The organism is Nonomuraea sp. NPDC049421, assembly GCF_040677005.1.
Lineage (GTDB): Bacteria > Actinomycetota > Actinomycetes > Streptosporangiales > Streptosporangiaceae > Nonomuraea > Nonomuraea salmonea.
Genome location: NZ_JBFAQA010000026.1, coordinates 111,322 through 165,892, shown reverse-complemented (window position 1 = coordinate 165,892; position 54,571 = coordinate 111,322). Strand labels below are relative to the sequence as shown.

The 54,571-nt window shown below is 70.9% G+C and carries 59 protein-coding genes (1 of these 59 cut by a window edge); 31 read left to right on the top strand and 28 right to left on the bottom strand.

Translation table 11 applies throughout. The features are described 5' to 3' along the window. Positions 1-1,118 carry the 5' portion of a nitrilase-related carbon-nitrogen hydrolase gene (locus tag AB0K18_RS36060; RefSeq protein ID WP_364385295.1) on the bottom strand. It extends 406 nt beyond the left edge of the window, so 1,118 of the gene's 1,524 nt are visible here — the first part of the coding sequence; the start codon lies at positions 1,116-1,118; its stop codon lies off the left edge, out of view. Between the two features lie 119 nt (positions 1,119-1,237). Between AB0K18_RS36060 and AB0K18_RS36055 the strand changes: the two genes are divergently transcribed. Then, positions 1,238-2,887 carry a sensor histidine kinase gene (locus AB0K18_RS36055; RefSeq protein ID WP_364923693.1) on the top strand — a complete coding sequence of 550 codons (1,650 nt, stop codon included), beginning with the start codon at positions 1,238-1,240 and terminating at the stop codon, positions 2,885-2,887. Then, positions 2,878-3,522: a response regulator transcription factor gene (locus AB0K18_RS36050; RefSeq protein ID WP_364923690.1), complete on the top strand. Its 645-nt coding sequence runs from the start codon at positions 2,878-2,880 to the stop codon at positions 3,520-3,522. The genes AB0K18_RS36055 and AB0K18_RS36050 overlap by 10 nt, the downstream gene beginning before the upstream one ends. A 201-nt stretch (positions 3,523-3,723) precedes the next feature. Here the strand turns inward: AB0K18_RS36050 and AB0K18_RS36045 are convergent, their stop codons facing one another. The 6 genes from AB0K18_RS36045 to AB0K18_RS36020 form a co-directional block, all read right to left on the bottom strand. Continuing rightward, positions 3,724-4,272 carry a DUF6114 domain-containing protein gene (locus tag AB0K18_RS36045; protein ID WP_364923687.1) on the bottom strand — a complete coding sequence of 183 codons (549 nt, stop codon included), beginning with the start codon at positions 4,270-4,272 and terminating at the stop codon, positions 3,724-3,726. A 64-nt stretch (positions 4,273-4,336) separates the two neighbouring features. Further along, the gene (locus AB0K18_RS36040; RefSeq protein WP_364923684.1) at positions 4,337-5,011 is read right to left on the bottom strand and encodes a DUF6230 family protein; all 675 of its coding nucleotides are present in this window, start codon (positions 5,009-5,011) and stop codon (positions 4,337-4,339) included. Positions 5,012-5,110: 99 nt separating this feature from the next. Beyond that, a complete protein-coding gene (locus AB0K18_RS36035) occupies positions 5,111-5,320 on the bottom strand; it encodes a hypothetical protein (protein WP_364385280.1) in 210 nt (69 codons plus the stop codon). Positions 5,321-5,422: 102 nt separating this feature from the next. Then, positions 5,423-6,181 carry an ABC transporter permease gene (locus AB0K18_RS36030; protein ID WP_364923680.1) on the bottom strand — a complete coding sequence of 253 codons (759 nt, stop codon included), beginning with the start codon at positions 6,179-6,181 and terminating at the stop codon, positions 5,423-5,425. Next, positions 6,178-7,104 carry an ATP-binding cassette domain-containing protein gene (locus AB0K18_RS36025; RefSeq protein WP_364923678.1) on the bottom strand — a complete coding sequence of 309 codons (927 nt, stop codon included), beginning with the start codon at positions 7,102-7,104 and terminating at the stop codon, positions 6,178-6,180. The genes AB0K18_RS36030 and AB0K18_RS36025 overlap by 4 nt, the downstream gene beginning before the upstream one ends. A 5-nt stretch (positions 7,105-7,109) precedes the next feature. Beyond that, positions 7,110-8,318 carry a cytochrome P450 gene (locus AB0K18_RS36020; RefSeq protein ID WP_364923675.1) on the bottom strand — a complete coding sequence of 403 codons (1,209 nt, stop codon included), beginning with the start codon at positions 8,316-8,318 and terminating at the stop codon, positions 7,110-7,112. Between the two features lie 146 nt (positions 8,319-8,464). Between AB0K18_RS36020 and AB0K18_RS36015 the strand changes: the two genes are divergently transcribed. After that, entirely contained in the window at positions 8,465-9,142 is a 678-nt protein-coding gene (locus AB0K18_RS36015) for a helix-turn-helix domain-containing protein (protein ID WP_364385268.1), read from the top strand. An 82-nt stretch (positions 9,143-9,224) separates the two neighbouring features. Here AB0K18_RS36015 and AB0K18_RS36010 read toward each other — a convergent pair whose 3' ends face one another. After that, the gene (locus tag AB0K18_RS36010; RefSeq protein WP_364923725.1) at positions 9,225-10,289 is read right to left on the bottom strand and encodes an epoxide hydrolase family protein; all 1,065 of its coding nucleotides are present in this window, start codon (positions 10,287-10,289) and stop codon (positions 9,225-9,227) included. Beyond that, positions 10,289-10,987, bottom strand: coding sequence for an alpha/beta fold hydrolase (locus AB0K18_RS36005; protein WP_364923671.1), 699 nt, complete (start codon positions 10,985-10,987; stop codon positions 10,289-10,291). The genes AB0K18_RS36010 and AB0K18_RS36005 overlap by 1 nt, the downstream gene beginning before the upstream one ends. Before the next feature lie 86 nt (positions 10,988-11,073). Between AB0K18_RS36005 and AB0K18_RS36000 the strand changes: the two genes are divergently transcribed. Further along, a complete protein-coding gene (locus AB0K18_RS36000; protein ID WP_364923668.1) occupies positions 11,074-12,021 on the top strand; it encodes a YafY family protein in 948 nt (315 codons plus the stop codon). 254 nt (positions 12,022-12,275) lie between these two features. On the opposite strand, the gene AB0K18_RS35995 is transcribed toward AB0K18_RS36000, so the two are convergent. Next, a complete protein-coding gene (locus tag AB0K18_RS35995) occupies positions 12,276-12,866 on the bottom strand; it encodes a TetR/AcrR family transcriptional regulator (RefSeq protein ID WP_364385256.1) in 591 nt (196 codons plus the stop codon). Positions 12,867-13,004: 138 nt separating this feature from the next. Here AB0K18_RS35995 and AB0K18_RS35990 point away from each other — a divergent pair, with 138 nt between their 5' ends. Next, on the top strand, positions 13,005-13,547 hold the full coding sequence (locus AB0K18_RS35990; protein WP_364923664.1) for a dihydrofolate reductase family protein: 543 nt from the start codon (positions 13,005-13,007) through the stop codon (positions 13,545-13,547). Positions 13,548-13,651: 104 nt separating this feature from the next. On the opposite strand, the gene AB0K18_RS35985 is transcribed toward AB0K18_RS35990, so the two are convergent. Continuing rightward, complete coding sequence (locus AB0K18_RS35985; protein WP_364923661.1) at positions 13,652-14,800, bottom strand: PrsW family intramembrane metalloprotease; 1,149 nt, start codon at positions 14,798-14,800, stop codon at positions 13,652-13,654. A 112-nt stretch (positions 14,801-14,912) separates the two neighbouring features. Here AB0K18_RS35985 and AB0K18_RS35980 point away from each other — a divergent pair, with 112 nt between their 5' ends. Next, positions 14,913-15,632, top strand: a complete 720-nt coding sequence (locus AB0K18_RS35980; protein WP_364385247.1) for a MerR family transcriptional regulator — start codon at positions 14,913-14,915, stop codon at positions 15,630-15,632. Between the two features lie 124 nt (positions 15,633-15,756). On the opposite strand, the gene AB0K18_RS35975 is transcribed toward AB0K18_RS35980, so the two are convergent. The 3 genes from AB0K18_RS35975 to AB0K18_RS35965 form a co-directional block, all read right to left on the bottom strand. After that, on the bottom strand, positions 15,757-16,269 hold the full coding sequence (locus tag AB0K18_RS35975) for a hypothetical protein (protein ID WP_364385244.1): 513 nt from the start codon (positions 16,267-16,269) through the stop codon (positions 15,757-15,759). Between the two features lie 303 nt (positions 16,270-16,572). Next, entirely contained in the window at positions 16,573-17,091 is a 519-nt protein-coding gene (locus tag AB0K18_RS35970; protein WP_364923656.1) for an SRPBCC domain-containing protein, read from the bottom strand. Then, on the bottom strand, positions 17,088-17,624 hold the full coding sequence (locus AB0K18_RS35965; RefSeq protein WP_364923653.1) for a metalloregulator ArsR/SmtB family transcription factor: 537 nt from the start codon (positions 17,622-17,624) through the stop codon (positions 17,088-17,090). The genes AB0K18_RS35970 and AB0K18_RS35965 overlap by 4 nt, the downstream gene beginning before the upstream one ends. Before the next feature lie 163 nt (positions 17,625-17,787). Here AB0K18_RS35965 and AB0K18_RS35960 point away from each other — a divergent pair, with 163 nt between their 5' ends. Continuing rightward, positions 17,788-17,964 (top strand): hypothetical protein, encoded by a 177-nt coding sequence (locus AB0K18_RS35960; RefSeq protein ID WP_364923650.1) that lies wholly within the window; start codon positions 17,788-17,790, stop codon positions 17,962-17,964. Between the two features lie 165 nt (positions 17,965-18,129). Here AB0K18_RS35960 and AB0K18_RS35955 read toward each other — a convergent pair whose 3' ends face one another. Both AB0K18_RS35955 and AB0K18_RS35950 read right to left on the bottom strand, forming a co-directional pair. Then, complete coding sequence (locus AB0K18_RS35955; protein WP_364923647.1) at positions 18,130-19,914, bottom strand: discoidin domain-containing protein; 1,785 nt, start codon at positions 19,912-19,914, stop codon at positions 18,130-18,132. Between the two features lie 50 nt (positions 19,915-19,964). Continuing rightward, positions 19,965-21,131, bottom strand: coding sequence for an ROK family protein (locus tag AB0K18_RS35950; RefSeq protein ID WP_364923645.1), 1,167 nt, complete (start codon positions 21,129-21,131; stop codon positions 19,965-19,967). A 158-nt stretch (positions 21,132-21,289) separates the two neighbouring features. Here AB0K18_RS35950 and AB0K18_RS35945 point away from each other — a divergent pair, with 158 nt between their 5' ends. From AB0K18_RS35945 to AB0K18_RS35920, 6 genes are all read left to right on the top strand, one after another. Continuing rightward, positions 21,290-22,534, top strand: a complete 1,245-nt coding sequence (locus AB0K18_RS35945) for a Gfo/Idh/MocA family oxidoreductase (protein WP_364923643.1) — start codon at positions 21,290-21,292, stop codon at positions 22,532-22,534. Next, positions 22,531-24,135 carry a beta-N-acetylhexosaminidase gene (locus tag AB0K18_RS35940; RefSeq protein WP_364923640.1) on the top strand — a complete coding sequence of 535 codons (1,605 nt, stop codon included), beginning with the start codon at positions 22,531-22,533 and terminating at the stop codon, positions 24,133-24,135. Before AB0K18_RS35945 ends, AB0K18_RS35940 begins: the two co-directional genes overlap by 4 nt. A gap of 26 nt (positions 24,136-24,161) precedes the next feature. Then, on the top strand, positions 24,162-25,406 hold the full coding sequence (locus AB0K18_RS35935; protein ID WP_364923637.1) for a sugar ABC transporter substrate-binding protein: 1,245 nt from the start codon (positions 24,162-24,164) through the stop codon (positions 25,404-25,406). A 4-nt stretch (positions 25,407-25,410) separates the two neighbouring features. Beyond that, entirely contained in the window at positions 25,411-26,289 is an 879-nt protein-coding gene (locus AB0K18_RS35930) for a sugar ABC transporter permease (RefSeq protein ID WP_364382218.1), read from the top strand. After that, a complete protein-coding gene (locus tag AB0K18_RS35925) occupies positions 26,282-27,097 on the top strand; it encodes a carbohydrate ABC transporter permease (RefSeq protein WP_364382221.1) in 816 nt (271 codons plus the stop codon). The genes AB0K18_RS35930 and AB0K18_RS35925 overlap by 8 nt, the downstream gene beginning before the upstream one ends. Positions 27,098-27,652: 555 nt before the next feature. Next, on the top strand, positions 27,653-28,759 hold the full coding sequence (locus tag AB0K18_RS35920) for an aldo/keto reductase (protein ID WP_364923632.1): 1,107 nt from the start codon (positions 27,653-27,655) through the stop codon (positions 28,757-28,759). A 34-nt stretch (positions 28,760-28,793) separates the two neighbouring features. On the opposite strand, the gene AB0K18_RS35915 is transcribed toward AB0K18_RS35920, so the two are convergent. Then, positions 28,794-29,393 carry a TetR/AcrR family transcriptional regulator gene (locus AB0K18_RS35915; RefSeq protein ID WP_364923629.1) on the bottom strand — a complete coding sequence of 200 codons (600 nt, stop codon included), beginning with the start codon at positions 29,391-29,393 and terminating at the stop codon, positions 28,794-28,796. 224 nt (positions 29,394-29,617) lie between these two features. Continuing rightward, positions 29,618-30,517: a LysR family transcriptional regulator gene (locus tag AB0K18_RS35910; protein ID WP_364923627.1), complete on the bottom strand. Its 900-nt coding sequence runs from the start codon at positions 30,515-30,517 to the stop codon at positions 29,618-29,620. A 119-nt stretch (positions 30,518-30,636) separates the two neighbouring features. Between AB0K18_RS35910 and AB0K18_RS35905 the strand changes: the two genes are divergently transcribed. The 4 genes from AB0K18_RS35905 (at position 30,637) to AB0K18_RS35890 (ending at position 34,601) form a co-directional block, all read left to right on the top strand. Continuing rightward, entirely contained in the window at positions 30,637-30,972 is a 336-nt protein-coding gene (locus tag AB0K18_RS35905) for a hypothetical protein (protein ID WP_364923624.1), read from the top strand. A gap of 116 nt (positions 30,973-31,088) precedes the next feature. Further along, the gene (locus tag AB0K18_RS35900) at positions 31,089-32,306 is read left to right on the top strand and encodes a serine hydrolase domain-containing protein (protein WP_364923621.1); all 1,218 of its coding nucleotides are present in this window, start codon (positions 31,089-31,091) and stop codon (positions 32,304-32,306) included. A 292-nt stretch (positions 32,307-32,598) separates the two neighbouring features. Beyond that, positions 32,599-34,203: an FAD-dependent monooxygenase gene (locus AB0K18_RS35895; RefSeq protein WP_364923618.1), complete on the top strand. Its 1,605-nt coding sequence runs from the start codon at positions 32,599-32,601 to the stop codon at positions 34,201-34,203. Further along, positions 34,200-34,601, top strand: a complete 402-nt coding sequence (locus AB0K18_RS35890; RefSeq protein WP_364382242.1) for a VOC family protein — start codon at positions 34,200-34,202, stop codon at positions 34,599-34,601. The genes AB0K18_RS35895 and AB0K18_RS35890 overlap by 4 nt, the downstream gene beginning before the upstream one ends. A gap of 83 nt (positions 34,602-34,684) precedes the next feature. On the opposite strand, the gene AB0K18_RS35885 is transcribed toward AB0K18_RS35890, so the two are convergent. The 6 genes from AB0K18_RS35885 to rpmG all read right to left on the bottom strand — a co-directional run bounded on the left by AB0K18_RS35885 (position 34,685) and on the right by rpmG (position 36,043). Then, positions 34,685-34,813: a hypothetical protein gene (locus tag AB0K18_RS35885; protein WP_364382245.1), complete on the bottom strand. Its 129-nt coding sequence runs from the start codon at positions 34,811-34,813 to the stop codon at positions 34,685-34,687. Between the two features lie 118 nt (positions 34,814-34,931). Beyond that, positions 34,932-35,099, bottom strand: a complete 168-nt coding sequence (gene rpmF / locus AB0K18_RS35880; protein WP_345408644.1) for a 50S ribosomal protein L32 — start codon at positions 35,097-35,099, stop codon at positions 34,932-34,934. A 2-nt stretch (positions 35,100-35,101) separates the two neighbouring features. Beyond that, entirely contained in the window at positions 35,102-35,401 is a 300-nt protein-coding gene (gene rpsN / locus AB0K18_RS35875) for a 30S ribosomal protein S14 (RefSeq protein WP_345408646.1), read from the bottom strand. Then, complete coding sequence (rpmB, locus tag AB0K18_RS35870) at positions 35,401-35,637, bottom strand: 50S ribosomal protein L28 (RefSeq protein WP_364382433.1); 237 nt, start codon at positions 35,635-35,637, stop codon at positions 35,401-35,403. Before rpmB ends, rpsN begins: the two co-directional genes overlap by 1 nt. After that, positions 35,637-35,882 (bottom strand): type B 50S ribosomal protein L31, encoded by a 246-nt coding sequence (locus tag AB0K18_RS35865; RefSeq protein WP_364923610.1) that lies wholly within the window; start codon positions 35,880-35,882, stop codon positions 35,637-35,639. The genes rpmB and AB0K18_RS35865 overlap by 1 nt, the downstream gene beginning before the upstream one ends. After that, positions 35,879-36,043: a 50S ribosomal protein L33 gene (rpmG, locus tag AB0K18_RS35860; RefSeq protein WP_364382251.1), complete on the bottom strand. Its 165-nt coding sequence runs from the start codon at positions 36,041-36,043 to the stop codon at positions 35,879-35,881. The genes AB0K18_RS35865 and rpmG overlap by 4 nt, the downstream gene beginning before the upstream one ends. 197 nt (positions 36,044-36,240) lie before the next feature. Between rpmG and AB0K18_RS35855 the strand changes: the two genes are divergently transcribed. From AB0K18_RS35855 to AB0K18_RS35820, 8 genes are all read left to right on the top strand, one after another. Beyond that, positions 36,241-37,260, top strand: a complete 1,020-nt coding sequence (locus tag AB0K18_RS35855; protein WP_364923608.1) for a GTP-binding protein — start codon at positions 36,241-36,243, stop codon at positions 37,258-37,260. After that, on the top strand, positions 37,257-37,994 hold the full coding sequence (locus AB0K18_RS35850) for a class I SAM-dependent methyltransferase (RefSeq protein WP_364923605.1): 738 nt from the start codon (positions 37,257-37,259) through the stop codon (positions 37,992-37,994). Before AB0K18_RS35855 ends, AB0K18_RS35850 begins: the two co-directional genes overlap by 4 nt. A 237-nt stretch (positions 37,995-38,231) precedes the next feature. After that, complete coding sequence (locus tag AB0K18_RS35845; protein WP_364923602.1) at positions 38,232-39,251, top strand: iron ABC transporter permease; 1,020 nt, start codon at positions 38,232-38,234, stop codon at positions 39,249-39,251. Beyond that, complete coding sequence (locus AB0K18_RS35840; protein WP_364923599.1) at positions 39,248-40,066, top strand: ABC transporter ATP-binding protein; 819 nt, start codon at positions 39,248-39,250, stop codon at positions 40,064-40,066. Before AB0K18_RS35845 ends, AB0K18_RS35840 begins: the two co-directional genes overlap by 4 nt. Further along, positions 40,063-41,073 (top strand): ABC transporter substrate-binding protein, encoded by a 1,011-nt coding sequence (locus AB0K18_RS35835; RefSeq protein WP_364923596.1) that lies wholly within the window; start codon positions 40,063-40,065, stop codon positions 41,071-41,073. Before AB0K18_RS35840 ends, AB0K18_RS35835 begins: the two co-directional genes overlap by 4 nt. A gap of 292 nt (positions 41,074-41,365) precedes the next feature. Further along, on the top strand, positions 41,366-42,256 hold the full coding sequence (locus AB0K18_RS35830) for an N-acyl homoserine lactonase family protein (protein WP_364923593.1): 891 nt from the start codon (positions 41,366-41,368) through the stop codon (positions 42,254-42,256). After that, positions 42,243-42,710 (top strand): MarR family winged helix-turn-helix transcriptional regulator, encoded by a 468-nt coding sequence (locus tag AB0K18_RS35825; protein WP_364923590.1) that lies wholly within the window; start codon positions 42,243-42,245, stop codon positions 42,708-42,710. The genes AB0K18_RS35830 and AB0K18_RS35825 overlap by 14 nt, the downstream gene beginning before the upstream one ends. Further along, complete coding sequence (locus AB0K18_RS35820; protein ID WP_364923587.1) at positions 42,707-43,126, top strand: hypothetical protein; 420 nt, start codon at positions 42,707-42,709, stop codon at positions 43,124-43,126. Before AB0K18_RS35825 ends, AB0K18_RS35820 begins: the two co-directional genes overlap by 4 nt. A 63-nt stretch (positions 43,127-43,189) precedes the next feature. Here the strand turns inward: AB0K18_RS35820 and AB0K18_RS35815 are convergent, their stop codons facing one another. From AB0K18_RS35815 to AB0K18_RS35800, 4 genes are all read right to left on the bottom strand, one after another. After that, positions 43,190-44,419, bottom strand: coding sequence for an MFS transporter (locus AB0K18_RS35815; RefSeq protein WP_364923723.1), 1,230 nt, complete (start codon positions 44,417-44,419; stop codon positions 43,190-43,192). An 84-nt stretch (positions 44,420-44,503) separates the two neighbouring features. Then, positions 44,504-45,484, bottom strand: coding sequence for an ABC transporter substrate-binding protein (locus AB0K18_RS35810; RefSeq protein ID WP_364923585.1), 981 nt, complete (start codon positions 45,482-45,484; stop codon positions 44,504-44,506). Continuing rightward, on the bottom strand, positions 45,481-46,278 hold the full coding sequence (locus AB0K18_RS35805) for an ABC transporter ATP-binding protein (protein ID WP_364923583.1): 798 nt from the start codon (positions 46,276-46,278) through the stop codon (positions 45,481-45,483). The genes AB0K18_RS35810 and AB0K18_RS35805 overlap by 4 nt, the downstream gene beginning before the upstream one ends. Next, entirely contained in the window at positions 46,278-47,300 is a 1,023-nt protein-coding gene (locus AB0K18_RS35800) for an iron ABC transporter permease (protein WP_364923580.1), read from the bottom strand. The genes AB0K18_RS35805 and AB0K18_RS35800 overlap by 1 nt, the downstream gene beginning before the upstream one ends. 237 nt (positions 47,301-47,537) lie before the next feature. Here AB0K18_RS35800 and AB0K18_RS35795 point away from each other — a divergent pair, with 237 nt between their 5' ends. The 6 genes from AB0K18_RS35795 to AB0K18_RS35770 all read left to right on the top strand — a co-directional run bounded on the left by AB0K18_RS35795 (position 47,538) and on the right by AB0K18_RS35770 (position 54,512). Further along, entirely contained in the window at positions 47,538-48,563 is a 1,026-nt protein-coding gene (locus AB0K18_RS35795) for a permease (protein ID WP_364923577.1), read from the top strand. Then, on the top strand, positions 48,560-49,249 hold the full coding sequence (locus AB0K18_RS35790; RefSeq protein ID WP_364923574.1) for a TIGR03943 family protein: 690 nt from the start codon (positions 48,560-48,562) through the stop codon (positions 49,247-49,249). Before AB0K18_RS35795 ends, AB0K18_RS35790 begins: the two co-directional genes overlap by 4 nt. Before the next feature lie 11 nt (positions 49,250-49,260). Beyond that, positions 49,261-50,079 (top strand): TIGR03943 family protein, encoded by an 819-nt coding sequence (locus AB0K18_RS35785; RefSeq protein WP_364923571.1) that lies wholly within the window; start codon positions 49,261-49,263, stop codon positions 50,077-50,079. A 115-nt stretch (positions 50,080-50,194) separates the two neighbouring features. Next, positions 50,195-51,946 (top strand): ABC transporter ATP-binding protein, encoded by a 1,752-nt coding sequence (locus tag AB0K18_RS35780; RefSeq protein WP_364923569.1) that lies wholly within the window; start codon positions 50,195-50,197, stop codon positions 51,944-51,946. Then, positions 51,943-53,712 (top strand): ABC transporter ATP-binding protein, encoded by a 1,770-nt coding sequence (locus tag AB0K18_RS35775; protein WP_364923566.1) that lies wholly within the window; start codon positions 51,943-51,945, stop codon positions 53,710-53,712. The genes AB0K18_RS35780 and AB0K18_RS35775 overlap by 4 nt, the downstream gene beginning before the upstream one ends. Further along, positions 53,709-54,512, top strand: a complete 804-nt coding sequence (locus AB0K18_RS35770; protein WP_364923563.1) for a class I SAM-dependent methyltransferase — start codon at positions 53,709-53,711, stop codon at positions 54,510-54,512. Before AB0K18_RS35775 ends, AB0K18_RS35770 begins: the two co-directional genes overlap by 4 nt. Positions 54,513-54,571: the final 59 nt, after the last annotated feature.

The window sequence follows — 54,571 nt, the reverse complement described above, 5'->3', positions numbered from 1 at the left end:
CCGTAGGGGGTGTCGAGGACGGGGACCTGGCCGGTGCCGGGAACCAGCCCTTCCATCGGTGTGGGATGGGACTTGTCGTAGTCCCAGCCGACCCGGCCGTCGGGGGTGACCATGATGGTCTTGTTGCGCAGGTACGGCGCCTGGTCGGCGTATACGGACAGGCCCGCCACGAGGTAGACGTGATGCCGTGCGGTCAGTGTCCGGATCCGGGAGAGCAAGGCGTCCAGGTCCCGCTGCATGGTCCAGGCAGCGGTTTCCGACCAGGCGATGATTCTGGCGCCGGCGGCTGCCTCCTGCTCGCTGCGTGCCAGCAGTTCGTCCGTCGCACCGGCGAGCGCCTGCCGCTGCGCCTCCGGCGCGCGGGCCAGGACCTGTTCGAACGATCCGTACTGCGCGCGCAGCCGGGCGGTGGCGGCCGCTCTGGCCTCGGCGGCGGCCGTGGACGGGCTGATGGCGGCGACGCGTACCGACGCCGCGGACGGCGGGAAGAACGCCAGCCGGGCGCCGCCCCCGGCCAGCACCGCGAGGAGGACCGCCGCGTAGATGAGAACCGGCAGGGGCCGGCTGAGGCCCCGCTGCCAGACCTGGTTGACGACCGGGGCACACCAGGTCACCAGGAAGCTCACACCGTAGGCGCCGGTCACGGATGCGATCTGGATCAACGGCAGGTCGTCGTGCTGGGTGGTGCCGAGAACGACGAAGGCGCCGAACGGGGTCATCTGCGCGAGCAGGAATTCCACGGTCACCCAGGCGAGCGGGAACACCAGGCTGCCCGCGATCTCCCTGCGGGGCGCGAGGAGGCGATCGAGCAGGAACGGCAAGGCCAGCAGGGCGGCCACGGCCGTCACCACGAGCACCGAGACCCCGGCGGGCAGCCTGACGAGCAGGCCCGTCTGGTACAGCCACGCCAGTCCCCCGATGGCCTGGACGAGCCACAGGGCGGCGAAGCCGGGCAGGACCCGGCTGCGGCGGGCGAACCGCATCAGGAAGACGGGGAACAACCAGGCTGCGACGGCCACTTGCCAGGGACCGTGCCAGCCCAGGATGGACAAACCTCCGCCTGCGGCCAGCCAGAGAAAACGGGGAATGCTGTCTTCCCTGCGTGACGTGTCAATCATCCTGGCAGTCTGGCGAGCACGTCCGGCCAGGTGAAGCGTGCTGCCACCAGCGAGTACTGGGTGCTGGCACGTATGGTCGCGTCGGGGCTGGTAAGGCGTTAAATGGTGAGATGTTTCCGATGTGGCGGGTGATTCCCGCCGTGCTCCTTGTCTTCGGCGTGATCATGACCGTGGTCGTCGTGGGCTCTTCGGGCGGGCTGACCATCGTGTTCGTGCTGCTCACGCCGCTGGTGGGCTGGTCGTTCACGATCGCGGGCGTGCTCGCCCGGGTACGCCGTCCGCGGCTGCGCACCGGAGCGCTGATGACCGCCGTCGGCTTCGCCTGGTTCGCTCATCTGCTGACCTGGACGCACACCGCTCCCTGGGTGGTGATCGGTCACGCCCTGAACAACCTCTACGTGGCGCTGGTCGGGCACCTCCTGCTCGCTTTCCCCACGGGCAGACTGCGCACCCGGCCGCTGCGCGCCCTCGTGGCGCTGGGCTATGCCGATGTGCTGGGAGTACACGCGGCCGCCGCTCTTCTGCCGACGGGCCCGATGGCGGCGGTACTGACCGGCGTCGAGTACGGTGCCGGGATCATGTTGCTGATCGCGGCGGTCACGGTGCTGGCCATGCGGTGGTGGCGGGCCGGGCCTGTCGAGCGGCACGAGATGAGGTCCCACCTGTGGGCTGGGGCCCTGGCCGGCATAGCGTTGGCCGCCAACGTGCTCAGCGTCTGGCTCGCGCCGGGCTGGCAGTGGCCGCTGTTCGCGCTGTTCACGGCGGCGCTGGCGGCTGTCCCTGTCGCGTTCCTGGCCGGGCTGCTCGACCTGCGGCTGCGCAGGGCCGAGGTGGCCGATCTCCTCACCGGGAACGGCCGGTACGAGCAGCTCGACGTGGGGCTGGCCCGGGCACTGCGTGACCCGTCGCTCCGGATCGCCTATCGGGCGTCCGACCAGGATCGTTTCGTCGACGTCCACGGCCGTCCGGTGGCCATGCCCGCTGAGGGAGGTCGCCAGGCGGCCTCTCTGGTGAGGTGCGACGGCGACACCATCGGGGCCATCATCCACGACCGGGCGCTGCTGGCCGAGCCCGAACTCCTCGACGCGGTGGCCGCAGCCGCCGGGCTGACCCTGCAGAACCGCCACCTGCACGCCGAACTGCGTGCCAAGCTGGTCGAGTTGCAGGCGTCCCGGGTCCGGCTGGTCGAGGCCGCGGCGGCCGAGCGGCGCCGGATCGAACGTAACCTGCACGACGGCGTTCAGCAGCAGCTCATCTCGGTCGCGATGGGCCTGGCCCTGCTGGATTCCCGGCTGGACCAGCAGGACGGTGCCCGTACCGTCCTGGCGGAGTCCCGCGCCGGCCTGGCCACCGCTCTGGACGATCTCCGCAGGCTGAGCCAGGGCATCCATCCCGCGATTCTCTCGGAACGCGGCCTGCGTGCCGCCGTCTCAGAACTGACCTGGTCCTTCCCCGTTCCGGTCGACCTCCGATGGCACTCAGCTGACCGGCTTTCCGATCCGGTGGAGGCGACGGCCTACTACGTGATCTCCGAAGCGCTGGCGAATGCCGCCAAACACGCCCGTGCCACCGGGGTCTCCGTTCAGGTCACGGCGGCGCCCGGAGAGGTCGCCATCGCCGTCCGCGACAACGGCGTCGGCGGCGCGAACCCGCACGGCGGCGGGCTCAGGGGCCTCAGGGACAGGGTGGAGGCGCTCGGTGGCACCATGACGATCACCAGCCGATCGGGAACAGGCACGACGGTGGACGCGGTGCTGCCATGCGCGTGATCGTGGCCGACGACGCGGTGCTCCTGCGGGAAGGTTTGAGCCGGTTGCTGGCCGAGGCAGGCTTCGAGATCGCCGGCACCGCGGCTGACCACGACGGGCTGCTCACCCTGGTCGAGGCGGAGCGGCCGGACGTCGCGGTCGTGGACATCCGCATGCCGCCCACGTACACCGACGAGGGACTGCGCGCCGCCCGGGAGATCCGTGCCCGTCACCCGGCGACCGGCGTGCTCGTGCTGTCGCAGCACGTACGCGTGACGTACGCGCTCGAACTGTTCGGCCATGACCCTCGCGGCGTCGGCTACCTCCTCAAGGACCGGGTCGCCGACCTGGAGGAACTCGCCGCGGCCGTGCGGCGGGTGGCGCGCGGCGGCTCGGCCTTGGACCCAGAGGTGGTCGCTCTCCTCCTGGGACGCCGCCAGGCCGCCGACGGTCCGGCCACGATGACCAACCGCGAACGCGAAGTCCTCGCTCTCATGGCCGAAGGCCGCTCCAACGGCGCCATCGCCCGGCGGCTCGGCATCGCCGAGCGCACGGTGGAGAAACACATCGCCGCCGTCTTCGGCAAACTCCAGATCCCCGCCCACGCCGACGACCACCGCCGTGTCCTGGCCGTCCTCGCCCATCTCCGCCGATGACCGCACACGCGCGCGAGGGCCAGGCCCAGTTCCTGATCCAACACCGTGACCAACCGAGACATGAAGGGCCCTGCGTCATCGCAGGTCAGCGACCGCTGCGCGGCACCGGCATCGCGGCGTCGCAACGCGCTCGCGTCATCCCGTGCTGCCCGCCTTCCCGGCCTTCCGCGCGCTTCGCCTCGGGGAAGCCATCGTGCCCCGCTACCCTGCCGGCTCTCGCAGCTTCGCGGGAGACCTCCTGTCCGCCGGCACACGATCGGCCTCGATACGGGCTCGCCTCATGGGCACGACCAGCCGCCGACAGCGCCGCCCCACTGTGATGGCCGTCTTCCACCGCGGCACGCCCAGGCGTGAGGGGAAGGCCCGGACCGCAGCCAGGACGCTCCGCACGGTGACGGTGTCCAAGCGGCCGGCGGGCCGGCTGATAGGGGTCCAGGCGATGGCCAGCATGCCGCCCAGCAGGCCCAGGATCATGCCGAGCAGGAAGCCGCCCAGGTTGGAGTGGACGAAGGACGCCAGAGACAGCAGCACCGCGATCAGACCGAGGAAAACCCGCTGGGCGGGCTGAAGCCACACGAGCATCCCCGCGATGATCAAGATGAGGGCGATGAGATAGCCGGCCCCCACGGTGCCGAACATGAGGGCCACGGGCAGAGCGTCGAGGGCGAGCGGGATGGAAAGGAGCTCCGTCCCCGCCGCCACGATGAACAGCCCGGCCCAGAACGGCCGGGAACGCCGCCACGACCTCATGATCTCGCACCCTTCATCTCGCGCCGCGCCCGCCGCTCTCCGCCAGGCCGGGGCCGGCTCCACCTCAGTAGCACTCGTGCTCACCGTGCAACAGCCTGAGACCGAGGTCGGGCAGGCTGAACGTGCCGGCCGTGACAGCCCTGGCGCCTAGCCTGACGTCGCGCAGGGTCACCACTCTGGCCTGGCCGCCGAAGGTGCCGGCCCGCCCCCTGCCGGCGGGAACCTCGTCCAGAGTGCTGGCATCCCGGCCCAGCTCAAGGTCGCGGATGGAGGCCGCGGTCTGTCCCACCGACACATCGATCACCAGATCGTCGATGGCGACCTCATTGCCGTCCTGGCCGCCGGTCAGCAGGAGCGTCACCGTGCCCACAGGCGTCTTCACCAGCGCGCTCGAACACAACTCCCTGACCGCGGCCCGCCGCACGCCGGCCACGATGACGGGGACCAGCCGGCCTTTCTTGGTCCGGTCCACGTCGGTGGCCAAGGAGAAGCCCTGACCGCGCAACTCACCGGCGAACAGTTTGAAACCGCGGCCGGAGACCACGAAGGTGGCGCCGATGACTCCCTGAGCTGTGCTGCCGATCAGCAGCGAGGTCACTGCCGCGACGGGAACGAGGATCAGGCCGAAGCGCTTCCATCGCACGCGTCCCTGTTCGGCCATCATGCGCCCCACTTCACGCCGGCCCCCAGGCGGGCCAGCGATGTTACAGAAAGTCACAGGTCGTTCTAGTGCCAGCATGCGGGACGTCCACGGTGCTCGGTGGCCTACACGCCGGAGATCGCGGCGCTTATGGCGTGCGGCTGGACAGATTTGCCGATATCTAGAAGGGCGCACTCTTCATCGGTCAACGCTGATCCCCACCAGGGCGAGCAACGTGGGGAGCCAGGACGCCGGCCCGGCCGCGCCGCCCAGCGGGAACAGGACGGCTGACACGGTGAGGCCGGCCTTGAGCAGGATGATCCCCCGGCCACCCCAGCCGCCACCGGCGGGCCACCTCAGGATCAGCAGCGCGCCACCGCTATGGAGCGGACTGAGCCCGATGATCATCGGTCGCGTTGGTGGCGACGCTGCCCAGCAGGTACTCACCGACCAACGGCGCCCGAACGAGCAGGTCACGTGCTGGAAGAATGCGCTTGAACACGTCTGCCCTCACCGGTTGTAGAGCCTGCGTGCCCACAGGTATCCGCCCAGCGCGATGACCGCGCTCCAGAGAGCCGCCGCCGCGAGGCCGGCTCCCGCGGGCCGCCCGGCCAGCAGCGCGCGCAGGGTTTCGATGACCGGCGTGAACGGCTGGTGTTCGGCGAACCAGCGCAGCGGGCCCGGCATCGACTCCGGCGGGACCACGCCGCTGCCCAGCAAAGGCAGCAGCATCAACGGCATCGGCAGGTTGCTGGCCGTGGCCACGTTCTTGGTGACCATGCCCATCGCGGCCGCCAGCCAGGTGATGGCGAAGGTGAACATCGCCAGCACGCCGACCACCCCGAGCCAGTCCAGCGCGGAGGCGGCGGGGCGGAAGCCGATCAGCAGGGCCGCCAGCGTCACCGCCGCGATCGCGACGAAGTTCTGGACCAGCGCGCCGAGCACGTGCCCGGTCAGGACCGAGACGCGGGCGATGGCCATGGTCTTGAACCTGGTCACGATGCCCTCGGTCATGTCCACGGCCACCGAGATCGCGGTTCCCTGCGCGGCGCTCGCGATCGTCATGATCATGATGCCGGGGGTGATGTAGGCGGCGTAGGCGGCGCGGTCGCCGCCGATCCCGGCGCCCATGATGCCGCCGAGGACGTAGACGAACAGCAGCAGGAGCACCACCGGGACGCCCGCGTAGGTGAGGATCAGCGTGGGGTAGCGCCACATGTGCCTGATCTGGCGCCGCAGCATGGTCGCGGAGTCGGTGATCGCTCTCATCGCGTGGGCTCCTCGGTCAGGGCGAGGAAGACGTCGTCCAGGTCGGGCTTGTGCACCGACAGTTCAGCGACGTCGACGGCCTGCGTGTCGAGCCGTTCCAGGAGTCTGCGCAGCGCGTCGACGCCGGTGTCGGGGATCTGCACCGTGAGGGACTCCTCGTCGTATGAGGTGGCCCTCAGGTGGGAGGCCGCCCTGAGGTAACCGTCGGGGTCGGCGAAGCGTACGACGATGTGTCCGCCGGGGACCATGCGCTTGAGTTCCGCAGGGGTGCCCTCGGCCACCAGCCGGCCCTGGCTGAGCAGGGCGATGCGGTCGGCGAGTTCGTCGGCCTCGTCCAGGTATTGGGTGGTCAGGAAGATGGTCACGCCGTCCTGCTGGACGAGGTCGCGGACGATCTGCCACATGGTGCGGCGGCTGCGCGGGTCCAGGCCGGTGGTCGGTTCGTCGAGGAAGATGAGCTTGGGGGTGCCGACGAGGGTCATGGCGAGATCGAGCCGGCGGCGCATGCCGCCGGAGTAGGTGGCCGCGGGCTTGCGCGCGGCGTCGGTGAGGTCGAAGCGTTCCAGCAGTTCGCGGGCGCGTTCGCGGCCGCGGGAGCGGCCGAGGTGGAGCAGGTCGGCCATGAGGCGCAGGTTCTCCTCGCCGGTGAGGAAGGGGTCGACGGCGGAGAACTGGCCGGTGACGCCGATCGCGGCGCGCACCTTGTCGGGTTCTGTGGCCAGGTCGTGCCCGGCGACCCGGATCTCGCCGGCGTCGGCCTTGACCAGGGTGGACAGGATCTGGACCGTGGTGGTCTTGCCTGCGCCGTTCGGGCCGAGCAGCGAGAAGACGGTGCCCTGCCGGATGGACAGGTCGATGCCGTCCAGGACGCGGTGGGCGCCGTAGGACTTCCGCAGTCCCGTCACCGAGACGAAGGGACGCATCACGTTCACCTCCGATCCCAGGTGACGGGCAGGCTGTGCACGCCGTACACCTGCGAGGGGTCGGTGCGCAACGACAGCTCTTCAGCCGGTACGGCCAGCCGCAGCGTCGGGAAGCGGGTGAGCAGCGCGGGAAACGCGACCCGCATCTCGATGCGGGCGAGTTGCTGACCGAGGCACTGATGGACGCCGTGGCCGAAGGCCAGATGCCCGGCGGCCGAGCGGCGCAGATCGAGCACGTCGGGTTCGGGGAACCTGGCCGGGTCCCTGTTGGCGGCGTTGATCGCGAGGATGACCGTGTCGCCCGCCTTGAGCCGCCTGCCGCCGAGCTCCACGTCCTCCAGCACGCCGCGCATACCGGTGGCGGCGACGGACAGGTAGCGCAGCAGCTCCTCTACGGCTCCGGCGGCCAGATCGGGATCGCCGCGCAGGGCGGCGAGCTGGGCCGGGTCGCGCAGCAGGGCCAAGGTGCCGAGTGCGAGCATGTTGGCGGTGGTGTCGAGCCCGGCGCCGAGCAGGAACGCGGCCACGCCGCCGAGTTCCTCGTCGGTCAGGTCGCCGCCGGTGGCCAGGTCGCTGAGCAGGTCGTCGGTCGGCTTGGCCCGCTTGGCGAGCGCGAGCTCCCGCAGGTAGGTGCCGAGCTCGGCGAAGGCGGCGTACTGCGCCTCAGCGGTCCCGGCGTCCGGCAGGGTCCGGGTGGAGTTCTGGAACTGGTCGCGGTCCTCGTACGGCACGCCGAGCAGCTCGCAGATCATCAGTGCGGGAACCGGCTGCGCGAAGACCTCGACGAGGTCGGCGGGCGGCCCCTGCCGCTCCATCGTGTCGAGCCGGTCGCGGGTGATCTCGGTGACCCGCTCGGTGAGCAGGTTCATCCTGCGGACGGTGAACTTGCCAGCCAGCAGTTTGCGGTAACGGGTGTGCTGGGGCGCGTCCATGCCGGTCAGGTCGCCGGCGAGAGCGGGCGGCAGGTGGCCGCCCGCCAGGGGATGGTAGTGCGTTTCGTAGCGGGAGCTGAAGCGTGGGTCGGCGAGAATCTGGCGGACCAGGTCGTAACCGGTGATCATCCAGACGCCCGGAGCGCCCTCGGGCACGGCCAGGCGGGCGATCGGCTGCTCCGCGCGCAGGGCGGTGAGCGAAGGGGCGGGATCTAAGGGGCACGCGGGTGCGCGGTCCAGGGACAAAGTGACCGGCTCCACGCGATAGTTCGCGTTCGACATGATTGAAAGCTACGTTGCCTTCAGAAATTCCGTCAATTCACAGAAGTACTTTCATGCAGGCCAAGGCCGTTAAATTGATGCGTTGGCGCTGAATCCGAATGCAATGATTCGTTGCATTGCATGGTGCCGAACGCAATACTGACGTCATGCCAGAGGGAAGGTTGACGCGGCAGGACCGCCAGCGCATCGCGGCCGGCCTCGCCGAAGGACGTTCGTACGCCGAGATCGCCAGGCGGCTGGACCGGCCGACGTCCACGATCAGCCGGGAGGTCGGCCGCAACGGCGGCCCCGGCGACTACCGCCCCGAGCGAGCGCACCAGGCGGCGGCGCGGCGGGCACGGCGCCGCACGCCGGCCCGCTCCCCCGAACCTCACGACCGCACGGTCGTGGAGGTGGAAGAGGGAGCCGTCGAGCTGGCGGTCGGCATGGGCCTGCCGAAGATGGTGGCGCGCGTGCTCATCGGCCTGTGGCTGAGCGAGAACGGCAGGCTCACCGCCGCCGAGCTCTCGCGCGGACTGAACGTCAGTCCCGCTTCGATCTCCATGGCGGTGGGCTACCTGACCCAGCAGGGGCTGATCAGGCGCGAACGTGATCCGCAGCGGCGCCGCGACCTGTACGTGGTCGACGACGACGCCTGGTACCACTCGACCGTGATCAGCGCCCGGCAGACACTCGCGGCGGCGGAGATCACGAAGACGGCCGGGCAGACGCTCGGGCTCGACACGCCCGTGGGACGCCGCCTGACCAGAGGCGGTGCGTTCCTGGAGCGGATCAGCCTGGACGCTCTGGCCTCGGCCGAACGCTGGCGCGACCTCCCGCCGTGATCAGAGCGCTGGGATCGTTTCCGCTGTGGCGATGTGCAGCCGGGCGATCACTGTTGCTCACCATGGCTGCGGGCCGGGGCCGTCACCGGTTCGTGGTGAAGAACGTGCGGAGGTCGTCGGCGAGGAGTTGAGGTTCCTCTTGCGCGGCATGGTGTCCGCCTCTGTCGTAGGTGTTCCAGTGCACGATAACGCTGTGGTCGCGTTCGGCGAGCGGGCGGATGGAGGGGAAGAAGTCGTCGGCGAAACAGGCAAGGCCAAGGGGGATCGATGACGGTCCGGCAGGCGGCCGGTTGCCGTGATAGCCGATCAGGGCCGAGCTGCCGGCGGTGTCGGTCAGCCAGTAGATGGCGGCGTTGGTGAGGATGTAGTCGTCGCTCACCGCGTCGCCGAACAGCTGCAGGTTCCAGGCCAACTGGCCGACCGGGGAGTCGGCGAGCGCGTGCGCCAGGGTCTGCGGCTGGGTGGACTGGAGGGCGAGGTAGGCGCTCCGGCCGGCCATGAAGCGTTCCAGGGCGGCCAGCTTCGCCCGGTCGTCCGGTCCCAGCAGGGCGCGCTCCGCCGGATCATCGGACGGCAGGGAGAAGATCTGGGTGACGTGCACCCCGACGACGCGGTACGGATCCAGGCGTCCGAGCTCGATGGAGATCAAGGAGCCGACGTCGTTGCCGTGCGCGCCGTAGCGCTCGTAACCGAGCCGGCGCATCAGCTCCGCCCATGCCGCGGCGACTCGGCGGCGGTTCCAGCCCGGCTCGCGCGGTACACCGGAGAACCCGAAGCCGGGCACTGAGGGGATGACGAGGTGGAAGGCGTCGCTCAGCCGGTCGATCAGCGGCAGGAACTCCGCGACCGACATCGGCCAGCCGTGGGTGAGGATGAGCGGCAAGGCGTCCGGCCGGGCCGAACGGATGTGCAGGAAGTGCACGTCAAGCCCATCGATTTCGGTCATGAACTGCGGGTGGACGTTGATCCGCCGCTCCCAGGCGCGCCAGTCGTAGCCGTCGCGCCAGTACTCGACCAGGTGCCGGACGCGGTCGGCGGGCACGCCGAGCCCGTGGCCGGGCAGCGGGCGGGTGAAGCGGGCCGCGGCCAGCCGGGCGGCCAGGTCGTCCAGGCTCTCCTGCGCAATCCTCACCCGGTACGGCCGCATCATGACCGGGCCGCCTCGTCCAGCACCCATGCCAGCGACTCCGGTTCGGTGATCATCGGCCAGTGCCCGGCGTCCAGCGTGATCACCTCCAGGCCCGGCATACGCGGCGGGCCGCCAGGGTCGGCCGCGCAGGCGATGTAGGTACGGGGCAGCCCCTGCACCGCGCGCAGGTCGGCCGGCGCCGGGTCCTGGTAGGTGCCGATCGGCTGGCCGGCGCCGCGTGCCCGCAGCCAGGCCCGGTCCTCGGGGGTGAGCCCGTGCTCGCCGAAGCCGGCGTCGATGATCTCGTCGCTCATCACCGGGATCCGCCCGTCCCGGACAGTCCGCATGATCGCTTCGACCACGGGCGCGGGAGTGATGTCGAACAGGCTCCGGCCCGGCTCGGGCAGCAGCGCGGCGAGGTAGACCAGCCGGGCGATCCGTCCGGGAATCATGGTCGCGGCGATCGTGGCCGGCGCTCCGCCGTAGGAGTGCGCCACGAGCACCACCTCGCGCAGCCCGGCGTACTCGATCGCGGCCGTGATGTCGCGGGCATGCGTGGTGAGCGTCGTGTCCGACGAGCCCAGATGCGCGCGGTCGCCGAAACCGGTGAGCGTCAGCGGATGCACCTGGTGGCCGTACGCGGTCAGCAGCGGCGTGACGCGCTCCCAGGCCCATGCGCCGAGGAACGAACCGCCGACGAGAACGATGGTCGACATCGCGTCGACTCCTTCCGATCAATGTCTTACCGGCGCAAGGCTAGGGAGGATTGTGGACGCTTTCTGCCCTCATTAGGATCGCGACCGTGTCCCGTCCCGCGACTCGTGTCCTGGCACTGCTGGAAATCCTGCAAGACCGCGGCCTGGTGCCCGCTGACGAACTGGCCCGGCGCCTGGACGTCGACGCCCGCGCCGTCCGCCGCTACATCACCGCCCTGCGCGACATGGACATCCCCGTCGAGTCCGTCCGCGGACGCTACGGCGGCTACCGGCTGGCCCGCGGCGTACGCCTGCCGCCCCTGATGCTCGCCGATGACGAAGCGGTCGCCGTCGCGGTCGCGCTGGCCACCGGCAAGCAGCACGAACAGGTGGGAGAGCCCGGCCCGACCGACCGGGCGCTGGTCAAACTCAACCGTGTCCTGCCCGCGCCGCTGCGCCGGCGCGTCACCGCGTTGATCGCCGCCACCTCGGCGACAGCAGGCCCGCTGACTCCCGAACCCCACCTGGCGCTGACGCTGGCCGCGGCGGTCCACGCGCGGCACACCGTCCGGATCGAGCACACCCGCGGCGCACGCGAGGTGGACCCGTATGGGCTCGTGGTGCACGCACGCCGCTGGTACCTGGTCGGACACGACCATCTGCGCGCCGCCATCCGCATGTACCGCCTGGACCGGATCAGCGACGCCGCCGAACTGCCCGGCACATTCACCCCGCCCGGCGGTTTCGACCCCGTCGCCCACGTCCTGCACACGTTGACGCTCGGCGCCTGGACCCACCGCACCGAGGTATGGCTCGACACCGACCTGGACACCGCCCGCGACCACCTGCCGGCCACCTTCGGCGACCTGCACGCCTGCCCCGACGGCGGCGTGCTCCTCGTCAGCGGCGCGGAGAGCCTGCCCGCCATGGCGCGCATCCTCACCGGCCTGCCCTGGCCCTTCACCGTCCGCAGCCCGCCCGCGCTGGTCACGGCCCTCGCCGAGCACGTCACCGCGCTCACCCTGGCCGTCGCCCGCTCCCGTCCCGGAGCGTAGCCGTCGGGCGCCGACATCGAGAGCTACCTGAACCGGCTCTCCTACCAGGAGGCGAACGACAAGCTCACCCACGAAGCGCGGGCTCGGGATCGTCCGCCGACTCAAGCGGACGCCGGCCCGCGTCCGCAGCCTCGGGCTGACCCGCCCCGCACAGGCCGCCGTCGGCCTCACCGGCGACCTCGTGCCCCTCACCAGCGACGTCCCGCAAGAACCCGACGACGACGAACCGGGCCGAGCCCTCCCACGGGGGATTGTCAGGGAGTCGCGAAGCGCGCGGCGATCGTCCGGGCCGCTTCGTCGACCGCTCGCGACCGCTCCTCCTTGGTGATCGACCACGTACCGTGCGTGAGGCGCGGCCAGAAGACCGCGGAAGCGATCATGCCGAGGAACTGTGCGGATACCAGATCCGGATCATCGATGTCGGCGCTTCCTGCGGAGTGTGCCTCCCGCAGATAGCGCCCCAGCGCCTGCAGGACAGGCAGCGTGCCGAAGTCGAAGGTCCGCTCGCGCAGTTCGGGGAAGTGGTGCGATTCGGCGATCACGGTCCGCATCAGAGCGACCATGCGAGGACGGGTCAACAGTTCCGAATACGCCCGGCCTAGCACCACCAACCCGGCGTAGAGGTCGCCGGTCGGGATCTCGACCGGTTCCGGAGCCGGCGACCCGCCTGCCGCGAGCACCGTGGCCTCGAAGAGCTCGGCCTTGGTCGGGAACTGCTTGAAGAGCGTCGACTTGGACACCCCTGCGCGCTCGGCGACACGTGCCAGTGGCGTGCGGTCGTACCCGAACTCCAGGAAGAGCTGAGCGGCGGCGCCGAGGATCGCCTCGCGATTGGTCGCGGCCACCGCACGGTGGTACGAGGAGCGTCCACGTGTCATCCGTTCAGTATCTCACGAGGCGAGTTCCTTGACTCACCATTACGACCACGATTAGGTTGATAGAGGCGAGTCGCCCGACTCACCTCTCGGAGATAGGAGCGGCTCATGGCTACCGTGATCGTCCACGCGACCATCACTCTTGACGGGTTCATGGCCACGAAGGACGGCGGGGTCGACTGGATGTTCGGCCGACCCTCCGCTCCCGAGGATGACGCCGTCGTCGAGACAGTGATGAGCCGGATCGGCGCGGTGGTCGGCGGCGCGAACAAGACCCAGACCATCGAGGACGGCGAGATCCCGTATGGCGGCATGCTGAAGGTCCCGGTCTACCTGATGACCCACAGCGCCCATGAGCCGATCGAGCGCGACGGCACCACGTACAACTTCGTCGTCGACGACATCAACGAGGCCGTCAGGCTGGCCACGCAAGCGGCCGGGGACGGCTGGGTCAGCCTGCTCGGAGGAACCATCTCACGACAGTGCCTGCGGCTCGGTCTCGTCGACGAGCTCCACCTGGACGTTGCGCCGGTCCTGCTCGGCGACGGCATCTCGCTGTTCGCAGGCCTTGGGCGGCACATCGAACTTGAGCGCCTCGATACATCAGCCTTCGCGAGTGAGACTCATCTTCGCTACCGAGTCCTCCGTTAGCCAGAGGTGCTCGGCCACCAGGTCGGCCAGGTTGCGGTTGCTCTCAGCTGGCCCGCGACCACGACTACCGTGCCGAGCCCGTGGGCGAACCGGCAATCGGACATTCATGAGCTGCTCAGCAACGGCTTCGAAGCCTGAGCCGCAAGCATGTCCGCTCTCGCCACGGCCGTCGCCTGTATCTGCTCGTCGAGCCCAACCCGGTCCCCGGGGGTTCGGATCGTTAGGAGGCAGAGCGTGCTCACTTCCGCCTGGTAGCGGCCGGTGGCGCGAGCCGCCGCTCGGCCCGAGCGGCGGCGGACGGCTCGCCTCCAGCGGCGGCGTTCGGCGAGGTTCGCGAGGGGTGCCACCTCGTCGGGAGCGACGTGGCCGTCCTGTGCCAGCGCCGGCAGGGCCCCGGCGATCATCTTCCCTTCGCGCTTGCGTACGACCAGTGCCAGGACCAGCATCGCGAGGAACACCGGCATCATGACGGCTCCGTAGATCTTGTAGATCAGGTATGGATCGCTTCCGGCGAGCCCCGCCCAGTCCCATGCGCCGTGCAGGACGATCGCGACGAACAGCCCGGCGAGGGCGAGCCCCAGGCGTGCGCCTCGGCCGCGCTTGTTCGCGGCTGCGGCGATGCCGAGTCCGAACACGGCGACCATCAGCGGGTGGAAGAACGGCACCATCACCATGCGCAGGAAGAAGCCGGCCCCGAGCAGGGCGACGGCTTTGACGTCGGACGTGTCCGACGCGGCGAAGGTCGTGATGATGCGACCGAAGTAGAGGATGTTCTCCGTGAAGGAGAACCCGGCGCCGACGAGCCCGGCGTAGACGACGCCGCCGAGCAGGCCGGTGACCTGCCTGCGGCGGTACACCAGCAGCCACACCAGGAACAAGCCCTTGAGGATCTCCTCGGTGACCGGGGTGATCACCAGCGGGCGGAACCACGCGCCGACGTCCGTACCCATGGTGGTGTCGACGACGGCCTGAAGTCCTTGCTGCGACCAGATCGAGCAGAACGCCGCGAACGACGCTCCCCACGCGAACGCCGACGCCAGGCGACGCGGCCGCTCGGGCTCCCAGCGGTCGAGCCAGCGGAACGCGCCCACGACGGGAAGGGTGACCAGGGCGGACAGCGGCAATCCTGCCGCCACCCCGCTCCAACCGGCCTGCGTGGCCACCCAGACTACGGAGAAGAGCCACGCGGCTCCTGCCGACAAGAGCCGGAGAGCCCACGTGCGGCTGCGCGCGGGGCTCGTCGATGTGCGCATTGCTGTGTTCCTTCGTCGGTACCTCGGCGCCGCAGGTCTGCGGTCGCTGCTCCAGGGGACACCGTGCCGTTGCGGCATACTCAAATCGGCCGGTCATGAGGAGGGAGGCGGCATGAGCTGGAGCACGCGGGAAGTCGCACGACTCGCCGGGACGACCCTGCGTACGGTCCGGCACTACCACGAGATCGGCCTGCTCGACGAACCTGAACGGCTGCCGAACGGCTACAAGGTCTATCGCACCGAGCATCTCGTGCGGCTCGTGCAGATCCGCCGTCTCACCGGACTCGGCTTCTCGCTCGCCGCGATCGCGGCGATGGAGGACGAGCCGGAGCAGCTCGACGAGACCCTGCGCGCCGTGGACGCCGAACTCGCCGCCACGATCGCGCGGCTGGAGGAGGCGAGGGAGGAGATCGCGAAGCTACGGGATCGGCCGGTACCGACCGACCTGCCCTTCGGCATCTCGGCTGCGGCGACCGACGCGCGGCTGTCGCGAGCCGACCGGTCGCTGTTCGCCGTGCTCTCCCAGGTGGTCGGCGATGCCAACACCCCGCACTGGCAGGCGCTCCTGCGCGACTTCGAGCGCGATGACGTGACCGACGAGTTCGACGCGCTCGCGCCGGACGCCGACGAGGAGACCCGTGAACGACTCGCCCGGCACATCCTTCCGCAGATGATCGCCCTGAACGGCAAGCACCCGTCACCGCCCCGCACCGTCGAGCACGCGGCGACCGGCCGGCAGGCGGCGACCGCCGCGGTGATCAGCGCCGTGCTCGACCTCTACAACCCGGCACAGCTCGACGTCCTGACACGCATCTGGAAACACCTGGGCTGACCCGGGGCCGTCGGCCCGCACCGCCGGCGCCCCGCGACCGAGCTGGAAACCGCATGACGCGCGTGGCGCGGTGACCTTCCTCCTCATCCTGACCGGCGTCACCTCGATGCGGCTGAACCCACTCCTACAGCGCGCCGTCGGGGCGGCTCCGGGTTCTCTTGCCGAGGCCCGCGACGCGCCGTGGCCCGGTCAAGGCGGTGAGCAGGAGCACCAGGGCACCGCTCAGCAGCACGGCGCTCGCGATGTGGCCCCGCGTCCATCGGGAGTGCCAGTGCTGCCAGTCGACGGGTACGGATTGCGCCATCCACGTGGCGAACATCCCGTTCACGGGTCGCACCACGGCGAGCCACAGCACGAACGCGGCGACCATCAGGACTCCGGCCAGGACGGTGAGGCGGAACCGGTTCGTCCCCCGTTCTGCCGTGGCGAGTGCGGCGGCCACGACGATGCCCAGCGCCTCCATCGCTCCGATCACGGGCGTGAGACGCGGATGGACGTCCCTGTTCAGCCGCACGCGGAGCTCGGTATCGAAGATCAGCTCGATGGGCATCTCGAGCAGGCGGACGAAGGTCAGCGCGAGGAGGGCCGTCACGAGGCCGACCGCGGCGGTCCAGAGCGCGCGCAGCCACCACGACACAACCAGATCCCTTCTCTGCTTCCTTCTTCGCCCTGCACCGGCGCGAGGCGATCTACGACCATTTCATCCGGAAATGTCCTGATACGCCAGACAACCGTTGCATACTGCAACGGATCTGTGATGCACGGCCTGAGCTGGTGGGCGCCGTACGGCCTGGGCAGAAGCCCAGGGAGACCGCACGCGAAGGGAACGCTCGATGCCCGCACCCGCGCGGCTCACCGCCCGAGACGGCCAGGGCCGGCAGGCCAAGGAGCAGGCCCGGCGGGCCCCGGCCCGGCCCGATGCGGGGGGTCTACGGCGCGGTCAGGCGGCGCTGTCGTCGCCGCGCAGAACCCGCGCGAACCGCCGGCCCGGCTCGGGATCCACGCCCAGGAGCTGGGCGTAGTGCTCGTGGAGCTCCTCCCACGGCTCGTGCGCCACCTCTTCGGAGATGAACTGGCCGTCGAGGTACGGCCCGAGCCGCCAGAAGTAGGTCTCCCAGCCGGTGGCGGTCTGCGCCGCGGTGTCGAGGTCGTCGATGACGTGGGTGAAGACCAGGCGGCAGCCGTCCCCCTCGGCGGTCAGGTCGAAGCTGTGGTGCTGGCCCGCGTACGTCCAGGCCAGGCGGCGGGGCGGGTCGACCTCGGTCACCTCCACGGTCTGGCCGGCGGCCTCGAAGGTCTCCCCCACCGCCGGCGTCCAGTCGACCGCGGCCGGGAACCAGCGCTCCAGCTCCGCCGGGACGCTGACGGCCCGCCACACCCGCTCGATCGAGTGGGACAGCTTGCGCTCGAAGCGCAGCGCCGGACGGCCGTCGATCTTCTGCAGGGTTCCGTGAATCATGGGTTCTCCTCAAGGTGTCGTTCAAGGGCGTCCAGGCGTCCCGACCAGTACACGCGGTAGGGCTCCAGCCACTGGTAGACCTCGGCCAGTGGCTCCGGACTCAACGCGTACATCCGCTGCTTGCCCACCGGGCGCACCACGACGAGACCGGCCTCGCGGAGCACTTTGAGGTGTTTGGACACGCCGGGCTGGCTCAGGTCAAGGCGTTCCACCAGTTCTCCGGCGGACCGCTCACGCTCCCGCAGCAGATCGAGGATCTGCCTGCGGTGCGGCTCAGCAAGGGCTGCGTAGGCGCTCACGTGCTCATATTGCCAACTAGAAATATGAGATGCAAGTCGGGGCAGGCCGGCGGCGATGCGTTGACCTCCGTCGGGGGCCCGGCATCGCGCGATCGGGCCGCGCGCGCCATGCGCGAGTGGCAGGAGTTCATCCGGCGACTGGTGGCGCAGGCCATCGCGGCGGGCGAGCTGGCGGAAAGCGTGGACGTGGCGCAACTCGTACGAGATCGACGCCCTCGGAGAGATGGTGATCATCCACCCCCGCCTGCACGACGGGGCGGCCTCCTTCGTTCACGCTCGCCGCGCCGTGCTGCAACGCCTGCGAGCGCTCTGCCCCGACCCGACGCGTCTCCCGGAGGATTGATCATGACTGACGGCGTGTACGAACCGGTCCAGGTGCATTTCGACGATCGATGCGATGGGCCTGTTGCACAACTCCCGGTACGCCGTGCTGGTCGAGCGGGCGGTGGCGCACGCCGAGGGTTATCGCGTCAACGTCAATCTGGACCCGGCCACCTTGCGGCCATCGCCGTTCGGCCACGAGCTGCGGGCCGCCGCCGAACCCCTGCTCCGCCGAACGGCGGCGGCATGCTGAGGTCCCGCTGGATCGCCGGCCCGGCGGACGCCGGGCCGGGTCGCTGCCGGTGTGGCGTGCGGCAGACGATCTCCAGGCGTTCTTACGGTCGCCACCGCACGTGCGGTTGCCCTGGTGCGGGTGGAGCCTGGTGCTCCCGTGACAGGGGGCGGGAGCGTTCCGCCGTCAGGAGACCTCGTACGGGATGATCTCGGCGAGCGTGGAGGCCCCGCCCATGCCGTAGTCCACGCGCAACCGCAGGTATCTGGCCGAGACCCCCTTCAGGTCGACGTCGTGGGGAGCCGACATGCGCGGCCACTCGACCCGCTCGACGTCCCTGAACGTCGTGCCGTCCTCGCTCACCTGCACGACGCCCCGCTCGACGGTGCCGCTCATGTCGTACGCCAGCGTGGGCTGGAACCTGACCGCGGACAGGTTCCGCACCCGTCCGAGGTCTACCGTGATGGTGTGCGGCTGCGGCGCGACGCCGGAGCGGTAGTCGGTGAAGGGGTCGCCGTCGACCGCCCTGGCCGGGTCACCGGTGCCGGGTTTGGAGACGGTGGCCGTCGCGCTGAGCTCGGCCGGAGGCACCGGGGTGCCCTCCGGAGGAGAAGGCCAGCCGCCGGGGGCGTCCTCGGGCTCGTCGGCCACGGCGGGCCGGTCGGGGCCCGTTCCCCTGCCGCGGATCACCACGTCGGTGACCACCGCGCTGTGGTCGGAGTAGAACGGGTAGGCCTGGTCGAGGGCGCTGCCCTGATGGCGGGGCAGGCGGCGGTCGTCGATGCGGGAGCCGAGGACGCGGACGTCCTTGCCGCGGGTGAAGATGTAGTCGATGCGGGCGGGCGCGGAGCGAAAGCCGCTCTGCGAGCTCCAGGTGCGGCCGGGGTGGCGCCCGGCGTCGGGGTTGGCGTGGCGGAAGGTGTCGACGAAGCCGGAGTCGGCGAACATCTTGGTCAACGGCCAGGGCAGCACCAGGCCCGCGTGCCCGCGCGCGCCGGCGAACTGCTCGGTCCAGTCCAGGTACGGCCAGGCGTTGAGGTCGCCGCCCATGAGCACGGGGGCGTCGTCGTCACCGATGAAGGACGGCAGTGCCTTCTCCAGGATGGCCCTGCCCATGGCGACGCGGCGGAAGCGGTCGTCGTCGAGGAGTTGCGCGTCGGTCTTCGTCCGCGGCCGGCCGTAGATGTTCTGCACGGCCGCCTCGTGGACGTCCCAGTTGGCGGAGATCTCGTGCCAGGTCCACATGCTGAAGGCGTGGACGTGCCTGCCGTCGGGCAGGCCGAGCCGGGCGCCGCCGAGGTTGAACGAGGTGATGTCGGCGTCCGCGTAGCGCGGGTAGACCTTCTCCACCTTGAGCTTGGTGTACAGCCACAGGTTGTCGCCGTTGGCGCTGTAGTCCTCCGGCGTGGTGAGCCGCACGCCGGTGAACCGCTCATCCGCCGGCCGTCCGGCGTTCAGCCCGTCGAGGATCTTCTGCCCCGATCCGTACCCCTCGATCACGAACAGGACATCGGGGTCGACCTCGTTGATGTAGTCGATCATCTGCCGGAGATTCTCGCCCGTCTTCTCCTGGCCGTTGATCGTGCCTCCGACGAACAGGTTCCAGGACATCATCCGTACGGGGGTGCCGACCTGCTGCTCGTGCAGGGTGGTGACGGAGACGTCGAGCTTCACGCTCTGCCTGCGCGCGGGCAGGACGAACGGCCGGCTGCGTACGGTCCCGGTCCGGCTGTAGAGGGTCTCCCGCGCCCATACCTGGTCGCCCCTGGTGACGGTGAGGGTGAATTCCTGCACGTGGTGCGGGCGCGGCCGGGCCGTGGCGACCGCCGTGCAGGTGCTGCCGGCAAGCAGCCCGTCACATTCCAGCCGGTACCTCACGGGCGTGGCCGCGGCGCCGGCCGCCGCCGGTGCCGTGGTGAGCAGCCCGGTCAAGGCCAGAGCGGCGGCGAGAGGCGGGATGGATCTACGCATGGGCGTGTCCTCCTGGAAGGGGGGTGTGCGTTTTTCCCGGGAGCGGGGTATCAGGCGAGCCGCTGGGGCGCCGCGGGGCGGGAGATCGAGCCGTCGGAAGAGAAGAAATGGTCGTCCACGTGCTCCAGCGCCAGGCAGGCCGCGCCGAGCGCGACGCATTCCTCGCCGAGCGTCGAGGACCGGATCTCGGGCACGCGCAGGCAGTGGGGTTCGAGCGCCCGGCGCAGGGCGGGCAGCAGGACGTCGGCCGAGCGGGAGAATCCGCCCCCCAGCACGACCAGTTCGGGGTCGAGGGTAAGAACCATGGCCGCGGTGCCGAGCGCGAGCCGGTGCGCGTAGGCGTTCACGGCCTCAAGGGCCTCGGGATCGCCGGCCCGGGCGGCCGTGAAGACCAGACCGGCGGCGTCCTCGGGCGTGGCGCCCCGTGCCGCGCGCGATCCCTCGAGGTGGGCGGCCATGGTGCGCCAGCCGGTCATCTCCATGAGCCCGACCTCGCCGCTGGCTCCGCTGAAGCCGTGGTGCAGGCGTCCGCTGAGGATGAGGGCGGCGCCTGGCCGGCGGCCCGCGTGCAGGTAGACGAGGTCGCGGACGCCCGACGCGATACCGAGCCGCTGTTCGGCGAGGGCGGCGAGCTTGCTGTCGTTCTCGACGGTGATCGGGCAGGACAGCCGCTGCCCGAGATGGCCGATGAGATCGACCCCCGCCCAGTCGGGCAGGGACTCGACCCGGGTGACCACACCTTCCCTGTTGACGACGCCGATGCTGCCGACGGTGACGCCCCACAGGTCGCGGGCGCTCAGTCCGGAGGCGACGAGTGCGGCCTCGACGGCCCGCCACACGGCCTCCAGCCGCTCGTCGCGCGTGGTGCGCCCGTCCACCGCGACCCGGCCGCTGGAGACGGTACGGCCGGCCAGATCGGTGATCACGGCGAGGACCTTGTGCACGCCGACGTCGATGCCGAGCACATGGCCGGCGTCGGTCCGGAAGCGGTATCGCTTGGCGGGCCGGCCCAGACTCCCCGGAGCGGGCTCGACGTCGGTGAGCCAGCCGAGTTCGTGCAGGTCGCCGACAACCTCGATGACGGAGTTGCGTGACAGCCCCGTCAGCGTGGCCAGCTCGGTGAGGGTCAGCGGCCCCGGCGCCGCACGCAGGACGCGAATGCTGCTGAGCGAGTTCAGCTGGCGCAGCCGCTGAAGGTCACCACCACCGACCTGCACAGGTTCTACCTCCCGTTAATTGCGGTCTCCGGATTAATGCCCTCTGGCACGCCCTCCGCCGGGCGTCTGCCACCTGGATCATCTGATGCGGAGGGGCTTGACGGCAAGACCTCGATCGTGAATATCTATGAACTCCGCAATAAATCGGGGGTCGGCACATGACCGTGAAGTTGGCCGTCATCGGGGCGGGAGCCCGTGGCCAGATCTACGCCAGGGCGGCAGCCGCCGATGGCCGAGCGCGCATCGTCGCCGTGGCGGATCCCGACCCCGCCAGGCGGGACGCGCTGGCCCACGAGCACGGCCTGCCGGAACAGGCCCGCTTCACGGGCTGGGAGGAGCTGGCCGCCGTACCGAGGCTGGCCGACGCGGTGGTGATCGCCACCCAGGACAGGCTGCACGCCGGCCCGGCGGTGGCCTTCGCCGGGCTGGGCTACGCCGTCCTGCTGGAGAAGCCCATGGCACCGACGGAACCCGAGGCACGCAGGATCGTCGAGGCCGTCGAGCGGGCCGGCGTCGTCTTCGCGCTCGCCCATGTCATGCGCTACACCGCCTACACCCGGGAGTTCAAGCAACTGGTGGACGGCGGCCGGCTGGGCGCGATCTCCAGCGTCCAGCACCTGGAACCGGTGGGCTGGTGGCACATGGCCCACTCCTTCGTCCGCGGCAACTGGCGCAACACCGCCCAATCCGGGCCGATGTTGCTGACCAAGTCCTGCCACGACCTCGACTGGCTGCTGTACCTCCTCGGCGACGAGCCGATCGGCGTGGCCTCCTTCGGCTCGCTGACGCACTTCCGGCCGGAGAGCCGGCCGCCGGGCGCCGGCAGCCGCTGCGTGAGCTGCGCGGTCGAACCCGCCTGCCCCTATTCCGCCAAGCGCCTGTATCTGGGGTGCCTGGGCGATCCGGATCAGGAGTTCTGGCCGCTCGGCCCCGTCACCTCCGACGCCACGACGGCGGGTGTCATGCGGGCGCTGGAGCAGGGCCCGTACGGCCGCTGCGTCTACACCTGCGACAACGACGTGGTGGACCAGCAGGTGGTGATGCTGGAGTTCGCCGGAGGCACGACGGCGTCCTTCACGATGACCGCCTTCACCCCGCTCGAACACCGCAAGACGAGAGTCTTCGGCACCCACGGCTTCGCCGAGGGCGACGGCCGGAGCATCAGGATCGTCGACTTCACGACCGGCGCGGAGGAGAGGATCGACACCGCGACGCGCGCGGGCGCCTCGCTGGCCGACGGCCACGGCGGCGGCGACGCCGGACTGATCAAGGCGTTCATCGACGCCGTGGAGGCGGGCGACCAGGCGCCGCTCGGCGCCGGTCCGGCCGAGGCCCTGGCCGGGCACCTGGTCGTCTGGGCCGCCGAGCGCGCCCGCGCGTCCCGGACGGTGCAGGCCCTGTGACGACGATCCCGGCGCCCGCCCGTCTGTCCCCCGGCGAGGGGTGCTTCACCTTCACCGTCACCACTGCGCTGGCCGCCGACCCGGTGCTGGCCAGGGCGGCGGCGTGGCTGCGCGCGAGCCTCCTGCCGGCCACCGGCCTGCCGCTGCCCGAGGGGCCCGGCGGCGTCGAGTTCCGTCTGGCCGGCGGGCTCGGGCCGGAGGAGTACCGGCTCACGGTCACGGAGAAGTCGGTGCTGATCGAGGCGGCGAGCCCGGCCGGCGCCTTCTACGGAGCGCAGACGCTGCGCCAGCTCCTCCACCCGGCCGCGTTCCGCAGGGGCCGCATCGCCGGCAGGACGTGGAGCGTCCCCGCCGTCTCGATCGCCGACGCCCCCCGGTACGGCTGGCGTGGCTGCCTCATCGACGTGGCCCGCCACTACCTGCCCAAGAACGACCTGCTGCGGTACATCGACCTGCTGGCCATGCACAAGCTCAACGTCCTGCACCTGCACCTGACCGACGACCAGGGCTGGCGGTTGCAGATCAGGAAGTACCCGAAGCTGACCGAGACCGGCGCCTGGCGGCGCGAGTCGCCGCTGGGCGCCCGGCGGCACCGCCGTTTCGACGGCCGTCCGCACGGCGGCTTCTACAGCCAGGACGACATCAGGGAGATCGTCGCCTACGCCGCCGACCGGTTCATCACCGTCGTCCCGGAGATCGACCTGCCCGGCCACACGCAGGCCGCCATCGCCTCCTACCCGCGGCTCGGCAACCTCGCCACCCCACCGGAGGTGGCCACGGAATGGGGCATCAGCGAGAACGTGCTCAACGTCGCCGATGCGACCATCGCCTTCTTCCTCGACGTGCTGGAGGAGGTCCTGGAGCTCTTCCCCGGCCCTTACGTCTGCGTCGGCGGCGACGAGGTCCCGAAGACCCAGTGGAACGACAGCCTCGCCGCCAAGGAGCGCATTCGCGAGCTCGGCCTGCGCGACGCCGCGGAACTGCAGACCTGGTTCATGCGGCACTTCACCGACTTCCTGCTCGCCCGGGGGCGCAGACCGCTCAGCTGGGACGAGCTCCTGGAAGGCGGCCTGCCGCCGGGCGTCACCGTGGCCTCCTGGCGCGGCGAGAGGTGCACGACCATGGCCGCCCGGGCCGGCCACGATGTGGTCGTCTCGCCCTTCGCCGAGACCTACCTGGACTTCCGCCAGGCCGAGGGCGAGCAGGAGCCGGTACCCATCGGCAGCGTGACCTGCCTGGAGACGGTGTACGCCTTCGACCCCGTTCCCGCCGCCCTCACCGAGGCGGAACGGGGCCGGATCCTCGGCGCCCAGGCGGCGCTGTGGACCGAGCACATCGACTCGCCCCGGCTGCTCGACTACATGGCCTTCCCCCGCCTGGCCGCCTTCGCCGAGGCGGTGTGGAGCAGCGAGCGCGACCTCGAGGACTTCCTCGTCCGGCTCGCCGTGCACGAGAAGCGGCTCGACGCGCTGGGCGTGGAATATCGCCCGGCCGCCGGCCCGCACCCCTGGCAGCGACGCCCCGATGCCCCCGGCCACCCCCGGACCCGGGCGGAGATCGACGGCGAGCTCGCCGCCTGGACCGCGAACCTGCGGTTCTAAGTCACCCCCCCAACCTGGAGAAACCCGTGCGTCTTCGTCTCCCCCTGGCCGGGCTGGTCAGCCTGGCCGTACTCACCGCGGGCTGCGGCTCTTCCGCCGAACCCGACGCCGACGGCAAGGTCACGATCAGCTACGCCATCTGGGACAAGAACGACCAGGCCGGCTCGGAGAAGATCATCGCCGCCTTCCAGCAGGCCCACCCGAACGTCACCGTCAAGCTGGAGATCACCCCCTGGGAGCAGTACTGGACCAAGCTCCAGACGGCCGCGTCCGGCGGCGCGGCCCCCGACGTCTTCTGGATGAACAGCCTCAACGTCCGCATGTACGCCAAGGGCGGCGTCATCGCCCCGCTCGCGGAGTCCGCGGCGGCGGGCCTGCCCGAGGCGGTCGTGGACGGCTACCGCTACGAGGGCAAGCTCTACGGCCTGCCGCACAACGTGAGCATCCCCGCGCTCTGGTACGACAAGAAGATCTTCGACGCGGCCGGCCTCGAGTACCCCACCGCCGACTGGACCTGGGACGACGTCAAGTCCGCCGCCAAGAAGCTGACCGACCCGGCCAAGCAGCAGTTCGGCATCCTCGCCCCGATGTGGGACCAGGGTGGCTTCTACAACACCATGATCCAGGCCGGCGGGCACGTGCTCTCGCCCGACGGCAAGAAGAGCGGCTTCGACGACCCCGCCTCCATCCAGGGCCTCGAGTTCTGGACCGGCCTCATCAAGGACAAGGTCGCGCCCGTCGCGGAGGTGTACACCGACACCGACCCCATCCAGCTCTTCCAGTCGGGCAAGTACGGCATGTACTACGGCGGCGTCTGGTTCGCCTCCACCTACTGGGCCAATCCCGAGATCCGCGAGCGGATCGACGTGGCTCCCCTGCCCAAGGGGCCCGCGCGGGAGGCCGTCATCCTGCTCGGCCTGGCCAACGCCGTCTCGGCCAAGAGCGAGCACCCCGAGGAGTCGGCGGCCTTCGCCGCGTTCGTCGCCTCCGAGCAGGCGCAGAAGATCATCAGTGACAGCGGCGGCGGCGCCCTGTCGGTCCGTCCCGGCACCCAGGACGGCTGGTTCACGGCCTTCCCCTCCTTCCACCTCAAGGAGACCTATGAGGCCTCGATGCCGCACGGCGTGCCGTACCCGGCGACGCTGAACACCGCGCAGTGGCAGGACGTGCAGAACAAGAAGCTCGCCGACGCCTGGTCCGGCAAGCGGCCGGTCGCCGACGTGGCCAGGGAGATCGCGGCGCAGATGAACGAGATCCTGGCCAAGGAGTAGACGGATGCACTCCAGGCGCGAGTGGGCGTGGGGATACCTCCTCATCGCCCCCATGGCGCTGGGCCTGGCCGTCTTCTACCTGTGGCCCATCGCCCAGACCGTGTACCTCAGCTTCACCGAGTCAGGGGTGTTCGGCGGGCAGACCTGGGTGGGGACGGCCAACTTCGCCACCCTGCTCGGCGACGAGGAGATGCTCGGCGCGCTTCGCAACACCCTTCTCTACGCCGTGCTCGTGCTGGCCGGCGTACCGCTGTCCATCGTCGTCGCGGCCCTGCTCAACGTGCCGGGACTGCGTGGCCTGAGCGTCTACCGGACCCTGTACTTCCTGCCCGTCGTCACCATGCCCGCCGCGGTCGGCCTGACCTGGCGCTACCTGTTCAACGGCGACTTCGGCGCGATCAATCACCTGCTGGGCGCGATCGGCGTCGACGGGCCGTACTGGGTGGGCGATCCCGACTTCGCCCTCTACGCGATCGCGATCGTCGGGGTCTGGAGCACGATCGGCTACAACGCCGTGCTGTTCCTGGCCGGGCTGCAGGGCATCCCGCGGCCGTACTACGAGGCCGCCTCGATCGACGGGGCGGGACGGGTGCGGCAGTTCTTCCGCATCACCCTCCCGCTGCTCACCCCCACCACGTTCTTCGTCATCGTGATCACCATGATCAACGCCTTGCAGGTCTTCGACCTGGTCTTCCTCATGATCGACCTCAAGAGCCCGGCGCTGAGCGGCAGCCGCACGATCGTCTACCTCTTCTTCGAGAAAGGATTCGTGCAGAACCAGCGGGGGCTCGCCGCGGCCATCGCCGTGGTGCTGCTCGGGCTGATCCTCGTGCTGACCGCGATCCAGTTCCGGCTGCAGAAGAAGTGGGTGCACTATGAATAGGCCGAGGACCTGGCCGGCCCACGTGCTGCTGGCCGCGGGCGCGCTGGTGATGCTGGCGCCTTTCGCCCTGCAGCTCGTGGTCTCGCTGCAGACCCTGCCCGACTCACTGCGCGTGCCTCCACGGTTCACGCCCTCCTGGCAGTGGTCGAACTTCGCCGACGTCTTCCGTACCGTGCCGCTGGCCCGGCAGTTCCTCAACACCGTCGTGGTCACCGCGGCCGTCACCGCCGGGCAGCTGCTGCTGTGCTCGCTGGCCGCCTTCGCCTTCGCCCGGCTGCGCTTCCCCGGCCGCGGCGCCATCTTCCTGCTCTTCCTGGCCGTCCTCATGGTTCCCGGCGAGTTGTTCATCATTCCGCGTTACGAGATCATGCAGGGGCTCGGCTGGCTCAACACCCTGCAGGCGCTGATCGCGCCGGGCGTCTTCGGCGCCTTCGGGACGTTCCTGCTGAGACAGTTCTTCCTCACTCTGCCCAGGGAGCTCGACGAGGCCGCCCGCCTGGACGGGGCCAACCCGGTGCAGGTGTACTGGCACATCATGCTGCCGCTGGTCAGGCCGGGCCTGCTCGCCCTGGGACTGCTGACCGTCATGTGGTCGTGGAGCAGCCTGCTGTGGCCGCTGGTGGTCAACACCGACCCGGAGATGATGACGCTCTCGGCGGGGCTCGCCTCGCTGCGCGGCCAGTTCCAGACCAACTTCCCGATCCTGTTCGCCGGCGCCGTCGTGGCCTCCCTGCCGGTGATCGTCCTCTTCGTGGTCATGCAACGGCACTTGATCGCGGGCATCGCATTCACCGGCTCGAAGGGTTAGCCGACTGATCGCGGGCGGGTTCGCCTTCTCCTTCGGAGAACTTGGACGTGGGCCGGGTCGGTGAGGGTCTGGTGGACGCCAGCAGCGTCCGTGCCGGGCCGCCTGCTGCCCCGCGCAGGTGACGGTGAAACGACCCCACCAGGACGGCGGCGTTGCCGCGGGCTTCGGCTCCGCCGCCGAGGACGCGCTTGGGTGTTCTTACAGTCCTCCTCGGCCACAGGGTCGAGATTCTGGACTTGCGGGTACATTTTTCGCGCTCCATCCTGAATTCGTGACCGACGACGACCTGGCTCGCCGCTTCCCGGCGGCCCGCAACACCGACTCGAGAACTTCGAGCAGGTGAAGGTCGCGATCATCCACCAGGTCCTGATCGCCGAGCAGGTTCACGGGCGCGCGCGGCCCGGCGGACCGCTGCCCCGATCATGAGCCTTGCCCTCCACGAGTTCTCCAGCGGCCAGATCATCGCCTGGCGCGACCACAGCCATCCCGACTACGTCCGCAAGCTTTCCGCAAGGTGAAAGCCTCTTCATTACCTCTTTCAGGAGAAATGCAGTTATGTCATTCGACCAGTACTATCTGCTGGGCCGTTCCGGGCTGCGAGTCAGCCGCCTGTCGCTGGGCACGATGAATTTCGGCAAGGACGGTTTCCACGCCCCCTACGGCAAGACCGAGGACGAAGTCCGGCCCATCTTGCGCCGCTACCTGGAAGCGGGCGGAAACTTCATCGACACCGCGGACTTCTACACGGCGGGCGCGAGCGAGACGATCCTCGGCAAGCTCATCGCCGACGCCGGGGTCCGCGAGCGGGTGGTGCTCACCTCCAAGTTCACCAACAGCATCGACCCTGGTGACCCGAACGCGGGCGGGAACGGCCGCAAGCACATGATCCGGGCGATCGAGGCGTCGCTGCGCCGCCTGCGGACCGACTACCTCGACCTGTACCTGCTGCACACGTGGGACCGCATCACCCCCGTCGAGGAGGTACTACGCACCTTCGACGACCTCACCAAGGCGGGCAAGATCCGCTACGCCGGCCTGTCCGACGTGCCGGCCTGGTACGCCGCCCGAGCGCAGACGCTGGCCGAAGCACACTCGCTCGCGCCGATGGTCAACCTGCAGTTGCCCTACTCACTCGCCGCACGGACCATCGAGACAGAACACGTTCCCGCCGGGCAGGCCCTGGGACTCGGGATCACAGCGTGGAGTCCGCTGGGCGGCGGTTTCCTCACCGGCAAGTACCGCAACTCGGACAAGGGCTTGACCGGCGAAGGACGCCTCAGCGGCGCCGGCGGCGGGCTGGAGTGGAACGACCAGCAGTGGGAATTGCTGAAGACGCTGGAGACCGTGGCCGGCGAACTGGGCGTGACGATGGCCCAGGTGGCGCTCAACTGGGTCGTGACCCAGCCAGGGATAGCCTCGGCCATCGTGGGGGCCAGCAGCGCCGAGCAGCTCGGTTCCTCACTGGCGGCCCTCGACTTCGAGCTGCCGGCGGAATTGCGCGCCGAGCTCGACGCGGCCAGTGCCGTGCCGCCGGGCGACCTGTACAAGATGTTCACGCCGGAGTACCAGTCGTGGTTGATCAACGTCGGTGTCAAAGTCGGTGACAAGCCGGTCGGCTACCAACCCGTTGTCCGGAACTGGGCGCCGGAGAAGCAGATCTGATCCGCGAGGCAGGTCTCGCCTCGCCCACCGAGGCTCAGGTGCGCGCGGGTGCGCCCGTACGCAGGTGGTCGAGGCACAGGTCCAGCACATACTCCAGGTACTCCGCGGAGCCCGTCGACATCAAGAGCGTCACGCCGCCCTGGATCGCGGCGATCAGGGCGGCGGAGGTACGTACGGGATCGACGTCCCGGCTGATCTGGCCGCTCTCTCGCATCCGCTCGATGCCCACCTGGATCTGGCGCCGCCACTGTTCCATCAGTTGCCGGGTAACGGCCTGCGCGGCTGGGCTGTACCTGCCGATCTCGGTGATCAGCACCCCCAGCGGGCAGTGCACCCCCTGCCGCCGATACCGCTCGACCACCGCGTCACGCCACTGATGCCACGACGGCCACGAGGTCAGCTGCCCGAGATAGGGCTGTTGGTCCGCGAGCACCTGGTCGGCCTCCCATTGGGCCACCGCCAGCATGAGCTGCTCTTTGCCGTCGGGGAAGTAGTGGAACAGTTGGCTCTTGCCAGTGCGACTGCGCCGGCAGATGTCGTCGAGAGTCGTCGAGGCCACCCCACGCTCGCGGATCTCGGCCCCCGCCGCTTCAATGATCCGCCGGCGGGTCGCGGCACCCTTCTTGGTGAGCACTGGACCTCCGAAAGTGTACCTCTCAGTACATTTTACTTCCCTGGACAGCGTCAATGCCCCGGGCTCCAGCACCTGCCGTTCGACGTCGGTGAGATCAGACGGGTACGCCGGTTTCCGGTCGCGGCATGCGCATCCCGGCGAGGCGCGGCCACTGGCGTCCACGACGGCGGACGGGTAGCCGGACGACCACCGGCTCCTGGCCGCCGAGCTGCTCAGACACCGCCTCAAGGGGCAGCGGCCGGCGGGAGCGGACCCAGGTCGCGGATGATATCGGCCAGGGCCCGGATGGGCTCGTTCTCCGCCTCACTCCGCCACACCAGCGCGTACGGCAGCGGCTCCATGTCGATGACCGGCAGGTAGGCGATGTCCGGCCGGGTCCAGTAGCGGGCGACGTGGGCGGGGAAGAGCACGACGAGCCCGTCCATGCTGGCGAGGGTCATGGCCTCTTCGGCGTCCCCCACCACGGGGCCGCGCTCGATCTGACGTCCGCGCCGAGTAAGGCGCGGGGCGTAGGCGTCGAACCAGTAGCCGGGCCCGGTGTCGGCGTGCGGATGCTGGAAGTCGGAGATCATCTCCAGCGAGACCGACGGGCGCGGGGCGAGCTGGTGGTCCTTGGCGACGGCCAGCACGCGCTGCTCGGCGAACACGACCGGCCCCACGGTGAGGTCGGGTTCGTCGACGGGCAGCCAGCTCACCAGGACGTCGATGTCTCCGCGGCGCAGCGCGGGAAAGGCGTGGCCCAGCTGCGCGCTGTGGATGCGCAGCTTCCACTGCGGGTGGCGCAGGCGGAAGACGTCCCAGTAGGGGCGCAGGTCATAGGCGTTGAGCGGCAGCATGCCGACGCGCAGCGTGCCGGTGATGCCCTGGCCGGCGAGCTGGGCGCGTTCCATGCTGTCCTTCAGCCCGGCGTAGAGCGGCCGGAGGTCGTCCCGGAGCTGCCGCCCGACCTGGGTCAGCCGGACCGTGCGGTTGTTGCGCTCGAACAGCGGAGCGCCGACCTGCCGTTCCTGCTTCTGGATCGCCTGGGTGACGCGAGCGGGCGACAGGCAGAGCCGGGTGGCGGTGCGGCCGAAGTGCAGCTCCTCCGCCAGGGTCAGGAAGATCTCGATGTCACGCAGTTCCACGCCTGACCTGCTCCGTTCACTCACACTGAAGGTGATCTTGCGGGTTTCGCCGTTGTTTCGGGTGTTCACCGTACTTGATCCTCGATTCGTACGATTTGCCTTGGTCGAGGAGCACACGGATGGACGCCCTTGTTTGCGCTGCCGGCATCGCCGGGCCCGCCCTGGCGTACTGGCTGCGCCATCACGGGTTCGCCCCGACCGTGGTGGAGCGCGCTCCGCGGATGCGCGAGGGCGGGTACGCGGCGGGCCTGCGCGGCGAGGCGCTGGACGTACTGGACCGGATGGCCCTACTGGAGCAGGCCGAAGCGCTGGACCTGCGGCTGGGTGACACCGCGATGGCGGACGAGTACGCCGCGGCCGAGCGGTTCGCCGGAGAAGGCCGGCCGGTCCGGCGCCTGCTGGAAGAGATTCCCGGCTCCGCCGCGGAGTGGCCCTCACCTGGGGCTGCTCGCTGACCTGGTGCTACGGGTCAACGACGGCCCGACGTCAGGTCCCTTCGCGAGGCGAACGTACGAACGCCGGATCGCAACCGCACCGGCGGACCAACCATGACGACAAGGAGACGACACTTATGGCGAACGGCTTCTCCGAGCAGGGGCTGCTCAGGCTGAGGGACGTGCTGGCGCGGCACGTCGAGTCCGGGCGGATTCCCGGCCTGGTGGCTCTGGTCGGCCGCGGCGGCCGGACCCACGTCGAGGCGCTGGGCACCATGCAGCACGACGGTGGCGCGCCGATGCGGTGTGACACGATCTTCCGGATGGCCTCCACCTCCAAGCCGGTCACGATCGCGGCGGCGATGGTGCTGCTGGACGAGTGCCGGCTGCGGCTGGACGACGTGGTCGAACCGTGGCTGCCCGAGCTGGCGGACCGCAAGGTGCTGACGAGCATCGGCGCCGACCTGGACGACACCGTGCCGGCGCGGCGCCCGATCACCGTACGGGACGTGCTCACCTCCACCTTCGGCCTCGGCATGGACATGACGGCGCTGGGCACCCCCATCCTGAACGCGATCTTCGAGCGGGGCCTGACGCCGAACCTGCCGGTCGAGGTCCCCGAGCAGGACGAGTGGATGCGCCGCCTCGGGGAGCTGCCGCTCATGCACCAGCCCGGCGCGCAGTGGCAGTACCAGATCAGCAGCGACCTGGTCGGCGTGCTCGTCTCCCGCGTGAGCGGCCAGACGTTCGGCGACTTCCTGCACGAGCGCGTCTTCGAGCCGCTCGGCATGCGCGACACCGCCTTCCACGTGCCCGCCGGCCGGCTGGACCGGCTGCCCACCCTGTACGCACCCGACCCCGCCACGGGCGAGTTCCTCGCCTGGGACGAGCCCGAGCACGGCCGCTGGAGCAGCCCCCCGGCCTTCCAGGGCGGCGGAGGCGGCCTGGTCTCCACCGCCGACGACTACCACGCCTACTTCCGCATGCTGCTCAACGGCGGCGTCCACGAGGGCCGGCGCATCCTGTCGCGGCCCGCCGTCGAGCTGATGACCACCAACCGGCTCACCCCCGAGCAGAACGCCGCCCGCACCGCCCTGGCCCGCGACAACGTGCACATCTCCTTCGGCCAGGGCCAGCAGGGCGGCTGGGGCATGGGCATGGCGGTGCGCACCTACCGCGGCGACTACGCGCCGGTCGGCCAGTTCGGCTGGGACGGCGGCAGCGGCACCTCCGCCTACGCCGACCCCGCCAACGACCTGACCGGCATCCTGCTCTGCCAGCTCGGCTACACCGTGCCCAGCCCGGCCCACCTCATGAGCGACTTCTGGACCACCCTCTACCAGGCCATCGACTGACGCAAGCCGCTCGACACCTGCTGAGCAGAGGGGATCGCGTCGTGGCCACGGCCCACGACGCGAGGCCACCGGCGGACCTGGACACGCCACCCCGGCACCTGGCGTCCCGCTCCACCCGCCTCCGCGGCGGATCGCCGGCAGCCGGTCCTGGCGTGGTCCACCAGATGGACCAGGCCAGGACCGAGGAGCACCACGCCTGAGAGCATCTCGGTCGCCCGGCTCCCGGCCGGCGGCTCTGTCCCGGTTCGCGCACGTCACCGGCGCGACGAACGACACGATCGAAAGGTGATCGATGACGAACCACCTCGGGCCCACCCGGCCCGCGGAAGACCTGCGAGAAGAGCGGCCGGCGGGGAACGCCGACGTGATCATCGTGGGGGCCGGCCCGACCGGACTCATGCTGGCCGCCGAACTGCACCTGGCCGGAGTGCGGCCCCTGGTGCTGGAACGGCAGCCGCGCCCCCGCGACACCCCCAAGGCCGGCGGCCTGGGCGGCCAGATCCTGGAACTCCTGCGTCACCGAGGCTTGCTGGAACGTCTCGAAGCGGCCTGCACCGGCCCCGCGCCGGCTCCCCGGTTCCCGTTCGGCGGGGTGCACCTGGACTTCACCCACCTGCCGGATCCCCCGATGCACGCCCTGCCGCTGCCGCAGCAGCTGCTGGAGCGGCTGCTCGGCGACCGCGCCGGCGAACTCGACGTCGACCTCCGGCGCGGCCACGAGGTGATCGGGGTGCGCCAGGACGGCGACGCGGTCGTCGTGGACGTGCTCGGCCCGGACGGCCCGTACCGGACGCGCACGCGGTACCTCGTGGGATGTGACGGCGCGCGCAGCCGCATCCGCGACTGGGCCGGTATCCCGTTCCCCGGCACCACCTATCCGGAGGTCAACCGGCTGGCCCAGGTCACCCTGCCCGGCACGGTCACCGTGCTCGGCAACGGCGATCTCGACGTCCCCGGCTTCGGCACCATCCGCGCCGGATTCACCCGCACCGGCCAGGGCCTGCTCGGCGTCGGTTCCACGCCCGGCACCCAGTCCGTCTCCCTCTACACCATCGAGGACGAGACCACCGAATACGACGACGACGTCCCGATGACGCTCACCGAACTGCAGGACAGCATCCACCGCGTGCTCGGCGCCCACCTGCCCCTGGCCGGATCGACCCGGCTGTCGCGCTTCACCTTCAAGGCGTACCAGGCCGAACGCTACCGCGAGGGGCGGATCCTGCTGGCCGGTGACGCGGCGCACCTGTTCCCGGCCACCGGAGTGGCGCTCAACGCCGGCATGCTGGACGCGGTCAACCTGGCCTGGAAGCTGGCCGCCGACCTCCACGGCAACGCCCCGGCCGGCTTGCTGGACACCTACCACGACGAACGCCACCTGGCCGGCGCCCGCACCCTGCTGCACACCCGAGCGCAGGTGGCCCTGCGGCGCGGGCACGACGCGGCCGCCGAAGCGCTGCGCGAGGTCTTCACCGAACTGCTCGCCGACGAGCAGCCGCTGCGCCGCATCGGGGCCCTCGTCGCCGGCACCGACATCCGCTACCCGATGCCCGGCACCGGGCATCATCCGCTGGCCGGCGCCTTCGCCCCCGACCTCACCCTGCACAGCGGCCAGGGCATCACCAGCGTCGCCGAACTCATGCACCCCGCCCGGCCCGTCCTGCTCGACCTGGCCGACCGCCCAGAGCTCCTCCGGACCGCCCGCGACTGGCGGCATCTCCTCGACGTCCACACCGCCAAGACCGACGACCCACCGGCCGACACCCTGCTGATCCGCCCGGACGGTCACGTCGCCTGGGCCGCGGGCCTCGGCGAGAGCGCCGGCAGCGCCACGCTCTCGCTGCGTGCGGCACTCTCCGCATGGTTCGGTAAGCCTTCGACCATCGGAGAGACGTGACAAGCAGGCTCACCGAGCTGACCATCGACTGCCAGGATCCGGAGAGGCTGGCGGCCTTCTGGTGCGAGGTCCTGGGCTTCGAAGTGATCGACCGGAGCGAGGGCAAGGTCGAGATCGGGTCCTGGGTGCCTGCCGTCGAGGAGGTCCGGGCCCGCCAGATGCCACCCACCCTGCAGTTCATCCGGGTGCCCGCGGGCAAGACCGTGAAGAACCGGCTCCACCTCGACGTCAGCCCGATCGACGGCAGCACCGACGACGAGGTGACCAGGCTGCTCGGCCTCGGCGCCGTCAGGACGGACGTGGGCCAAGGCCCGGACCGGAGCTGGGTGGTCATGGCCGACCCCGAGGGCAACGAGTTCTGCGTCCTGCGCACCCTGGCGGTGACGCACCACAGCTAGCATCACGCCTTACGCTACGTACCAGCAGCTCCAGGTGATCCCGTTCGGGTCGCCTTCCAGGGCCGGCTCCGGCACTCGTGTGGTCAGCCGCTGCGCAGCAGGCCTCCCTCACCGGCCGGCGGCAGCCCCTCGCTACAGGCCCGATCGAGGAGCACCGAGATCAGCCGTTCGTCCGCCATCGGGCGGTCCGGCTCGACACGCGGTTCGTTCATGGACAGCGACCCCACGGCGGTTTCGGACATCAGGCTCGGTGACGGCCACCGGGCATCCTGCCGTGCCACCGCGCCCGGCTTACTGACGCACGGCGGACGGCCCGGTGGCCGGGTCATCTCACTGGACGGTGATCAGGCCCCGCTGGTAGGCGCGGACGAGGCGCCGGGGCACGAGGAGCTCCCGCCCGTTCACGGTGATCGGGACGAGGTCGGGCGCCGTGGCCTTCCACTGGCTGCGGCGGTGCCGGGTGTTGCTGCGCGAGGTCTTGCGCTTGGGGACGGCCATGGCTACCAGCTCGCCTTCGTGATGCCGGGCAGCTCGCCGCGGTGGGCCATCTCGCGGAACCGCACCCGGGAGAGCCCGAACTTGGTCAGGTGCCCGCGAGGGCGGCCGTCGACGGAGTCGCGGTTGCGCACGCGGGTGGCGCTGGCGTCGCGTGGCTGCCGGGACAGCTCGCGTACGGCGTCCGCCCGCTCCTGCGGCGTGCCGGTGCGGATGACCTCCTTCAGCCGCGCGCGCCGTTCGGCGTAACGCAGGACGACGGCCTTGCGCCGCTCATTGGCGGCGATCTTGCTCTTCTTCGCCATCAGACCTTCTCTCCCCTGGCGCGGATCCGCGCGACGGCCGCCTCGACGCCGATCTTGTCGATGGTCTTGATCGCGCGGGCGCTGACGGTGAGCCGGACGTAGCGGTCCTCGCTGGGCAACCAGTAGCGGCGCTGCTGGATGTTGGGGTTCCAGCGGCGCCGGGTGCGGCGGTGGGAGTGGGAGACGTTGTTACCGAAGACCGGCTTGACGCCGGTGAGCTGGCAGTGCGCGGACATCAGGCCCTCCCGTAGCGCTGGTTGAACCGCTCGACGCGCCCGGCGGTGTCGAGGACGCGGCTGCGGCCGGTGTAGAACGGGTGACTCGCCGACGACACGTCGACGTCCACCACCGGGTACGTGTTGCCGTCCGTCCACTCGATCGTCTTGTCGCTGCTGATCGTCGAGCGGGTGAGGAACGCGAAGTCCGCGCCGGGGTCGCGGAAGACGACCGGCCGGTACTCCGGGTGGATGCCCTTCTTCATCGTTCCTCCCGGAAGAGGACGTGCCGACGGATGGTCGGGTCGTACTTGCGCAAGGTGAGCCTGTCGGGGGTGTTCCTGCGGCTCTTCCTCGTCACGTACGTGTAGCCGGTGCCGGCCGTGGATCGGAGTTTGATCACGGGTCGCACCTCATTTCTAGCCAAAACGGTTCCTTCCCATGGGCGAACTCATGCCATGATAACGACAACGGTTTTCATTGTTGCAACGGAGGCTTCATGCCGACCCGCACAGTCCTCGTCGCGGGCATGCACGCCACGGCGCGTACCGCCACGATCGAGCGGCTGCCGGCACCCCACGAGGTGAAGCTCGCGCACCGGCATCTGAACCTGTTGGAGGCACTGTGCCCATTCCCGTCGCCCTCGTCGGGGGCCTGTACGGCTGCGCCCGGGCCGAGGCGGTCGATCGCCTGCTGCGCCGCCATCCAGGAGCCATCACCATCGGTCACGGCATCACCGCGGGCCAGGCCGAGCGGGTGGCCCGCGACTCCCCCGGCGCGCCGCTGCTGATCATCGACCTCGGTGACTCGGTCGAGCCGCGCCCGGTGGCCGAAGCCCTGGCCCGTGCCGGCCATCTCCGCCTGGCCTGCGTGCACACGGCGCTGGACGCCGGGCACCTGCCCGTGGACATCTGCCGGGGCGACCGCCTGGCCGACACCTGCCGGACCGCGACGGCCGGCGATCATCGGCACCTGGCCGAGGTGCTGGCCCGCCAGATCGAGTACGCCACCAGCCTGTCGCTGCACGGTGGCGACGCCGAGGACGCCGAGTTGTCGGCCGCCGTGCTCGGCCACCTGGCCCCGCACACGCCGATCGTCACCGTCCCCGACCCCACGGGCCCCACGCTGGACGTCCGCGAACTCGCCGAACGCGTCGACCCGGCCACCGCCCAGTTCCCCGCGGACGGGCGGGCCGGCGAGGTCACCACGGTCGTCTGGCACCGGCTGCGCCCGCTCCACCCCGGCCGGCTGTTCGACGTCATGGACGAGCTCGTCACCACCACGGTCCGCTCTCGCGGCCGGTTCTGGCTGGCCAACCGGCACGAACGCATGCTGGCCTGGGACGCCGTGGCCGGGGTGGTCTCCGTGCGGGACGCCGGCCCCTGGCTGGCGGCACTGCCCGAGGCCGCCTGGGAGCTGGTCTCCCCGGCCCGCCGGGCCGCCGCCGCCCTGGACTGGAACCCGATCATCGGCGACCGCGTCCAGCACCTGGTCTTCACCGGGCCTGACGTCGACCACGACCGCATCTGCGGCCTGCTCGACTCCTGCCTCACCGATCACGGGGACCTGCTGCCGGGCGCCGCGGCGTGGGCCCGATACGACGACCCCTTCGCCCCCGTACTGAACCTGGAGGAGAGCACGTGAAGCCTCATGTGAGCGACGAGTACGAGCGTTCCGCGGAGTTCGTGGACATCATGCTCGCCGCGCCCTGGACGGCGCTGGCCCCCACGCTGGCCGAGGCGCTGCGCGGAGCCCCCGGGCCCGTCGTGGACGTGGGCGCCGGAGGCGGCCACGGCACCCGCGTGATCGCGCGGACACTGCCGGGGGCGGAGATCCACGCCGTGGAGCCGTCGCCAGGGCTGCGCGCGGTCCTGCTCGCCAGGGTCAACGACGACCCCGGCCTGCGCGACCGCGTGACCGTGCTGCCGGGCGGCCTGCTCCAGGCCACGCTGCCGCCCCGCCTGGGCACGCTGGTCGCCATGAACGTCATCGGCCACTTCGGCCCCGGCGACCGCCGTACGATCTGGCGGCTGCTGGCCGAACGCCTGCTGCCCGGCGGCCGGGCCGTGCTCAACCTCCAGCCTCCGGCCGAACCCGTCGCCGTGCCGCAGACCCGGTTCTCCGAGCTGCGCATAGGGCGGCGACGGTACGAGGGCTGGGGCCGCGCAGAACCCTCCGGGCCCGACCAGATCACCTGGCACATGACCTACCGCGCCTTCCAGGACGGGGAACCGGCCGAGGAGGTGGAGGTCGAGTACGCCTGGTGGCTCCTCGCCCCGGACCGGCTCAAGGCCGAACTCGCCGGGCACGGCCTGCATGCCACGCCCACCGGCCCGGCCGAGCTGGGACTGTGGTGCATCACGGGATCACCCGGGTGAGGCGTGGCACGGGACGGCAACCCTGTGGACCTCGCGCTCTCGCCTCGATCGCCAAGCTGAGACCCCGACTCGGCTGATCTCGGAGGGCGTCGGCGAAATTGATAACGATAGTCATTACCGATAGCATGCCGCGTCGTGTACTTAGGTTCCTCTCAGCGCTCCTCCCCCTCTGACGATTCGACAAAGCCGCCTGGTCGCGCGCGGCGTCGCCTGGCACGACGCACAGGGCTGCTCTGCGTGGCGCTTGCGGTCACGGCATGGGTTCTGGTCGTGCTGTCCGGTGCGGTGGGATCGGTGCCGGTGAGCGTGGCGGAGGCGGCTCAGATCGTGATCGGGCATCTGGTTCCGGGGATGCCGTGGATGTCGGACGGGACGTTGACGCCGTTGCAGGATCAGGCGGTGTGGCAGTTCCGGCTGCCGCGAACGCTGCTGGCGGCGCTGGCCGGTGCCGGGTTGGCGCTGGCGGGCGCATTGATGCAGGTCACAGTCCGCAATCCGCTCGCCGAACCCTACATTCTGGGCGTGTCCTCAGGGGCGAGCGTCGGGGCGGTGCTGGTGATCGTGTTCGGCTCGGCCGCTTTGGGCGGGTTGTCGTTGAACGTGGCCGCGTTCGCGGGCGCCTTGGCGGCCTGTGCCGGCGTCGGGGCGTTGGCGCGGAAGGACGGAGCGTTGTCGCCGATGCGGATGATTCTGGCCGGTGTCGCGTTGGGAACCCTGCTGAGCGCGGTGACGAGCTATCTGACGATCTCCACGGACGCGCAGAACGTCGTCAGCGTGCTGTTCTTCCTGCTGGGGAGCGTGTCGGCGGCGTCGATGCCGAGCCTGATCGGCCCGGCCGTCGCGCTCGCGGTGGCCGGGGTGATCGCGGCGCTGCTGGCACGGTCGCTGAACGCGCTGTTGACCGGGGACGAGTCGGCGGTCTCGCTGGGGGTGAACGCCTCCCGGTTGCGCGGGCTGCTGCTGGTGGTGGCGTCGCTGCTGACCGGCACCGTGGTCTCGGTCGCCGGCGGGATCGGGTTCGTCGGGCTGGTCGTCCCGCACATCGCGCGGATCGCGGTGGGTGCGGACCATCGGCGGATGCTGCCGGTGACGGTGCTGGGCGGGGCGGTGTTCCTGATGATCGCAGACCTGCTGGCGCGTACGGTCGCGGCGCCGACGGAGATCCCCCTGGGCATCCTCACCGCATTCGTCGGCGCTCCGTTCTTCCTGTGGCTGATGCGGCGGAACGGGGCCGAGCGTGCGGGGTTCGGCCGATGAGGGTGGAGTTCGACGACGTCACCGTCGCCCTCGGTGGCCGGGACGTGGTGCGACAGGCGTCGCTGACCGTTGAATCGGGCACGGTGGTGGGCCTGGTAGGGCCGAACGGCAGCGGGAAGTCCTCCCTGCTGCGTACGCTCTACCGCGCGCTGAAGCCACGTCAGGGCATGGTGCGTCTCGACGGGCAGGACGTGCAGCGCCTGAGCGGCAGGCAGTCGGCGCGAGCGGTGGCGGTCATGCTCCAGGACCCGGTGACCGACTTCGACCTCAGCGTCCAGGAGACGGTGCTGCTCGGCCGCGCCCCGCACCACGCCTCCTTCGGCCGGGACACCCCCGGCGATATGCGCATCGTGGACGAGGCGATGCGCCGCGCCGAGATCACCGACCTCGGCGACCGCATGGTCGCCACCCTCTCCGGAGGTCAGCGGCAGCGTGTCATGCTCGCCCGCGCTCTCGCGCAGGAGAGCCCCGTGCTGGTGCTGGACGAACCGAGCAACCATCTCGACATCAGCCACCAGCACGAGCTGATGAGCACGGTGCGCAGCCTGGGACGCACCGTGATCGCCGCCCTGCACGACCTGAACCTCGCGACCCAGTACTGCGACCGTGTCGTCGTGCTCGCCGCCGGTCGCATCGTCGCCGCCGGGCCGCCGGCGCAGGTGTTCAGCCCTGAGCTGATCCGCACCACCTTCGGCGTGGACGTCCGCGTCCTCGGCGACCCCGATGAACCTGTCTTCGCCTTCCGCCGCCTCGATGCGAGCGGCGACCCCGCCGACGTGGCCTCCACCCGAACAGAAAGCAGCACACCCATATGACGCGCCCCTCTCGCCTTCCCGCACGTTCCGCCGCCATCGCGAGCGCCGCCGTGGCGTTGCTTCTCGCCGGCTGCGGCACCTCCGTGGCCCCGGCCCCCCCGGGAGCCGGCGCGGCCGCCGCGGTGACGCTGGAGAACTGCGGCCGCAAGGTCGTCGTCAGCGACGCTCCGAAGGCAGCCGTCGGCATGCACCCGGCGCAGACCGAGCTGCTGCTGCGTCTCGGCCTGGCCGACCGCATCGCCGGGCAGGCCCAGGCCAAGGCACAGGCACTGCCGGAGGACGTGGCGCCGCTTGCCGCGGGCATTCCGGTGATCGGCGGAGTCACCCCGCCCAGCCGTGAGGACCTGCTGGCCGTCAAGCCGGACTTCGTCTACTCGCCCACCACCTACGAGTTCACCGCTGAGCAGGGCTTCGCCAGCATCGAGCAGCTCGAGCAGGCCGGAGTCTCCGTCTACGTCGCCAACGGCGGGTGCAAGGACCGGCGTATGACCGGCGAGGTCACGGATCTGTTCACCGATCTGGAGAACATCGGGAAGATCTTCGGCGTGGACGACGCCGCCGCCGGCCTCATCGCGAAGAGCCGGGCCGAGCTCGACAAGGTCGCCAAGGCGCTCGCCGGCGTGAAAAGGCTGCGCGTCGCGCAGGTGTACGTCGACGGCACTACCCTGCAGGCCATCGGCGCCGGCGTCGAGTACGACATCCTTCGCCTGGCGGGGGCGGACAACGTCTACACTCCCGAGCAGCCGGCGTTCGCGAAGTTCTTCGCCGCGACGATCACGCCCGAGTCCCTCGCGGCCGAGCGGCCCGACGCGCTGGTGTTCTCGGTGTACGACGACAAGCACGAGGCCGCGACCCGCAAGTACCTCACCGCTACGTTCCCGGACATGCCGGCGGTGCGCGATGACCGGCTGATCGCGGTCTCCAGCGCCGACGTGTTCCCCGGAACGCTGGGCAACGTCTCGATCGTGCGGCAGATCGCGGAGCGGCTCTACCCCGACGCGTTCTGAGCCGTGATCCGCGCACCGGCCCGGAACGCACGACGTCATGCTCCGGCGCGCGGGCGCAGGGTCCAGCCCTCGCCTGCGTGCCACGCGCGGACGAAGCCGGCGGACAACCCGGGCCGGGCGGCGAACCGGCCGATCAGGTCCTGGATGCGGTCGGCGTCACATCAGGTCTCTGGGGCGATCAGCGAACCGGGCAGCCCCCGGGCCGGGCCTGCGCTCACCGGACCTGGCGGACCTGGCGCTTGAATGTCGTGTAATCTAATGACACGACATTCAATCTGGCAGGGAGCGCGTGATGACCTTCTCAACGGACCCGATCAAGAACATCTCGGTGATCAGCACCGGCTCGGTGGCCATCCGTCCCGAGCACGTGGGGCCGACATGGAAGAACACCTACGTGTGGCTCTTCACCTCCACGCGGTGGACCGCCGCACGGCCGATCAACGTGTACGTGATCGAACACCGCGATGGTGTGGTCCTGTTCGACACCGGGCAGGACCGCGCGTCGGTCACCGACCCGGCCTACTTCCCCGGAGGGCTCAACGGGCTGGTCTACTCACGCCTGGCGAAGTTCGAGATCGGCCCGACCGAGACGCTCGCCGCGGGCCTGTCCGAGCTGGGCTACCGCGTCCAGGACGTGAACACGGCGGTGATCTCCCACCTCCATCAGGACCACATCGGCGGGCTTCCGCTGCTCGGGCACGCCGACATCGTGGTCAGCCGTGACGAATGGAACTCGCTGAGCGCGCCCCTCCCGGAGATGCGCGGTTTGATGCGCTCGCACATCGAGCTTCCCGGGCTGAACTGGAAGCGGGTCGCCCCCGAGCCGCTGGCCGATCCGACGCTGGCGCCCTTCACCGACGGCCACGATCTGTTCGGCGACGGAAGCCTGGTGCTCCTGCCCACCGCCGGCCACACCCCCGGATCGCTGTCGATGCTGGTCCGGCGGCCCGGCCATGCGCCGCTGCTGATGGTCGGCGACCTCACCTACGACGCCGACCTGCTGTTCGCCGGCGAACTGCCGGGCGTGGGAGACAAGAAGCAGATGCGCGACGCCGTGGCCAAGGTCAACGCCTTGCGCCAGAAGATGCCGGACCTGGCCGTCCTGGCGGCTCATGACCCGGCGGCGGCCGACCGCCTGGCCGCCGCGCTCGCGACCGGGGCCGTGGCACATGCGGCCGGCTGAAGAACTGCGCTACCTCATCCTGGCGATCCAGCGTGAAGGCAACCGCCTCCTCGCGACCGAGCTGCGGCCGCTCGGCGTGACCCCCTCCCAGGCCGAGGTCATCCGCGTGCTGGCCGATCACCAGCCGCTGACGCTGCTCGGCTTGGGACAACTGCTCGTCTGCGAGACCGGCGGCAGCCCCAGCCGCCTGGTGGACCGGCTCGTCCTCGCGGGGCTCATCGGCCGCGAGACCGACCCGGCCGATCGGCGGCAGGTCACCCTCGTCCTCACCGAGGAGGGGGAACGCCTCGCCGCCGAGATCGCAGGCGTCGAACAGCGGCTGTACCAGACGATCGACGAACTCATCGAAGGCGCGCCCGTCCAGGAGACCCTCGCGTTGCTCCGCACCTTCGCCGACGCGTTCCCCGCCGGGCAGGCCGTGTCGCGCCGCACCAACCGGAAGGCGACCCCATGAACGCCGTAGAAGAGGCCGTCCTGACCGTCGACGCCTCGCCTGAGCGGGTGCGCGGCCTCCTGCTGGACCCGCTCGCACTGCCCGGATGGAATCCCGCGTTCCACAGCATCGACGGGCCGCCGGAGGCCGCCGTCGGCCATGAGTACCGGATCACCGTCCGGCCTGGGCTGCCGGGTCATTTCGGCTACCAGGACATCCGGCCGGACCTGATCGTCACCGCATGGCAGGTCCCCGGGTTCTCCGAGGAGGGCAACTGGCTCCTGCGCCGGCACGGCGCGCAGACGATCGTCCGGCACGACTTCACGCACACGGGTCCTCTCGCGGCCCTGCTGAGCCGGGCCTATCGCGGAGTCGCCGGACTACGGCTGGAGCGACTCGCGCGGACGGTCGCCGCGAAATCGGCGCCGGTGGGGTAGGTCGCCGCCTGGACGCGCCGCAGGCGGGAAGGCCGCCCCGGCGCCGGATACCGAAAGGCATCTTCAGCACCTCTCCGGTCGGGAGAAGCCGCGGCTGCTGGGGACCAGGGCCGCGGCGGCCGGGGCGAGGAAGCACACCAGCGCGCATCCGGCCAGGACCGGCTGCCAGCCGAAGGCCTCGATGGCCGGGGCGAGGAAGGCGAGGCCGACGGGGGCCAGACCGTAGGAGACGAGGAAGTCGAGTGAGGAGACCCGGGCCAGCAGGCGCGGCTCGACCTCGCGCTGCGTGGCGGTGAACCAGGGCACGTTGAACACCTCGATGCCCAGCCCGGCCAGCGCGTACGCGGCGAATACCACCGCCGGGTGCACCGGGAGCAGCAGGCTGAGCGGCGCGAAGCCGTACAGGGCCAGGCCGGCGAGCGCGGCCCGGCCCTGGGCACGCGGAGTCCAGCGGGCCACGAGCAGCGCGCCGGCGAGGGCGCCGAGGGTGTAGGCGGTGAGCGCCGCCGCCAGGACCGCCTCCGTGCCGTAGCGGTCGCGGCTGACCAGCGGGAGCGCCACGCCGGTGGCCGAGTAGCCGGTGAAGATGACGGCGGCCAGCGCGCCCAGCCCGGCGAGGAACCACGGGTGCCGGCGCGCCTCGCGCACGCCTTCGCCGAACTCCGCGAAGAACCGCACGCCGTCCGCCTCGCGGGCCGGGGCGGGCAGGCCCCGGGGCGGCAGCACGGCGGCGGCCAGCCACAGCAGCCCGGTGCCGATCAGCAGCCACCAGGTGTTCAGGACGGCGGCCAGCAACGCCGTGCCCGCCGGCGCGACGAGGGTGGTGACGCGCACGGCCAGGGTCATGGCGGCGTTGGCCTGCCGGCGGCGACCGGCGTCCACGACCTCGGCCGTGAGCGCCTGGAACGCGGGCCGGCACGCCCCCTGGCCCGCGCCGACGACCGCCGCCGCCACGGCCATGAGCGGGATCGACCGTCCGAGCCCGAGCGCGATGAACGGGGTGGCGAGCGCGGCGGCCAGTCCGGCCCACCACACGACGCCGCGGCGCGAGTACCGATCGGCCAGGACCCCGCTGATCGGCACCGCGGCGAGGAAGCCGACGGTCCGGGTGGCCAGCACGATCCCGAGACCGGCGGCGGTGAGCTCGCGGTCCAGCACGGCGAGCCCCAGCACGAACGGCAGCGCCCAGGTCGCCAGCCCCGAGGCGGTGGTGCCGCACCACAGCCGAAGAAACCGCCTCTCGCGCAGGATGGACCGCGCCGCGGACGGCGACGTCTCCGAGCCGGTGGTCATCGGTGCGCTCACAGGTGGCCTCCTCCAAGGGGACGGGGGACGAACGAGACTTGTGATCTACAACATGCTCCGGTACTCACCCGGTCACGTCTGGAGCTCACGCAGGTATTTCGCGAACCCTTCCAGGCCGTCGATGTTGCGCGGCCCGCTGATGCCCTCGTTGTAGTCCAGGACGTAGAAACGATCGTTGACCACGGCGGGCAGCTTGCTGGTGGTGGGGAACTCCTTCAAGAACTTGATCTTCTCCGTGGCGGGCTTGTCCCCGTAGTCCAGGATGACGATGACTTCCGGCTTGGCCTCGACCACGGCCTCCCAGGTGACCTCGCCCCACCGCGCGTCCAGGTCGCCGAAGATGTTGCGGCCGCCGGCGAAGCGGATGATGTCGGTGGGCGGCACCTGGCTGCCCGCGGTGAACGGCTTGTCCGTGCCCGAGTCGTACAGGAAGACAGGAGTCGGGTCGCCCTTGGGCGCCTGCGCCTGGACCGCTTCGACGCGCTTGCGGTAGCCGGCGATCAGTTCCTGGGCCCTGGCCTCGACGCCGAAGATCTTGCCGAGGCGTTCGAGGTCGGTGTAGAGGGCCTCGAACGGCGCCACCCGCTCGGGGTGGCCGGGATAGTTGAAGCACGACTCGGTGTGCATGAAGCTCTGGATCTTCAGCCCGTCGAGGATCTCGGGGGTGATGCCGCGCTGGTCGCTGAAGCCGGAGCGCCAGCCGGCGACCACGAAGTCGGCCTTGGCGTCCACGACGAGCTCCCGGTTGAGCAGGTCGTCGCTGAGGAACTTCACCTTGGCGTACTCGGCCGCCCAGGGCGACTCGGTGACCGGCGGGTTGGCGGGTGGCATCACGTAGCCGTGCACGTGCCGGGTCAGGCCGAGGGCGAACAGCTTGTCGGCGCTGCCGCCCTCGTAGACGACGGCCCGGCGGGGCGTGGTGTACCGGACGTCCTCGCCGCACCTCTTGACCGTCACCGTGCGCGCGGCGCTCGCGCCGCCCTCCACCTGCGCGCCGCATCCGGCGAGCAGGAGCGCGCCGGTCAGGAGCACGGCGGTGGTGCGTCTGTTCACTTCTGGTTTCCTTTCATGGTCGTGGCCGTGCCCAGGTCGTAGAGCACCTGGGGGACCCCGGTGAGCGGATGGGGGACGACGCTCGCCTCGACGCCGAACGCCTCGCGCAGGAGCTCCTCGGTGAGCACCTCGGCGGGCGGGCCGCACGCGACGAGGACGCCGTGGGAGAGCACGGCGAGCCGGTCGCAGGCGGAGGCGGCCAGGTTGAGGTCGTGCAGGGTGACCAGCACGCTCAGCGCGGCGCCCCTGAGCATCGACAGCAGCCGGATCTGGTGGTGCAGGTCGAGATGGTTGGTCGGCTCGTCGAGCACGAGCAGCCGGGGTTCCTGGACGAGCGCCCGGGCGACCAGGACGCGCTGGCGTTCCCCGCCGGACAACGACAGCACGCCACGGCCGGCCAGGTGCAGCACCTCCATCCGCGTCATCGCCTGGCGGCACAGCTCACGTTCGCGGGCGCTGAGCGCCTGGTTGCCGCGCAGGTGAGGGGCACGGCCGAGGGCGACGACCTCCTCGACCGTGAAGTCCAGGTCCGCCCGCCCCTCCTGGGTGAGGGCGGCGATGACCCGGGCGCTGTCGCGCAGCGGCAGCTGCGACAGGTCCCTGCCGTCGATGAGGACCGCGCCGCCGCTGGGCCGCAACGCGCGGTACACGCAGCGCAGCGCCGTCGTCTTGCCCGAGCCGTTGGGCCCGACCAGCCCCACCACCTCCCCGTCGCCGACGGCGAGCGACAGCTCCTTGACGATGGGGGCGCCGTCGATGGACACCGAGAGATCGTCCAGCAGCAGGCGGGTCATCAGCGGCCTCCGAACAGGTAGCCTCGGCGGCGCAGCAGGACGACGAAGACCGGCACGCCGACCAGCGCGGTGATCACGCCCAGTGGCAGCTCGCGGGGCGCCACCAGGGTCCTGGCCACCAGGTCGGCCCAGACCATGAAGATCGCCCCGGCCAGCGGGGCGATGGTGAGCACGCGTACGTGTGCCGCCCCGGCCCACAGCCGCACCAGGTGCGGCATGACCAGCCCGACGAAGCCGATCGCGCCGCTGACCGCGACCATCGCGCCCGTGGCCAGCGAGGTCAGCACGAACAGGCCCTTGCGGAGCCTGACGGTGTCCACGCCCAGGCTCACGGACGTCTCGTCGCCCAGGGCGAGCACGTCCAGGCTCCGCCCGGAGCGGCGCAGCACCACGACGGTGACCACGGTGACGACCGCCACGACCGGGAGCGCTCCCCAGGTCGCCGCGCCGAAGCCGCCCATCGACCAGAACAGCACCGTGCTGGTCGACTCGCCGTCCGGGACGAAGTACACGATCAGGCTCATCACGGCCTGGAAGCCGAACGCCATCGCCACCCCGGTGAGCACCAGCCGCAACGGCGACAGCCCACCGGCGCCGCGCGAGGCCAGGTAGACCAGGGCGGAGACGAGCAGCGCGCCGAGGAACGCGCCGGCCGACACCGCGTAGATCCCCAGGGCGGTGAGCGCGCCGGTGGCGCTGACCAGAACCGCTCCGGCCGACGCCCCGGACGACACGCCGAGCACGAACGGGTCGGCCAGCGCGTTGCGCACCATCGCCTGGATGGCCACGCCGACCACGCTGAGCCCGGCGCCCACCAGCACCGCCAGCAGCACGCGCGGGGTCCGTACCTGCCAGATGATCTGGTACGCGGTGACCTCCTCGGCCGTGATCGAGCCGCCGGTCACCGCCGCCCACAGGTAGCGCAGCGTCTCCCCCGGCGGCACGGCCGCGGCGCCGAGACCTATCGCCAGCAGCATCGACACCGCGAGGACACCGGCCAGCGGAACGACGATCAGCGGCATGGCCGGCCCCGCCGCTCTACCGGTGGGTGGATCTTCAGCTCCCGGGACCTCCGGCGACGATGCGACGCCGGAGTCCGAAGAACCTGACTCGCGCAACGATCTCAAGGACACTCCCGAAAATGAGAATCATTTCCGGCAGACCGTATCACCACGCCCGGCTTCCGCCACTATCGGGCGTAAGCGGTGAGACAGCCGCGCTAGTCTGCTGCCGCGTACCTGAGTGCGGGCGGGAGGGTGATGGCGCAGCCGAGTACGGCGGACCGGCCGGTCCCGGAGGGTGGCCGGCCGCCGGAGTCCCAGGCACGACGGGGCTCGGCCGGATCCCGGCTGCCGTGGGCGTTCATGATCCTGGTGGCCCTGCTGGTGGCGGGGCGCTTCCTGCTCGCCCCCCACCTGACCCATCCGGCGCTGCAGACCTGGGCGACCGTGTTCGTGGCGGTGTGCGTGCAGGCGCTGCCGTTCCTGGTGCTGGGAGTGGCGCTGTCTGCGGCCATCACCGCCTTCGTGCCCGCCTCGTTCTGGACGCGGGCGCTGCCCCGGCGCCCCTACGCGGCGGTGCCGGTGGCGGGCCTGGCCGGAGCGGTGCTGCCCGGTTGCGAGTGCGCGTCGGTGCCGGTGGCCTCCGGGCTGATGGCCCGCGGGGTGGCGCCGCCGGCGGCGCTGGCGTTCCTGCTGGCCTCCCCGGCGATCAACCCGGTCGTGCTGGTGGCCACCGCGGTGGCCTTCCCCGACGATCCGGCGATGGTGGTGGCCAGGTTCGGCGCCTCGCTGGCCGTGGCCGTACTGGCGGGCTGGATCTGGGCCCGGTTCGGGCGCGCCGCGTGGCTGCCGGCGCCCCGCCGAACCGCGGGGACCGGCGAGGGCAAGGTGAGCGTCTTCGTGGACGGGATGCGTCATGACCTGCTGCACGCCGGCGGGTTCCTGGTGGTCGGCGCGCTGGCGGCGGCAACCCTGAACGTGGTGATCCCCCGCGACTGGCTGGCCGCGGTGGCCGGGGTGCCGGTCGTGTCCGTGCTGGTGCTGGCGTTCCTGGCGGTGCTGCTGTCGATCTGCTCGGAGGCGGACGCGTTCGTGGCGGCGTCGTTCACGGCGTTCTCCCCCACGGCCAAGCTGGCGTTCCTGGTGGTCGGGCCGATGGTGGACCTGAAGCTCATCGCCTTGCAGGCGGGCACGTTCGGCCGGGCCTTCGCCTGGCGTTTCGCGCCGCTCACGCTGGTCCTCGGGATCGGGGTCAGCTTCGTCGCGGGCCTGGCGCTGTCGTGAGCCGCCAGGCGCAGGGCGCCGTGCTGCTGATCCTGGGCGCGACGGTGCTGAGCATCTCCGCGTTCTCCACGACGTACGTCAACTACGTCAAGCCGGGATTCCGGCCGCTGCTCGTGGGGGCCGGTGCGGTGCTGGTGGTCGTCGGCCTGCTGTCCGTCGTCAGCGGCCTGCTGGACCGGCCGGGCGCCCACCGGCACGGGCCGCGGGTGGCGTGGCTGCTGGCCGTGCCGGTGTTCGCCATCGTGCTGATCGCCCCGCCCGCGCTCGGCGCCTTCGCGGCCAGGCAGAGTGACGGCCCACCGGCGCTCGCCAGGAACGGGACCTACGACGCGCTGGCCGGGGGCGAGGTGACGGAGCTGACGCTGGGCGAGTTCATCGGCCGCACCTACGCGCGGCCGGGGCCGTCGCCGGCCGGCAGGACGGTCAGGCTGGTCGGCTTCGCCGTGCCGGCCGAGGACGGCGGGGGCTGGTACCTGACCCGGATGCAGGTGCGCTGCTGCGCCGCCGACGCGCTCGCGCTGGAGGTGGCCGTCCAGGGGGTGGCCGCTCCGGCCGAGGACTCGTGGGTGGCGGTCACGGGCACCTGGATTCCGTGGCGGGACGGGATACCGGATGACTACATGGTCCCGGCCCTGAAGGCGACCGCCGTGACCGCCGTCGCGCGGCCGGCGGAGCCGTACGAATAGAGGTCTCGCCGGTGAACCGGGTCGCGCAGAACCTGCTGCTCCTCCTGCTCGGCGGGGCGCTGTTGAAGATCTCCGTCTTCTCCGCGGACGTCGCCAACTATGTCAAACCGGGGTTCCGGCCGCTGGTGATCACGGCGGGCGTGGCGCTGGTCGTCCTGGCGGTGGCCGCCCAGGCTCTGGACCACCGCGGGAGCAGGAGCGCGGCGCGCCGAACGGAGATCCGCCGCGCCCGCGCGGCCGAGGAGGCGCATCTGGCGGCACTGATCGGCCGTGACCCGGTCGTTCCCGCACCCGAGCACGAGCGCGAGCACGCAGGAGGGCACGCAGGAGGGCACGGGGTGGCGTGGTCGCTGGTGGCCCCGCTCGCGGTGATCTTCCTGATCGCTCCTCCGGCACTCGGCTCGTTCGCCGTACGGCAGGCCGAGCAGACCCCCCATGTTCCTCCACCGACTCTCGTCGAGGCCCGGTCCATCGTGCTGAAGGACGGCCGGGTGAACGTGCTGAGCATGCTCGAGTTCGCCCATCTGGCATGGGACGACCCCAGCGGATCGCTGCGGGGCAAGACCGTCCGGCTGACCGGTTTCGCCGTGCCGTCGGGCCGGGACGACGGCTGGTACCTGACGCGCATGCGGATCGGCTGCTGCGCCGCCGACGCCCTCACGATGCAGGTCATGGTGAAGGGTGTCCCCGAGCCCAAGACCGATGCGTGGGTGCGGGTGACCGGCGCCTGGATTCCGCAGAAAGCTCGTGGGACGGACGCCTACTCTCCGCCCGAGATGAGCGCTTCCCGCGTGGAGCGGGTGGCGGTGCCCGACGAACCGTATGAATGAGCCTGGCTGAGCGATCTGACCGCCTGATCCATCCGGGGTGACGGGTTACGCGAATCGTCCGACAATGATTATCATTTGCTCGACTTGTCAGGACATCGACCGTGAAGGGTGAGGCATGTCCTCTGCTCGAGTTCCCTCGGTACTGGCGCCCGCTCGTACCATCCTGATCGGATGTGGTGTTCTGACCGGGATCAGCGCGCTGGCCGGGATGGCGCCGCTGATCGCGGTGGTCGAGATCAGCCGGCGGCTGCTGCACGGGGACACCGACGTGTGGCCGGTCATCGTGGTCGCACTCGTCGCGCTGGCCGTCAAGCAGCTCGGCACGTTCGGCGCGGGAGTGCTGACCCATCTCGCCGACATCCGGGTGTCGTTCAAGATCCGGCGGGAGCTGCTGGGCAAGCTGCGCCGGCTGCCGCTGGGCTGGTTCACCGACCGCAACTCCGGGATCGTGAAGAAGACGGTCGAAGACGACGTCGCCGCGCTGCACCAGCTCATCGCGCACTCCGTGGTGGAGGTGACCGCCGCCGCCGTCCCCGTGGTGGTCGCCATCGGCTACCTGCTCGTCGTGGACTGGCGGATGGCGGTGATCAGCCTGGTCCCGCTGGCCGCCGGGCTGGTGGTGTACCAGCGGGCGATGGCCGGGGCGGGGACGAAATACCCGGAGTTCATGGCGTGGCTGACCCGGCTGAGCGGGGCGGCGGTCGAGTTCGTCAACGGCATCGGGGTCGTCAAGGCCTTCGGCACGCCGGGAGAGGCCGGCCGCCGCTTCCAGGAGGTGTCCCGAAATTTCGCCCGCTTCTTCCTCGACTGGGCCAGGGCCACGACCACCGCCTCGGTCATCGCGGAGATCCTGCTGTCGCCGCCCAGCGTGCTCGTCGTCATGGTGGGCGCCGGCGGCGCACTCACCGCCGCCGGGTGGTTGCCGCTGACGAGCTTCCTGGCGTTCCTGGTGTTCGGGACGGTCACCACCGCCGGGTTGATGACGGTCATGATGTCGATCCACCCGCTGGTCACGGCACTGAGCGTGGCGCGCGGCATCGGCGAGGTGCTCGCCACCCCCGAGCTGCCCGTCCCGGCGAGACCGGTCGCGCCCGACCCCGCCGCTCCCGGCCCGGTCGTGCGGATGCGCGGGGTGCGCTTCGCCTACGGCGACACGGTCGCGCTCGACGGCGTGGACCTGGAGCTCCACCGGGGCACGGTGACGGCGCTGGTCGGCCCGTCCGGGTCGGGCAAGTCCACCCTGGCCAAGCTGCTGCCCCGCTTCGACGACCCGCAGCAGGGCTCCGTCGAGCTGTACGGCACCGACCTGCGCGACCTCGACCCGGCCGAGCTGTACCGGCACGTCGCGTTCGTCTTCCAGGACCCGGCGCTCCTGCGCATGAGCATCCGCGACAACATCCGCCTGGCCCGCCCGGACGCCTGCGACGCCGAGGTGCGGGCGGCGGCGGCCAAGGCGCAGATCCTCGACCGCCTCGACGAGCTGCCGCGCGGCCTGGACTCGGTGGCGGGCGAGGACGCCGAGCTGTCCGGCGGCGAGCGGCAGCGAGTCTGCATCGCCCGCGCGATCCTCGCCGACCGGCCGGTCCTCGTCCTGGACGAGGCGACCGCCGGCGCGGACCCCGAGAACGAGGCCCGCATTCAGGACGCGCTCGGCGAGGTCGCGCGCGGGCGCACCGTGCTGGTCATCGCGCACCGGCTGAGCACGATCCGCGGCGCCGGCCGGATCGTGGTCCTCGACGAGGGCCGGGTGGTGGAGCGAGGCCGGCACGAGGAGCTGCTGGCCCACCGGGGCCTGTACTTCCGCCTGTGGGAGCACGACCAGCGCGCCCGCCAGGACACCGCCGAACGGCTGGAGGCCGGCCGATGATCGCCATGATCCGCTACCTGGACGAGCTGCTCGACGCCCGCGGGCGCCGCCGCCTGCGCGCCATGCTCGCCGCCCAGGCCGGGCAGGGCGTGCTGCAGGGGCTGGGCTTCCTGCTGGTGGCCCCGCTGGTGGCCGCACTCACCAGCGGGGCGGCCGACTGGGACCGCTTCTGGCTCTGGGCGGGCGCCATCGCCGCGGCGGTCGCCGCGCACCACGCGCTGCTCGCCTGGAGCACCTCCTTGGGGTACGTCGTCGGCACCGACGTGCTGACCGGCTTCCACACCCGCCTCGGCAATCACCTTGCCACGCTGCCGATCGGCTGGTTCCGCGGCGACCGCATCGGCCCGATCGGGCGCATGCTCGGCAAGGGCACCATGGACGTCGCCAACATCCCCGCCCACCTGCTACGCCACGTCGTCGTCGGCGTCACCGCCCCGGCCACCATGATCATCGGCAGTTTCCTGCTCGACTGGCGGATCGGCCTGGCCTTCGCCGCCGGAGCGGTGCTGTGCGCGCTCGCCCTGCGCCTGCTCATGGTCATCGTGCGGCGCAACGACGACGACTATGAGCACGACATCGGCGTCAGCGCCTCCCGCATCGTCGAGTACGCCCGCCGCCAGCCCACCCTGCGCGCCTACGGCGTGCTCGACCGGCCCGAAGCCGGCACCCTGGAGGAGTCGCTGATCCGCCAGCAGGGCTCGCAGTCACGGCTCACCATCCGGGGCGCATGGGGCATGATCGCCTTCTTCGGCACCCTGCAACTGGCGATCACCGCGGTGATCGGGCTCACGGTCATGTTCACCCTGCAGGGCACCATGACCATCGCGGTGATGATCGGCATGATGATCGTCACTCTCCGGATGCTCGACCCGATCTCCCAGCTCGGCGAGCTGGCCGGCACCGTGCAGGTCAACGCCGACACCATCGCCCGCGTACGGGCGCTGCTGGCGGTGCCGCCGCTGCCCGAACCGGCCGCGCCCGCCGAGCCCACCGGCACCGGCATCGAGCTGCGCGGCGTCCGCTTCCGCTACGACGATCTCGACGACGGGGGCCCCGCCGTCCTGGACGGCATCGACGTGACGATTCCCGCCGGCAGCTTCACCGCCGTCGTGGGTCCGTCCGGCGCGGGCAAGAGCACCCTGCTCAAGCTGCTCGGCCGCTTCTTCGACGTCACCGAAGGCACGATCCGCATCGGCGGCCGGGACGTGCGCGAGCTGGGCAGCGCCGGCGTCTCCCGCCTGACCGCCCAGGTCTTCCAGGACGTCTACCTGTTCGAGGGCACCATCGCCGACAACCTGCGCATGGCCGCGCCCGGCGCGAGCGACACCGACCTCGACCGGGTCGCCCGCATCGCCCGCCTGGACGAGGTCGTGGAGCGTCTTCCCGGCGGCTGGAACACCCGCGTCGGCGAGGCCGGCTCCACGCTGTCCGGCGGCGAGAAGCAGCGCGTCTCGATCGCCCGCGCCCTGCTCAAAGACGCCCCGATCGTGCTGCTGGACGAGGCCACCGCCGCCCTCGACCCGGCCAACGAGGCCGCCGTCGCCGACGCCATCGCCGAGCTGGCCCGCGACCGCACCGTCATCGTCGTCGCCCACCGCCTGTCCACCGTCATCGCCGCCGACCGCATCCTCGTCCTCGACCAGGGCCGGATCACCGAGCACGGCGACCACGACACCCTGCTCACCGCCGGCGGCACCTACGCGCGCTTCTGGCACGAGCGCCTGCGCGCCCGCGGCTGGCAGCTCACCCCGGAAGGAACCTCATGACATCCGCCGGCATCGCCGCCGTCTTCGACACTGCCGCCACTCAGTACGCAGCGGTCTCACCGCTGCTGTGGAACCCGATGGGCGAGGCCACCGTCGCGACCGCCGGGATCCGCTCCGGCGAACGCGTTCTGGACGTGTGCTGCGGCACGGGCGCCTCGGCCGTCCCGGCCGCGCGGGCCGCCGGGCCGCACGGCCACGTGGACGCCATCGACCTCGCCGCGGAACTCCTCGCCCACGGCCGCCGCCGCGCCGCCGCAGAAGGTCTGCGGAACGTGCGCTTCATCCAAGCCGACGCGACCACGTGGCAGGACCGGCCCTACGACGTGGTGCAGTGCGTCCACGGCGTCTTCTTCCTGCCGGACATGGACGTCTCCGTCACCCGTCTGACCGGCCTGCTGCGGCCCGGCGGGCGGCTGGCCGTCACCACCTGGGCCCAGGGCGCCATGGAGAACTTCGGCCGCCTGTTCGCCGAAGCCGTCGAGCACGTACGGCGAGCCCCGGTGGCTCCCCCCACCAGCAGGCAGGCGGCGTCCAGGATCGACACCGAGGATGACCTGCACACCTACATGACCGCCCGCGGGCTGACGCGGGTCGTCGTGACCCGCTTCCCCCTGCGCATCCCCCTGGACAGCGCAGTCGCCTGGCAGGTGGTGCTCGGCAGCGGCTTCCGCGGCATGCTCACCGGCCTGGCGGAACCCGCCGTCGACCACGTGCGCTCCGCCTTCGGACGCCTCCTGCGCGAGCGGGGCATGACCGGCCTGGACGCCACGTCTCTCATCGGCGTGGGCACACGCCCCTGATCGACGGCGCCACCGGATCACCTTGCCGCCCAGGGCGGCGGCGTCGCTCAGCGGAGTGA

Excerpts from the sequence above, each read along its gene's own strand:
- AB0K18_RS35905 (WP_364923624.1), top strand. The coding sequence starts at position 30,637 with ATGGACGCCCTTGTTTGCGCTGCCGGCATCGCCGGGCCCGCCCTGGCG.
- AB0K18_RS36045 (WP_364923687.1), bottom strand. The coding sequence starts at position 4,272 with ATGAGGTCGTGGCGGCGTTCCCGGCCGTTCTGGGCCGGGCTGTTCATC.
- AB0K18_RS36015 (WP_364385268.1), top strand. The coding sequence starts at position 8,465 with ATGCCAGAGGGAAGGTTGACGCGGCAGGACCGCCAGCGCATCGCGGCC.
- AB0K18_RS35800 (WP_364923580.1), bottom strand. The coding sequence starts at position 47,300 with ATGCCGCTGATCGTCGTTCCGCTGGCCGGTGTCCTCGCGGTGTCGATG.
- AB0K18_RS35885 (WP_364382245.1), bottom strand. The coding sequence starts at position 34,813 with ATGAACGAACCGCGTGTCGAGCCGGACCGCCCGATGGCGGACGAACGG.
- AB0K18_RS36035 (WP_364385280.1), bottom strand. The coding sequence starts at position 5,320 with ATGATCATCGGGCTCAGTCCGCTCCATAGCGGTGGCGCGCTGCTGATC.
- AB0K18_RS36020 (WP_364923675.1), bottom strand. The coding sequence starts at position 8,318 with ATGTCGAACGCGAACTATCGCGTGGAGCCGGTCACTTTGTCCCTGGAC.
- AB0K18_RS35775 (WP_364923566.1), top strand. The coding sequence starts at position 51,943 with ATGATCGCCATGATCCGCTACCTGGACGAGCTGCTCGACGCCCGCGGG.
- rpmF (WP_345408644.1), bottom strand. The coding sequence starts at position 35,099 with ATGGCCGTCCCCAAGCGCAAGACCTCGCGCAGCAACACCCGGCACCGC.
- AB0K18_RS35945 (WP_364923643.1), top strand. The coding sequence starts at position 21,290 with ATGACCGTGAAGTTGGCCGTCATCGGGGCGGGAGCCCGTGGCCAGATC.
- AB0K18_RS35815 (WP_364923723.1), bottom strand. The coding sequence starts at position 44,419 with ATGACCACCGGCTCGGAGACGTCGCCGTCCGCGGCGCGGTCCATCCTG.
- AB0K18_RS35960 (WP_364923650.1), top strand. The coding sequence starts at position 17,788 with ATGGGCCTGTTGCACAACTCCCGGTACGCCGTGCTGGTCGAGCGGGCG.
- AB0K18_RS35825 (WP_364923590.1), top strand. The coding sequence starts at position 42,243 with ATGCGGCCGGCTGAAGAACTGCGCTACCTCATCCTGGCGATCCAGCGT.
- AB0K18_RS35820 (WP_364923587.1), top strand. The coding sequence starts at position 42,707 with ATGAACGCCGTAGAAGAGGCCGTCCTGACCGTCGACGCCTCGCCTGAG.
- AB0K18_RS35780 (WP_364923569.1), top strand. The coding sequence starts at position 50,195 with ATGTCCTCTGCTCGAGTTCCCTCGGTACTGGCGCCCGCTCGTACCATC.
- AB0K18_RS35985 (WP_364923661.1), bottom strand. The coding sequence starts at position 14,800 with ATGCGCACATCGACGAGCCCCGCGCGCAGCCGCACGTGGGCTCTCCGG.
- AB0K18_RS35965 (WP_364923653.1), bottom strand. The coding sequence starts at position 17,624 with ATGATCACCATCTCTCCGAGGGCGTCGATCTCGTACGAGTTGCGCCAC.
- AB0K18_RS35955 (WP_364923647.1), bottom strand. The coding sequence starts at position 19,914 with ATGCGTAGATCCATCCCGCCTCTCGCCGCCGCTCTGGCCTTGACCGGG.
- AB0K18_RS36005 (WP_364923671.1), bottom strand. The coding sequence starts at position 10,987 with ATGTCGACCATCGTTCTCGTCGGCGGTTCGTTCCTCGGCGCATGGGCC.
- AB0K18_RS35920 (WP_364923632.1), top strand. The coding sequence starts at position 27,653 with ATGTCATTCGACCAGTACTATCTGCTGGGCCGTTCCGGGCTGCGAGTC.
- AB0K18_RS35980 (WP_364385247.1), top strand. The coding sequence starts at position 14,913 with ATGAGCTGGAGCACGCGGGAAGTCGCACGACTCGCCGGGACGACCCTG.
- AB0K18_RS36025 (WP_364923678.1), bottom strand. The coding sequence starts at position 7,104 with ATGCGTCCCTTCGTCTCGGTGACGGGACTGCGGAAGTCCTACGGCGCC.
- AB0K18_RS35830 (WP_364923593.1), top strand. The coding sequence starts at position 41,366 with ATGACCTTCTCAACGGACCCGATCAAGAACATCTCGGTGATCAGCACC.
- AB0K18_RS35900 (WP_364923621.1), top strand. The coding sequence starts at position 31,089 with ATGGCGAACGGCTTCTCCGAGCAGGGGCTGCTCAGGCTGAGGGACGTG.
- AB0K18_RS36040 (WP_364923684.1), bottom strand. The coding sequence starts at position 5,011 with ATGCTGGCACTAGAACGACCTGTGACTTTCTGTAACATCGCTGGCCCG.
- AB0K18_RS36010 (WP_364923725.1), bottom strand. The coding sequence starts at position 10,289 with ATGCGGCCGTACCGGGTGAGGATTGCGCAGGAGAGCCTGGACGACCTG.
- AB0K18_RS36055 (WP_364923693.1), top strand. The coding sequence starts at position 1,238 with ATGTGGCGGGTGATTCCCGCCGTGCTCCTTGTCTTCGGCGTGATCATG.
- AB0K18_RS35835 (WP_364923596.1), top strand. The coding sequence starts at position 40,063 with ATGACGCGCCCCTCTCGCCTTCCCGCACGTTCCGCCGCCATCGCGAGC.
- AB0K18_RS35930 (WP_364382218.1), top strand. The coding sequence starts at position 25,411 with ATGCACTCCAGGCGCGAGTGGGCGTGGGGATACCTCCTCATCGCCCCC.
- AB0K18_RS35970 (WP_364923656.1), bottom strand. The coding sequence starts at position 17,091 with ATGATTCACGGAACCCTGCAGAAGATCGACGGCCGTCCGGCGCTGCGC.
- AB0K18_RS35795 (WP_364923577.1), top strand. The coding sequence starts at position 47,538 with ATGGCGCAGCCGAGTACGGCGGACCGGCCGGTCCCGGAGGGTGGCCGG.
- rpsN (WP_345408646.1), bottom strand. The coding sequence starts at position 35,401 with ATGGCGAAGAAGAGCAAGATCGCCGCCAATGAGCGGCGCAAGGCCGTC.
- AB0K18_RS35895 (WP_364923618.1), top strand. The coding sequence starts at position 32,599 with ATGACGAACCACCTCGGGCCCACCCGGCCCGCGGAAGACCTGCGAGAA.
- AB0K18_RS35865 (WP_364923610.1), bottom strand. The coding sequence starts at position 35,882 with ATGAAGAAGGGCATCCACCCGGAGTACCGGCCGGTCGTCTTCCGCGAC.
- AB0K18_RS35990 (WP_364923664.1), top strand. The coding sequence starts at position 13,005 with ATGGCTACCGTGATCGTCCACGCGACCATCACTCTTGACGGGTTCATG.
- AB0K18_RS36050 (WP_364923690.1), top strand. The coding sequence starts at position 2,878 with ATGCGCGTGATCGTGGCCGACGACGCGGTGCTCCTGCGGGAAGGTTTG.
- AB0K18_RS35805 (WP_364923583.1), bottom strand. The coding sequence starts at position 46,278 with ATGACCCGCCTGCTGCTGGACGATCTCTCGGTGTCCATCGACGGCGCC.
- AB0K18_RS35925 (WP_364382221.1), top strand. The coding sequence starts at position 26,282 with ATGAATAGGCCGAGGACCTGGCCGGCCCACGTGCTGCTGGCCGCGGGC.
- AB0K18_RS36030 (WP_364923680.1), bottom strand. The coding sequence starts at position 6,181 with ATGAGAGCGATCACCGACTCCGCGACCATGCTGCGGCGCCAGATCAGG.
- AB0K18_RS35840 (WP_364923599.1), top strand. The coding sequence starts at position 39,248 with ATGAGGGTGGAGTTCGACGACGTCACCGTCGCCCTCGGTGGCCGGGAC.
- rpmB (WP_364382433.1), bottom strand. The coding sequence starts at position 35,637 with ATGTCCGCGCACTGCCAGCTCACCGGCGTCAAGCCGGTCTTCGGTAAC.
- AB0K18_RS35770 (WP_364923563.1), top strand. The coding sequence starts at position 53,709 with ATGACATCCGCCGGCATCGCCGCCGTCTTCGACACTGCCGCCACTCAG.